The 57,671-nt window shown below is 55.8% G+C and carries 48 protein-coding genes and 3 pseudogenes (2 of these 51 cut by a window edge); 9 read left to right on the forward strand and 42 right to left on the reverse strand.

Annotated features, from left to right (window positions below):
• From der to OGX84_RS12510, 10 genes are all read right to left on the reverse strand, one after another.
• A protein-coding gene (der, locus tag OGX84_RS12465) for a ribosome biogenesis GTPase Der (protein WP_047462015.1) crosses the window boundary here: on the reverse strand, positions 1-855 show its 5' portion. It extends 618 nt beyond the left edge of the window; the window shows 855 of its 1,473 coding nt (coding positions 1-855); its start codon is at positions 853-855; its stop codon lies beyond the left edge, outside the window.
• A gap of 118 nt (positions 856-973) precedes the next feature.
• Entirely contained in the window at positions 974-2,152 is a 1,179-nt protein-coding gene (bamB, locus tag OGX84_RS12470; RefSeq protein ID WP_104868346.1) for an outer membrane protein assembly factor BamB, read from the reverse strand.
• Between the two features lie 10 nt (positions 2,153-2,162).
• On the reverse strand, positions 2,163-2,783 hold the full coding sequence (locus OGX84_RS12475; RefSeq protein ID WP_012131267.1) for a YfgM family protein: 621 nt from the start codon (positions 2,781-2,783) through the stop codon (positions 2,163-2,165).
• Between the two features lie 13 nt (positions 2,784-2,796).
• The gene (hisS, locus tag OGX84_RS12480; RefSeq protein ID WP_024130119.1) at positions 2,797-4,071 is read right to left on the reverse strand and encodes a histidine--tRNA ligase; all 1,275 of its coding nucleotides are present in this window, start codon (positions 4,069-4,071) and stop codon (positions 2,797-2,799) included.
• A gap of 109 nt (positions 4,072-4,180) precedes the next feature.
• Positions 4,181-5,299: a flavodoxin-dependent (E)-4-hydroxy-3-methylbut-2-enyl-diphosphate synthase gene (gene ispG / locus OGX84_RS12485; RefSeq protein WP_012131265.1), complete on the reverse strand. Its 1,119-nt coding sequence runs from the start codon at positions 5,297-5,299 to the stop codon at positions 4,181-4,183.
• Between the two features lie 26 nt (positions 5,300-5,325).
• A complete protein-coding gene (gene rodZ, locus OGX84_RS12490; protein ID WP_112001765.1) occupies positions 5,326-6,339 on the reverse strand; it encodes a cytoskeleton protein RodZ in 1,014 nt (337 codons plus the stop codon).
• A 290-nt stretch (positions 6,340-6,629) separates the two neighbouring features.
• Positions 6,630-7,796, reverse strand: coding sequence for a dual-specificity RNA methyltransferase RlmN (gene rlmN, locus OGX84_RS12495; protein ID WP_012131263.1), 1,167 nt, complete (start codon positions 7,794-7,796; stop codon positions 6,630-6,632).
• Between the two features lie 285 nt (positions 7,797-8,081).
• The gene (gene ndk / locus OGX84_RS12500; protein WP_012131261.1) at positions 8,082-8,513 is read right to left on the reverse strand and encodes a nucleoside-diphosphate kinase; all 432 of its coding nucleotides are present in this window, start codon (positions 8,511-8,513) and stop codon (positions 8,082-8,084) included.
• 148 nt (positions 8,514-8,661) lie between these two features.
• Positions 8,662-10,974: a peptidoglycan glycosyltransferase PbpC gene (pbpC, locus tag OGX84_RS12505; protein ID WP_112001764.1), complete on the reverse strand. Its 2,313-nt coding sequence runs from the start codon at positions 10,972-10,974 to the stop codon at positions 8,662-8,664.
• The gene (locus OGX84_RS12510; protein ID WP_112001763.1) at positions 10,975-15,909 is read right to left on the reverse strand and encodes an alpha-2-macroglobulin family protein; all 4,935 of its coding nucleotides are present in this window, start codon (positions 15,907-15,909) and stop codon (positions 10,975-10,977) included.
• A 210-nt stretch (positions 15,910-16,119) separates the two neighbouring features.
• Between OGX84_RS12510 and sseA the strand changes: the two genes are divergently transcribed.
• A complete protein-coding gene (gene sseA, locus OGX84_RS12515; RefSeq protein ID WP_112001762.1) occupies positions 16,120-16,962 on the forward strand; it encodes a 3-mercaptopyruvate sulfurtransferase in 843 nt (280 codons plus the stop codon).
• Positions 16,963-17,052: 90 nt separating this feature from the next.
• On the opposite strand, the gene sseB is transcribed toward sseA, so the two are convergent.
• The 11 genes from sseB to trmJ form a co-directional block, all read right to left on the reverse strand.
• Complete coding sequence (gene sseB, locus OGX84_RS12520) at positions 17,053-17,829, reverse strand: enhanced serine sensitivity protein SseB (protein WP_012131255.1); 777 nt, start codon at positions 17,827-17,829, stop codon at positions 17,053-17,055.
• 94 nt (positions 17,830-17,923) lie between these two features.
• Positions 17,924-19,207, reverse strand: coding sequence for an aminopeptidase PepB (gene pepB, locus OGX84_RS12525; protein WP_049010618.1), 1,284 nt, complete (start codon positions 19,205-19,207; stop codon positions 17,924-17,926).
• 59 nt (positions 19,208-19,266) lie between these two features.
• Entirely contained in the window at positions 19,267-19,467 is a 201-nt protein-coding gene (gene iscX / locus OGX84_RS12530) for a Fe-S cluster assembly protein IscX (protein WP_286458045.1), read from the reverse strand.
• Positions 19,468-19,478: 11 nt separating this feature from the next.
• A complete protein-coding gene (gene fdx, locus OGX84_RS12535) occupies positions 19,479-19,814 on the reverse strand; it encodes an ISC system 2Fe-2S type ferredoxin (RefSeq protein ID WP_012131251.1) in 336 nt (111 codons plus the stop codon).
• A 1-nt stretch (position 19,815) separates the two neighbouring features.
• The gene (gene hscA, locus OGX84_RS12540; protein ID WP_071258070.1) at positions 19,816-21,666 is read right to left on the reverse strand and encodes a Fe-S protein assembly chaperone HscA; all 1,851 of its coding nucleotides are present in this window, start codon (positions 21,664-21,666) and stop codon (positions 19,816-19,818) included.
• A 15-nt stretch (positions 21,667-21,681) separates the two neighbouring features.
• Positions 21,682-22,197, reverse strand: a complete 516-nt coding sequence (gene hscB / locus OGX84_RS12545) for a co-chaperone HscB (protein ID WP_012131249.1) — start codon at positions 22,195-22,197, stop codon at positions 21,682-21,684.
• 95 nt (positions 22,198-22,292) lie between these two features.
• Positions 22,293-22,616, reverse strand: coding sequence for an iron-sulfur cluster assembly protein IscA (gene iscA, locus OGX84_RS12550; protein ID WP_004104506.1), 324 nt, complete (start codon positions 22,614-22,616; stop codon positions 22,293-22,295).
• Between the two features lie 17 nt (positions 22,617-22,633).
• Complete coding sequence (iscU, locus tag OGX84_RS12555) at positions 22,634-23,020, reverse strand: Fe-S cluster assembly scaffold IscU (RefSeq protein ID WP_002913991.1); 387 nt, start codon at positions 23,018-23,020, stop codon at positions 22,634-22,636.
• 27 nt (positions 23,021-23,047) lie between these two features.
• On the reverse strand, positions 23,048-24,262 hold the full coding sequence (gene iscS, locus OGX84_RS12560; protein WP_115625810.1) for a cysteine desulfurase: 1,215 nt from the start codon (positions 24,260-24,262) through the stop codon (positions 23,048-23,050).
• A 244-nt stretch (positions 24,263-24,506) separates the two neighbouring features.
• Positions 24,507-24,998, reverse strand: coding sequence for a Fe-S cluster assembly transcriptional regulator IscR (gene iscR, locus OGX84_RS12565; protein ID WP_012131246.1), 492 nt, complete (start codon positions 24,996-24,998; stop codon positions 24,507-24,509).
• Positions 24,999-25,229: 231 nt separating this feature from the next.
• Positions 25,230-25,961 (reverse strand): tRNA (cytosine(32)/uridine(32)-2'-O)-methyltransferase TrmJ, encoded by a 732-nt coding sequence (gene trmJ, locus OGX84_RS12570; protein WP_286458046.1) that lies wholly within the window; start codon positions 25,959-25,961, stop codon positions 25,230-25,232.
• 118 nt (positions 25,962-26,079) lie between these two features.
• Between trmJ and suhB the strand changes: the two genes are divergently transcribed.
• Positions 26,080-26,883, forward strand: coding sequence for an inositol-1-monophosphatase (suhB, locus tag OGX84_RS12575; protein ID WP_024130116.1), 804 nt, complete (start codon positions 26,080-26,082; stop codon positions 26,881-26,883).
• A 103-nt stretch (positions 26,884-26,986) separates the two neighbouring features.
• On the opposite strand, the gene OGX84_RS12580 is transcribed toward suhB, so the two are convergent.
• Together OGX84_RS12580 and OGX84_RS12585 are read right to left on the reverse strand one after the other, a co-directional pair.
• On the reverse strand, positions 26,987-27,967 hold the full coding sequence (locus OGX84_RS12580) for a nickel/cobalt transporter (RefSeq protein ID WP_058667903.1): 981 nt from the start codon (positions 27,965-27,967) through the stop codon (positions 26,987-26,989).
• Positions 27,958-28,596, reverse strand: a complete 639-nt coding sequence (locus OGX84_RS12585; protein WP_058667905.1) for a DUF1007 family protein — start codon at positions 28,594-28,596, stop codon at positions 27,958-27,960. The genes OGX84_RS12580 and OGX84_RS12585 overlap by 10 nt, the downstream gene beginning before the upstream one ends.
• Before the next feature lie 124 nt (positions 28,597-28,720).
• Here OGX84_RS12585 and csiE point away from each other — a divergent pair, with 124 nt between their 5' ends.
• The gene (csiE, locus tag OGX84_RS12590; protein WP_286458047.1) at positions 28,721-29,998 is read left to right on the forward strand and encodes a stationary phase inducible protein CsiE; all 1,278 of its coding nucleotides are present in this window, start codon (positions 28,721-28,723) and stop codon (positions 29,996-29,998) included.
• On the opposite strand, the gene OGX84_RS12595 is transcribed toward csiE, so the two are convergent.
• From OGX84_RS12595 to OGX84_RS12610, 4 genes are all read right to left on the reverse strand, one after another.
• Positions 29,993-31,132: a 3-phenylpropionate MFS transporter gene (locus tag OGX84_RS12595; RefSeq protein ID WP_047461985.1), complete on the reverse strand. Its 1,140-nt coding sequence runs from the start codon at positions 31,130-31,132 to the stop codon at positions 29,993-29,995. The genes csiE and OGX84_RS12595 overlap by 6 nt on opposite strands.
• 88 nt (positions 31,133-31,220) lie before the next feature.
• Complete coding sequence (locus tag OGX84_RS12600; protein WP_110493945.1) at positions 31,221-32,063, reverse strand: aldose 1-epimerase; 843 nt, start codon at positions 32,061-32,063, stop codon at positions 31,221-31,223.
• Complete coding sequence (locus OGX84_RS12605) at positions 32,063-33,502, reverse strand: sugar porter family MFS transporter (protein ID WP_110493944.1); 1,440 nt, start codon at positions 33,500-33,502, stop codon at positions 32,063-32,065. Before OGX84_RS12605 ends, OGX84_RS12600 begins: the two co-directional genes overlap by 1 nt.
• 71 nt (positions 33,503-33,573) lie before the next feature.
• Positions 33,574-36,840, reverse strand: coding sequence for a DUF5107 domain-containing protein (locus OGX84_RS12610; RefSeq protein ID WP_286458048.1), 3,267 nt, complete (start codon positions 36,838-36,840; stop codon positions 33,574-33,576).
• Positions 36,841-36,954: 114 nt separating this feature from the next.
• Between OGX84_RS12610 and OGX84_RS12615 the strand changes: the two genes are divergently transcribed.
• Positions 36,955-38,148 carry an ROK family transcriptional regulator gene (locus OGX84_RS12615; RefSeq protein ID WP_047461977.1) on the forward strand — a complete coding sequence of 398 codons (1,194 nt, stop codon included), beginning with the start codon at positions 36,955-36,957 and terminating at the stop codon, positions 38,146-38,148.
• 17 nt (positions 38,149-38,165) lie between these two features.
• Here OGX84_RS12615 and OGX84_RS22830 read toward each other — a convergent pair.
• Both OGX84_RS22830 and glyA read right to left on the reverse strand, forming a co-directional pair.
• Positions 38,166-38,252: pseudogene (locus OGX84_RS22830) on the reverse strand (hypothetical protein); the annotation flags it as partial.
• A gap of 80 nt (positions 38,253-38,332) precedes the next feature.
• Positions 38,333-39,586, reverse strand: coding sequence for a serine hydroxymethyltransferase (glyA, locus tag OGX84_RS12620; RefSeq protein WP_049009096.1), 1,254 nt, complete (start codon positions 39,584-39,586; stop codon positions 38,333-38,335).
• A gap of 326 nt (positions 39,587-39,912) precedes the next feature.
• Between glyA and hmpA the strand changes: the two genes are divergently transcribed.
• Together hmpA and OGX84_RS22835 are read left to right on the forward strand one after the other, a co-directional pair.
• On the forward strand, positions 39,913-41,103 hold the full coding sequence (gene hmpA / locus OGX84_RS12625) for an NO-inducible flavohemoprotein (protein ID WP_012131231.1): 1,191 nt from the start codon (positions 39,913-39,915) through the stop codon (positions 41,101-41,103).
• Between the two features lie 4 nt (positions 41,104-41,107).
• Positions 41,108-41,203 (forward strand): annotated as a pseudogene (locus OGX84_RS22835) (hypothetical protein); the annotation flags it as partial.
• Here OGX84_RS22835 and glnB read toward each other — a convergent pair.
• The 5 genes from glnB to purL form a co-directional block, all read right to left on the reverse strand.
• A complete protein-coding gene (gene glnB / locus OGX84_RS12630) occupies positions 41,200-41,538 on the reverse strand; it encodes a nitrogen regulatory protein P-II (RefSeq protein ID WP_002914032.1) in 339 nt (112 codons plus the stop codon). The pseudogene OGX84_RS22835 and the gene glnB overlap by 4 nt on opposite strands.
• Before the next feature lie 76 nt (positions 41,539-41,614).
• Positions 41,615-42,949, reverse strand: a complete 1,335-nt coding sequence (gene glrR, locus OGX84_RS12635) for a two-component system response regulator GlrR (protein WP_308385615.1) — start codon at positions 42,947-42,949, stop codon at positions 41,615-41,617.
• Entirely contained in the window at positions 42,949-43,692 is a 744-nt protein-coding gene (gene qseG, locus OGX84_RS12640; RefSeq protein WP_112001756.1) for a two-component system QseEF-associated lipoprotein QseG, read from the reverse strand. Before qseG ends, glrR begins: the two co-directional genes overlap by 1 nt.
• 23 nt (positions 43,693-43,715) lie before the next feature.
• Positions 43,716-45,146, reverse strand: coding sequence for a two component system sensor histidine kinase QseE/GlrK (qseE, locus tag OGX84_RS12645; RefSeq protein ID WP_047461964.1), 1,431 nt, complete (start codon positions 45,144-45,146; stop codon positions 43,716-43,718).
• Between the two features lie 608 nt (positions 45,147-45,754).
• A complete protein-coding gene (gene purL, locus OGX84_RS12650) occupies positions 45,755-49,642 on the reverse strand; it encodes a phosphoribosylformylglycinamidine synthase (RefSeq protein ID WP_112001754.1) in 3,888 nt (1,295 codons plus the stop codon).
• Positions 49,643-49,909: 267 nt separating this feature from the next.
• Between purL and mltF the strand changes: the two genes are divergently transcribed.
• Positions 49,910-51,457 (forward strand): membrane-bound lytic murein transglycosylase MltF, encoded by a 1,548-nt coding sequence (gene mltF, locus OGX84_RS12655; protein WP_049011303.1) that lies wholly within the window; start codon positions 49,910-49,912, stop codon positions 51,455-51,457.
• A 36-nt stretch (positions 51,458-51,493) separates the two neighbouring features.
• Here mltF and tadA read toward each other — a convergent pair whose 3' ends face one another.
• The 4 genes and pseudogenes from tadA to murQ all read right to left on the reverse strand — a co-directional run bounded on the left by tadA (position 51,494) and on the right by murQ (position 53,689).
• The gene (tadA, locus tag OGX84_RS12660; RefSeq protein WP_012131222.1) at positions 51,494-52,036 is read right to left on the reverse strand and encodes a tRNA adenosine(34) deaminase TadA; all 543 of its coding nucleotides are present in this window, start codon (positions 52,034-52,036) and stop codon (positions 51,494-51,496) included.
• A 17-nt stretch (positions 52,037-52,053) separates the two neighbouring features.
• Positions 52,054-52,689: a phosphatidylglycerophosphatase C gene (gene yfhb, locus OGX84_RS12665; protein ID WP_112001753.1), complete on the reverse strand. Its 636-nt coding sequence runs from the start codon at positions 52,687-52,689 to the stop codon at positions 52,054-52,056.
• 3 nt (positions 52,690-52,692) lie between these two features.
• Positions 52,693-52,794: pseudogene (locus OGX84_RS12670) on the reverse strand (PTS transporter subunit EIIC); the annotation flags it as partial.
• 1 nt (position 52,795) lies between these two features.
• Positions 52,796-53,689: an N-acetylmuramic acid 6-phosphate etherase gene (gene murQ, locus OGX84_RS12675; protein ID WP_058667928.1), complete on the reverse strand. Its 894-nt coding sequence runs from the start codon at positions 53,687-53,689 to the stop codon at positions 52,796-52,798.
• Positions 53,690-53,804: 115 nt separating this feature from the next.
• On the opposite strand from murQ, the gene OGX84_RS12680 reads away from it, so the two are divergent.
• Together OGX84_RS12680 and yfhL are read left to right on the forward strand one after the other, a co-directional pair.
• Entirely contained in the window at positions 53,805-54,653 is an 849-nt protein-coding gene (locus OGX84_RS12680; protein ID WP_012131219.1) for a MurR/RpiR family transcriptional regulator, read from the forward strand.
• A 55-nt stretch (positions 54,654-54,708) separates the two neighbouring features.
• Entirely contained in the window at positions 54,709-54,969 is a 261-nt protein-coding gene (gene yfhL / locus OGX84_RS12685; protein WP_012131218.1) for a 4Fe-4S dicluster ferredoxin YfhL, read from the forward strand.
• 71 nt (positions 54,970-55,040) lie between these two features.
• On the opposite strand, the gene acpS is transcribed toward yfhL, so the two are convergent.
• The 4 genes in view from acpS to era are tightly spaced (at most 11 nt apart) and all read right to left on the reverse strand, a layout consistent with a single transcriptional unit that may run on beyond the window.
• Positions 55,041-55,421 (reverse strand): holo-ACP synthase, encoded by a 381-nt coding sequence (acpS, locus tag OGX84_RS12690; RefSeq protein ID WP_047461950.1) that lies wholly within the window; start codon positions 55,419-55,421, stop codon positions 55,041-55,043.
• The gene (gene pdxJ / locus OGX84_RS12695; protein ID WP_286458049.1) at positions 55,421-56,152 is read right to left on the reverse strand and encodes a pyridoxine 5'-phosphate synthase; all 732 of its coding nucleotides are present in this window, start codon (positions 56,150-56,152) and stop codon (positions 55,421-55,423) included. Before pdxJ ends, acpS begins: the two co-directional genes overlap by 1 nt.
• 11 nt (positions 56,153-56,163) lie before the next feature.
• Positions 56,164-56,901, reverse strand: coding sequence for a DNA repair protein RecO (gene recO, locus OGX84_RS12700; RefSeq protein ID WP_024130108.1), 738 nt, complete (start codon positions 56,899-56,901; stop codon positions 56,164-56,166).
• 11 nt (positions 56,902-56,912) lie between these two features.
• Positions 56,913-57,671, reverse strand: the 3' portion of a protein-coding gene (gene era / locus OGX84_RS12705) for a GTPase Era (RefSeq protein ID WP_012131214.1). 147 nt of this gene lie beyond the right edge of the window; 759 of the gene's 906 nt are visible here — the last part of the coding sequence; its start codon lies off the right edge, out of view; the stop codon is at positions 56,913-56,915.

Raw genomic sequence — 57,671 nt, forward strand, 5'->3', positions numbered from 1 at the left:
GGCATCTTCAATCGCCTGCAACGTTTTAATGACGGAGAATTTTTCTACCGCATCGGTGACTTTCCCACGCTTACGTACGCCTGCGGTATCAATCAGCACGTATTCACGCTCGTCGCGTTCCATCGGAATATAGATACTGTCGCGCGTCGTTCCCGGCATGTCATAGACCACTACGCGGTCTTCACCCAGAATACGGTTAGTCAGTGTGGACTTACCTACGTTCGGACGACCGACAATCGCCAGTTTGATTGGCAGATCCTGAGGGTTGAAGTCATCTTCCGGCTCCTCTTCCCCGTTCTCTTCCGCTGCCAGTTTCGCCCAGTATTCGGCGTCTTCATCCACTTCTTCCTGCGGGGCGACGTCGTCCATCCACGGCAGCAGAACATGCTCCAGCAGGCTGAGCACGCCACGACCGTGAGAAGCCGCAATCGGGTGAATTTCACCTAAACCCAGCGCATAGAAGTCGACAACCGCCTGATCGGGATCGAGCCCGTCAGTTTTGTTTGCCACAAGGAATGTGGGTTTTTCGCGGGAGCGCAGATGTTTGGCGATCGCTTCATCCGCTGGCATCAGGCCAGCACGCGCATCCACCATGAACAGCACAACATCAGCCTCTTCAATCGCCAGCAGCGACTGTTCCGCCATGCGGGTTTCCACACCGTCTTCGGTGCCATCAATACCGCCGGTATCAATACAGATAAACTCGCGGCCTTCAATCTCCGCACGACCGTACTTACGGTCACGAGTCAGACCCGGGAAATCCGCAACCAGCGCATCTCGGGTGCGAGTTAGACGGTTAAATAACGTGGATTTTCCGACGTTAGGGCGCCCGACAAGCGCGACCACAGGTACCATGTTTAAAGCCTCATTTAAAAAATCATCAAACAACGCGCGCGATTTTTGCGCCGTTGTTAAAAACAGTAAAACGGCCCCTGCACCAGGAGCCGTTTTTCAAAGCGTGCGGCCGTGACGATTAACGCGTAATAGAGTACAGCGTACCGTCTTTCGCCTGGATCAGCAGTTTGCCATCGGCAGAGACCGGTTCGGTCAGGAAGCCGGAGCTATCCACTTTTTGCTGAGCCACAAAACGACCATCCTCAACGTTAATCCAGTGCATATAGCCTTCGCTATCGCCTACCACCAGATTGCCATTATACAGCGCAGGCGATGTCAGCAGGCGGTGCAGCAGATCGCTTTGCGTCCACAGCGTCACACCGCCGTCGGTGGTCAATGCCAGAATACGGTCGTTCTGATCCACCAGGTAGATACGATCGCCGTCAACGATGAAATCATTCACCGAGCCCAGTTCACGTTTCCACATAATCTGACCACTGCGCAGATCCAGCGCCGTCAAGTTACCATTATAAGCCAGCGCGTAAACGACGCCATTGACGATAACCGGCGTGGTATCGACATCGCTCAGACGGTCGATTTCAGTCGAACCGGTCGCCTGGGAAATACGCTGTTGCCAAATCATCTGGCCCTGCTGCATCAGCACGGCGCTGACGCGACCGTTATCACCACCCACAATGGCGGCGCCATACGCGGTAGCCGGAGCGGACTCACCGCGCAGCGAAAGCGACGGCATGTCGAGGTTCACGGTCCATTTGATCGCGCCGTCCGCCTCATTCAGCGCCTGCAACTGACCGTTGCTGGTATGAATAAGCACCAGGCCATCACTGACAACCGGGCGAGATAACGCTTCACCGGCGACTTTCGTCTGCCATGCCGTCGTACCGTCAGCCGCGTTCAACGCATAAACCTGCGCTTTTTCGCTGCCAACATAGACATGGCCGCCGGAGACCGTTACGCCGCCAGACAACAACGCAGGCGCTCTGGAGAACCAGCCGTCTTTCTCCGCCAGGTTCACGGACCAGACTTCTTTCCCGTCATCCGCGTTTACCGCTTTTACGATGCCTTTACGGTCAGCCGCGTAGACCACGTTATCGGCATACGCCGGGTGCAGGTTGGAATAGAACTCGCCGATACCGCTACCTACAGACGTACTCCATGCGGTAGACGGCGTAAACTGGTTTTCCACCGTCGGCAACGGGGACATTTTGACAACATCTTCTTCGCCACTAAACAGTGAACAACCGCTCAATAACGTAACAGAAAGCAGTCCTGGCAGAAGTAATTTACGCAATTGCATCGGGTCCCTCTCAGATGGACAAATTATTGATTTTCATCTGCATCATTTCACTCAGCGCCGGGCTGGCATCGCTTTTCACGCCTGCTTCCCATGCGCTGCGCGCGCCTTGTTTATCGCCTTTGCTCAGCAACGCTTCGCCACGCAGATCGGCGACAATCGCAGCCCATCCTTCACCTTTTACGGTATCGAGCGTTTTCAGCGCGGTATCGGCTTGCTTGAGCTGCACCTGAACGCGGGCAAGACGCAGATTAATCACCGCTTTGAGGTTCTCATCGCTGGTGGCCGCCAGTCCTTGCTGTAGCTGGGCTGCGGCTTTCTCAAGTTCATTTTGATCAACAAACTGCTGCGCCAGTTCCATAGAAGCTAACGCGCCGTAGGTATTTTTATTCTCCGTGGCGAATTTCTCCGCAGCGGAGATGCTATCCGGTTTGCCCGCGCTCACCGCGGTCACCGCATTTTGATATGCCAGAGAAGCAGAGCGTGCGGACTCCGTCTGATGACTGGTCCAGTAGCGCCAACCGAGCAGCGCGCCAACCCCTAAAATCACCCCAACAGCCAGCGCTTTGCCGTTTTCAGCAAAGAAGCGTTTGATCGCATCAACCTGGTCGTTTTCGTTCTCGTAAATTTCCACGCTGTCCTTCTCCTTAACCCAATAACGTGCGCAAATGTGCGGTCACACTATCCTGTGCGACTGCCGTTTGCTCACCAGAGCGTAAATCCTTCACTACAACGGTGCCGTCAGCCACTTCGGACTCACCCAGCACCAGTGCAACGCGGGCGCCCCATTTATCGGCACGGGCAAACTGTTTCTTAAAGTTGCCGCCGCCGTGGTTAGTCATCAGTTTTACGCCCGGATTTTCATCACGCAGGCGCTCCGCCAGTGTCATCGCCGCAGACTGCGTATCCGCGCCTGAGGCTACCAGGTATATATCGACAACAGGATCGGCATTAAATTCCAGATTAACTGCCTGAACTAACAAAACAAGTCGTTCCAGACCCATCGCAAAGCCCACCGCCGGGGTTGCGCGACCGCCAAGTTGCTCCACCAGACCGTCATAACGACCACCGGCGCACACTGTGCCCTGAGAACCCAGACTGTTGGTTACCCATTCAAATACGGTGCGGTTGTAGTAATCAAGGCCGCGAACCAGACGCTGGTTGACGGTGTAAGCAATACCCGCCGCTTCCAGCAGTTTGCACAGACCTGCAAAGTGCTCGCGGGAGTCGTCATCCAGATAGTCGCCCAGAGCAGGCGCATCGTTGAGCAGCGCCTGAACGTCCGGGTTCTTGGAATCCAGCACGCGCAGCGGGTTGGTGTACATGCGGCGTTTGCAGTCTTCGTCCAGCTTCTCTTTATGCTGTTCAAGGTATGCCACCAGCGCATCACGATAGTTGGCGCGCGCGTCAAGCGAACCGATGGAGTTCAGCTCCAGATTCACATGTTCAGCAATACCCAACGCACGCCACCAGCGCGCGGTCAGCAGAATCAGCTCCGCATCAATATCCGGCCCTTGCAGACCGAAGGCTTCGACACCCAACTGATGGAACTGACGATAACGCCCTTTCTGCGGACGCTCATGGCGGAACATCGGCCCGATATACCACAAGCGCTGTTCCTGATTGTACAGGAGACCATGTTCGATACCGGCGCGTACGCAACCCGCCGTCCCTTCAGGACGCAACGTCAGGCTGTCGCCATTACGATCCTCAAAGGTGTACATCTCTTTTTCAACCACGTCAGTGACTTCACCGATAGCGCGTTTGAATAACGGGGTCTGCTCTACAATCGGCAAACGGATTTCACTGTAACCGTAGCTGCCGAGCACGTTTTTGAGTGTGCCTTCAATGCGCTGCCAGATGGCGGTTTCGCCAGGCAGATAATCGTTCATGCCGCGAATGGCTTGAATGTTTTTTGCCACGTTTATTCTCTTTCTGAATATAAAAATGAACCCTCAGCGCTTCCCAAACGATACGGGAGCCATGCGGGTTCAATCATACACGGGAAGCGCGCCGCTTCCCATCGCGTTATTATTTTTCAACCTGCTGCACGTCGATTCGACGCGCTTCGTCCATAATGCTGGCCTTCGCGCGGATACGGGCTTCAAGCTGCGTAATCATATCATCGTTGTCGAGTCTGTCTTTACGCACGCCGTCTTCATACAGGCCGCTTTTCTTGTTGCCGCCCGTTACGCCCAGCGTCGAAACCAGCGCTTCGCCCGGCCCGTTCACCACACAGCCGATGATGGAAACGTCCATTGGCGTGATGATGTCTTCAAGGCGTTGTTCCAGCGCGTTGACCGTGCCGATGACGTCGAACTCCTGACGGGAACAGGTTGGGCAAGCGATAAAGTTGATCCCACGCGCACGAATGCGCAGCGATTTCAGAATATCGAAGCCCACTTTAATTTCTTCTACCGGATCGGCCGCCAGAGAGACGCGCAGCGTATCGCCAATGCCTTCCGACAGCAGTAAACCGAGGCCAATCGCCGATTTCACCGCGCCGCTGCGCGCGCCGCCCGCTTCGGTGATCCCAAGATGCAACGGTTGTTCGATCTGTTTCGCCAACAGACGATAGGATTCTACCGCGAGGAAAACATCCGAGGCTTTCACGCTGACTTTAAACTGATCGAAGTTCAGGCGATCGAGATGATCCACATGGCGCATCGCCGATTCCAGCAGCGCCTGCGGCGTCGGCTCACCGTATTTTTCCTGTAGATCTTTTTCCAGCGATCCGGCGTTTACGCCGATACGGATAGGGATATTTTTATCGCGGGCGCAGTCGACAACGGTACGAATACGCTCTTCGTTACCGATGTTGCCTGGGTTGATTCGCAGGCAATCCACGCCATATTCCGCCACTTTCAGCGCAATGCGATAGTCGAAGTGGATATCAGCAACCAGCGGGACATTAACCTGCTGCTTGATAAGCTTAAACGCCTCTGCGGCATCCATTGTCGGCACGGAGACGCGGACGATATCCGCGCCAACACGTTCCAGCGCTTTAATTTGATTGACCGTCGCTTCCACATCCGTCGTGCGCGTATTGGTCATTGACTGTACGGCGATGGGGGCGCCATCGCCAATCGGCACATTCCCAACGTAAATACGTTTCGATTTTCTACGTTGAATTGGAGCCTGGTTATGCATGAAAAATCTCCCGCGTTGCCCGTCTGTTACTGCGCCGGTGATTGTTCGGCATTAAGGGTCAGACGCGCAACCTGGTTAGTTCTGATAAAACGGCTCAGATCGACAGGTTTTCCTTGATACTGGATCTGTACCGCAGCCGGGGCGCCAATTTTAAGCTTATAAGGCGCCTGACCGGTTAGGTTTAAATTGCCATCTTTACGCTGCATTCCGCTAAACAGTTTTTTACCTGTCGCATCGGTGACTTCCAGCCAGCAATCGGCGGTAAAGTTCATCACCAGCGCGTTCGGATCGACCGCTGACGCAGCCACGCCCGCCTGATCGGTCGGCAATGACGCCGTATCACCCGTCGCGGCAGGCGCCGTGGTTGCGGTATCCACATTCGCCTGAGAAGGCGCAACGACCGCATTCTGCTGAGCGTCTGCGGCAGGCGCCGTGGTCGTCGCGGACGCATCCGGCGTCTGCGGCACGGTGTTTGTCGCCGTAGAGTCAACAGGCGCAGTTGGCGCTGGCGTCGAATCCTGGCTTGCGGCTTCGCTGGTGTCCAGCGGTACGCTCTGGGCGCTATCGCCGCCGGCATTCAGTTCAGCAGAGGATTGATCGACCATCGTGGTGAGTTCTTCCTGCTGAGCCTTATGGTTTTGCCACCACCAGGCCCCCGTCAGGCCAACCACCACAAACAGCACCAGCCAGGTGAACGTCATCAACCAGCCATCGCGCTTTTTACGACGCTTACCTAAAGAGAAGCTCTGCATCGGCGCGACTTTGGAAGGGCGAACCGGCGCCTGTTTTTCCAGACCGGGCAGCAGTTCTTCTTCAGGGATGTGCACCAGACGCGCATAAGAGCGGATATACCCGCGCAGAAACGTTGAAGCGAGATCGGCCGGGGCCTTATCTTCTTCAATATCGCGTACCGTGGAAACCTTCAGGCAAAGTCGCTCTGCAACCGCCTGCTGGCTGAGTCCGAGTTGTTCACGGGCATTGCGCAGACGAACGCCGGTGGATTGTGCTTCATTTTGGTCGTGCGTGGCTTCAGTATTCATTCGCTACAGCTGCTGGTACGTAAATTGGGATTCAGGCGCCGGTGAGACACAATGCCCACCCGCACCGCGAAACATCTGGTCAGTTAACCTTAGTTGGACAGTATAAGACTGTCAGGCTACTTATGACAAAACAGCTTAATCCTTAAGGCTAAACTATTGTTGCACCGCTACATACTGCCCTAAAGTTGACAAAAACGCACCGTTAATATTGACCAGATAAGTACAACTTGAGGCATCATTCAACCAACATTGCGCCACTGTACACAAAACACACAATGGCGCAAGCCGTATCAGACCGCCTTAATGTCGATAGCCTCACCTTGCATACGCTTACGCAGAGTACGTTTGGTACGGTCAATCACATCCCCGGCAAGCTGACCACAAGCGGCATCAATATCGTCGCCGCGTGTTTTACGCACAATGGTCGTGAAACCATAGCTCATCAACACCTTAGAAAAACGATCGATGCGGCTGTTGGAACTCCGGCCATACGGCGCGCCCGGGAACGGGTTCCACGGAATCAGGTTAATCTTACACGGCGTATCTTTCAGCAGTTCCGCCAGCTGATGCGCATGTTCCGTTCCATCGTTAATGTGGTCCAGCATGACGTATTCAATTGTGACGCGTCCCTGATTCGCATTGGATTTCTGCAAATAACGGCGAACCGCGTCGAGGAACGTTTCGATGTTGTACTTTCTGTTGATCGGTACAATTTCATCGCGAATTTCATCGTTCGGCGCATGCAAAGAGATCGCCAGCGCAACGTCAATCATGTCGCCCAGTTTATCCAGAGCCGGAACAACGCCTGACGTCGACAGCGTAACGCGGCGTTTAGACAGACCGAAACCGAAATCATCCAGCATGATTTCCATCGCCGGTACAACGTTGGTCAGGTTCAGCAGCGGTTCACCCATGCCCATCATCACCACGTTGGTGATCGGACGTTGCCCGGTGACTTTCGCCGCGCCGACAATTTTCGCCGCACGCCACACCTGGCCGATAATTTCAGAGACGCGCAGGTTACGGTTAAAGCCCTGCTGCGCAGTCGAGCAGAATTTACACTCCAGCGCGCAACCAACCTGTGAAGAGACGCACAGCGTGGCGCGATCGTCTTCCGGGATGTAGACCGTTTCCACGCGCTGATCGCCAACGGCAATCGCCCATTTGATGGTGCCATCTGAAGAACGCTGTTCTTCCACCACCTCTGGCGCGCGGATTTCCGCCACCTCTTTCAGTTTGCCACGTAACACTTTGTTGATGTCGGTCATCTCATCAAAGTTATCGCTGCAATAGTGGTACATCCACTTCATCACCTGATCGGCGCGGAAGGGTTTTTCACCTAATTCTTTAAAAAACTCCCGCATCTGCTGACGGTTCAGATCCAGCAGGTTAATTTTTCCATTTTTATCAGGAACAACCGGGGTGATGATTTCAGACGTGACAATTTGTTCAGACATATTCTATTCCGGCCTCGTTATTACACGTTATGGCCCCTGGAGGGTTGAAAAAAGAAACGCCCCAGTGAGCGGTGCTCGTCCTGGGGCGCTGCATTGTACAAATTCTATCGCAAGGATGCCACGCCTGCGCGGGACATTAGCGAAAATAATGTGTAAAGGCAGAGCAGCGTCGTAGACCTGATAAGTCGTAGGCCGGATAAGCATCAGCGCCATCCGGCATTGCGCGACGGCCTGATGGCGACGCAGATGCGTCTTATCAAGCCTACATACTACATCACTGATTTATTAACGAGTGCGCGGGCACACTTCGCCTTCACCAAAGAAATAGGCGATTTCACGCTGAGCGGATTCCAGAGAATCTGAACCGTGGGTGCCGTTTTCGGTGAAGCTGTCCGCGTAGTCGGCACGCAGGGTGCCCGCCAGCGCGTTAGCCGGGTTGGTTGCGCCCAGCAGGTCGCGGTGACGCTGCACGGCATTTTCGCTTTCCAGTACGGAAACCACGATCGGGCCAGAGGTCATGAACTCGACCAGGCCGTCGAAGAACGGCTTACCATCGTGCTCGGCATAGAAACCGCGCGCCTGCTCAACGGTCAGGTGCAGCATTTTCGTACCGACAATTTTGAACCCTGCTGCTTCAAAGCGCGCAAAGATGTTGCCAATAACGTTTTTTGCCACCGCATTTGGTTTGATGATGGAAAAAGTACGTTCAATCGCCATGATTACCTCTGTAATGTGTTCTGCTGTTGTATATATGCTTGTACGACCTGGCGCGGATTATAAAGAGCATCCGGGTTATTGCCTATGGATGAAGGTAACATTTTTTTAAAATAAGATGAGTATTAGCAACAAACTGTTGCTATCAGGTCTATTGCAGAGTAAATCGCAGCGCAGAAATCTGTCCAGCAGCATCCATAACCAGTAATTGATACTCGCCTTTTTCGGCAAGATGTAACGTAATATTCCGCTCGCGTTCTCCCAACGGCTCACCATTGAGGAACCACCAGCGCGCCCCCGCGCCACCACTGCTCTGAATCGATAAATCCACCCCGGAAGCGCCAGGTAACCGTTTCACTATCGCGCCATCACGCACGCCCGTTAACTGTAGAGGTAAAGGCGCATCCTGCCCCAGCGGCGGGCAGGTCGTCGAAGCCGTCGGTAGTCGCGCAGCGCGACGTTCAGCAGCGGGCAACCAGGGCTCCAGCGGCAACGGCCAGACAATCAACGTCTGCTCCCGCGCCTGAGCGCAATCGGCGGCGACGCGTTTTCCGTCATTATCCAGCCAGACAGGAAAACGAATGCCGCTAATCCCTTCCTGTTCAGGTAACAGCAGCGTCGGTGGTTGGCTGTTTTCCAGCAGCCAGGTCGCCAGTCGACGGCGGCAGTTACTGTCTCCCGCCGAAAGAGCCTGTCCGCCCGGCCAGCAGATAACGCCCCGGCTCACCGACGCCGGACGCGGATCTTCAGGCTGCGTCGCGGCGCGCGCCATCAGCATATTATTCACCTGATTAAGCAGCGGCACCGCGCTGGCAAAACCAAACTGTCCGGCAACGGGTGTGCCGTCGGGCCTGCCCGTCCAGATGCCAGTCACGTAGCGGGAGCTAACACCTATCGCCCACGCGTCGCGATAGCCATAGCTGGTGCCGGTTTTCCAGGCGAGCGGCACTACGCGCGTCAGGGCGCTATCCGGTAACGGCTGCGCTTCATCGGCCATCACCCGCCGGATGATCCACGCCGCACCCGGCGACATCAGCGGACGCTCCTGCAACGAATCCCCTGGCTGCAAGCGCAATGTTGCCGCCTTGCCATGACGGGCGAACGCACTGTATGCCGCCACCATCTCGTCCAGCCTTGCGCCCGCGCCGCCCAGAATCAGGGAAAGATTAGGGGCCGCGCCCGCAGGCAGATACAGCGGCAGGCCAACGTTACGCAGTTTTGCCGCAAAACGTTTTGGGCCATATGCTTCCAGCACCTGTACCGCAGGCAAATTTAACGAACGCACCAGCGCTTCGCTCATGCTGACGGGGCCATGAAACCCGCTGTCAAAGTTTCCCGGACGATAATCGCCGGTACGGCGCGGCACATCCTGTAACAGCGAGGCGGGATGGATCAACCCGTCATCCAGCGCCAGCCCATAGACAAAGGGTTTAAGCACCGATCCCGGCGATCGGATCGCAGTGACCATATCCACATGACCAAAACGACTGTCATCATTCATATCCACCGATCCAACCCAACCACGCACGCTCATATCGGTATGATCGACAACGATCATCGCCAGCGAACTGCGCGCCGGAAGCCGTCCCTTCCAGTTTTGCGCCAGCTCTTCAAGCTGACGCTGCAACCCGGCATCCAGCGTGGTGACGATTTTGTCACTGTTGCTTTTGCCCAGCATCATGCGTGAGAACAGTGGCGCCAGTTGCGGCATTTGTCGGGGCGCCAGCCAGACGGGTTCTTCGCGGGCCTCCTGAACATGCCGGGCCGACCATACGCCCTGCGCCGCCATCCGCTCCAGCACTTTATTGCGCGCCGCTTGCGCGCGATCCGGCCAGCGATCGGGACGCAAGCGGCTCGGCGCCTGCGGTAAAACCGCCAGCAACGCCGCTTCCGAATAGCTCAGTTGCGTCGGTGGTTTACCCAGATAAGCCCAACTGGCGGCGCCGATGCCCTGCAACGTTCCGCCAAACGGCGCACGGTTCAGATACAGCGTCAGAATATCGCGCTTGGACAGGTGCCACTCCAGCTGGAGCGCGCGCCAGAGCTGGCGAAATTTACCACCAAAGGTTCGCGGATGCGGATCCAGCAGTCGCGCCACCTGCATGGTCAACGTACTGCCGCCGGAAATCACGCGTCCTGACGACAGATCCTGCCAGGCGGCACGCAGTACCGAAAACGGATTCACGCCCGGATGCTGCCAGAACCAGCGGTCCTCGTAATTGATTAACGCGTCAAGATAGCGGGGAGAAACGTCTTCAATCGTCACGGGATAGCGCCAGATCCCCTCCGCATCGGCAAAGCGCCACAGCGGTGTGCCGTCATGCGCCACCACCACCCGTGCCGGATTGACCTCATGCAGCGGCAGCGGCCAGATTTTGTCCGCCGCCCAGACTGTCAGAATCATCAGAAATGGAGCGATGGCCAGCCAGCGCCAGCCACCGCGTAGACTGCGCAGGACGATCATTTATGGCGTGACAATCAAAAGCCCCTCGGTTGATCCCGTCGCCCGCCACTGTGGAACATACATTGACTCCACCTGCGGGACAGGAACCTGATAGGTTCCCGGCGTCACCGCGCGCGCCAGATATACCAGCGTCACCGGCTGCCCCTGGTTAACCGCCACCGCCGCGACAAAGCGATCGTCACGGAATTCCATATGCTGAATATCCGCCTGCTGCATCTGATTTAACAGGTTTTGCACTTCACTGCCGCTGTCTTGCAGGCTGGCGCTGCTGTTTGCCAGGTTCTGGTTTTCCAGCTCCAGACCGGCAGGCAGCAGGTCGACCACCAGCGCGTCTGGCACGTTTTGACTCGCTTTCACTTCGAGCCAGACCAGCACCAGTTCACCGCTGCGCAGGGAACTGAGCGATTTACTCTGACCATCGGTTCCCAGAATCTGGCGCTCGATGTGCAACACATTGCTGGCAGGTACGGGCGCCGTTTGCGGGTATCCGCTGCTGTCCAGACGCAGCCACAGCGGTTGGTCGCCGCTGTTGGTCACCTGCAACGCGGAAAGCCGATCGGCATCCAGATTACGCGTTTGCGCTTTATCGCCCGTCAACGGCTGGTCAGCGAGCGAAGTCTGCGCCTGCCATGTCCCCGGCAGATCCTGTAGTGTGCGCGCAGCAAGGAACAGCGCATTACTCTCCTGCGTCGAAAGCCAACGCTGACCAAATGCCTGTTCAGAAAGCGTCGTCAGCAGCGTATTTTGCACCTCGGGTTGCAGTTTATTTTCCTCCAGCAGCGACAGCATGAGCGCGTTATCACGCAACGGGCTACCGTAATCCGCCATCCATTGCTGCGCGTCACGGCGCGGCGTGTTCAGCGCCAGCGTCAGCGCCTGTTCACTGCGGCTGGCATCGCCCATATTTTTCAGCGCAATGCCCAGTTGCAGAAGCGGCAAGCCCGACGCGGCCTGACCCCGGCGTTCCCAGATTTCACGCAGCGCGCCAAGCGGCGCTTTTTGCTGACGCGCCAGCACCAGTCCCGCATACGCCTGAACGGCAAATTTACTGGCCTGGGTATCGTCGCTATAGCGAACCGACATCATGCCCGGGTCCTGCAAATAGCGCAGCAGGCGTTCATTTCCCCGGTTAATCGCATCGGCCGGAACGCTGTACCCTTGCTCGCCAGCGCGCACGAGGAAATCCATCGCGTATGCGGTAAGCCAGTATTCTTCCGGCCCGTTGTTATCCCACAGGGCAAAACCGCCGTTATCACGCTGCATTTGCAGCATCCGGGAGATCCCCGTGTCGACTGCCGCACGGCGTTTTTCATCGGTATCACCCGCGATCCCCAACGCCTTCAGTTGCGCCGCGTTGGTATAGAGCGACGGGAACAGGCCGCTGGCGGTTTGCTCCAGACAACCATACGGATAAGCCTTCAGCTCCCGAATATAGCGCGCCAGGTTCAGCGACGGTTTGCCGCTAAGCAACAACTGCCCCTGCAACGTTACCGGCGAGAAGTTCTCCAGATTTTGGGCGGGCGCATGCCAGGTTTCCCCCGCCTGAAGCACCGTTCCGCTATTTACCGTCTGCGCAGGCCAGGCCGGACGGACGCCAATTTTCCACTGCTTATGCTGAGCGGGAAGCGTCTCGCCAGGCAGGTTCAGGCCGGTCAGCGTGGCCTGCAATTCTCCCTCGCCAAACCCTTCTTTTGCGCGTACCGGGATAAACAAGGTCGTACGCACGCCCGACGCCAGGTTTACCGGAGCAGGTTGCTGACTCACCAGTTCCAGTAACCCACTGGCGGCGAGTTCAATCGTCAACGTCTGCGGTTTGTCTGTCAGGTTAGTGACATCCAGCGTCAGGCGCGAAGTATCGCCGCCCGCCATAAAGCGCGGCTGATTCAGTTCCGCAATCACCGGAGCGGCAACAATCACCTTGCTTTCACTGCTGCCGAAGTCCTCTGCCGTCCATGCCTGGGCCATAACGCGTAACTCGCCGTTAAAATCACCAATCGGCAACGTAACGGAACCTTCGCCCTGCTCATTAAGCGTGACCGGCAGCGCCTGCTGCGCCACGATGTTGACATGGTTGACCGGCGGTTTGCCGCCGCGTTTGAGTTCATCGCCGTCGCCGCCAAAACGCAGCGTCGCCAGACGCCCCTGCCCTTCAATCACCTGACCGTAGATATCATAGATATCCGCGCCATAGCGTTTTTGCCCGAAGAATGCCTGCCACGGATCTGGCGTAACGTAATCGGTGATATTCAACACTCCGCTGTCCACCGCAGAGAGCAGTACGTTGATCTGTTTTGGCGTTTCGCCATGTTTAGCACTGGCTTTGACGTTCACCGTCAGCGGCTGGTTTGGACGTATTTTAGCCGGGCTTTCCAGCGTCAGATCCAGACGACGATTATCATCCCCCAACGGCAGGTGCAGCAGCCCAACCGCGCGTTTCGGCGTCGCTGAACGCGACTTATCGCCCGGACGCACGACCAGCGCGCTCAGGTAGAGATCGTGTCGATTCCAGGCTTTATCAACGGGAATCGACAGGTCGAGGCCCTCGGCAGGTACATCTATTTCCTGCCACCAGAGCGGGCCGTCGCTTGATTCCACCATCGCGTAGCCTTTACCCGCCACCGGCGCGGCGACATGCAGTTTGATGGTGTCCCCAGGACGATAGGTGGGTTTATCCAGCTTCAGGGTGACGCGATCCGGGCGCGCCGCGCCGCTGCCGTCACTGTTATCCTGCCAGCTGTAACCTGCCCAGAAGCGCACGCTGCTGATCGCATCATTCGGGGCTTTCACTTCGAGACGATACGATCCCCAGTCAACCGGGAAGCTCACCTTGCCCGTTTCATCGGCGCTGAGATCCAGCGTCTGTTCCCCTTCAACCAGATCTTTTTGATCAAACTGCGACTGCCAGCCTTCGCTTTCCGACCAGTTCCAGTAGTAATCGCGCCGTTCACGGATCAAACGAACCTGCAAACCCGAAGCAGCTTTTTTATTGCCTTGCGCATCGGCGTAGACAATATCAAAGGCGGCGTTACCGCCCTCATCCACGATGGGTTGGTTAACCGTGGCGTCAGTACGATAGTCATACACCGCTTTAGAAGCGAATTGCGGACGAATACCCGGCAAGGTATCGGCAGGCCAGATAGCCTGTTCCGCACGGCGAGTGACCGGGCGACCGCCTGATTCCAGCAGGCTTGCTTGCAGGATCACCTGTAACGGCGAATGCGCTTCCTGCCACTGGCTGTTGGCGGAGACGTCGCCACGGCCATTTTCATCCAGCGTAAGCTGGACTTCGTCCAGGCTGCGGGAAAGGTTTTCTTCCGCAATATCGCCAAACTGGAAGCCCGGCAGCGCCTGTACCGCTTCACGCTGCGGGCGCAGGAAGAGTTGCCCCTGTAACGTGTTGCCATTGGCAGGCGCTCCGTACAGGTAGTAACCAACAACGGAGAACGTCACCTCTTCCGACGGGGCTAACGGCGTTTTCTGCGCGCTGAGATTAAGCGCCATTCGCTCCGGCATAAAATCTTCGACATGGAAATCCCACATCCGGGGCTGGTTATCGCCCGTGTTCGCGCGGATGTGCCACATGCCGGTTGGTGCACCGCTATCCAGCGGATACGTAAAGCGGTATAACCCGTTTTCAGGCTGGCTGACAACGGTGCGCAGTACCTGACCGTCCGGCTTTACCACTTCCAGTTTGACGGGCTGATCGGGCAAGGTTTTACCGTCGCTGTCGCGCAGCAGTCCGTTGAGGATCACCGTTTCCCCAGGACGATACAGATCGCGCGGGCCGAACATAAAGAACTGCTTGCTGTAGCCCGGCGCGCCCGCAATCGCGAACTCCGCCAGATCCAGCGCGGGCAGTTTCAGATCCAGCAGCGTGGTTTGTCCGTCTTTTCGCGCCAGCAACAGCGCCGCCTGCTGACTATTTTCCAGTTGTACATGCCCCTGCGCATCGCTGGCGGCTTGCGCCAGCGTCTGACCTTTTTCATCAAGCAGAGCAACCTCAATCCCCTGCTGCGCCGCGCCGTTTTCCAGACTCTGCGTAAAGATATCAAGACGATTGTGATAACGGTGGGCGGAAACGCCAATGTCGCTGAGGGTAAAGAGCGTGGCAGGATTACTGTAGTTGTAATGTCCGGCCTGATTCATTACCGCAATGTACACGCCCGCCTGTTGCAGGGGCTTAATGTCACTCAGCGGCAGCAGACGTTTTTCACGCGTATTACGCGCAGGATTGAGATCAAAACGCCCGGTATAGACCAGATCCGCCATTTTGAGCAGGTTGTCAGATTCCCAGTTCGAAAGAGCATTGCGGTATTCCCACTGGCTGACGAATGCCGCCAGTGACTCAGGCTTCACGCGAAAGAAGTTTACATCCACGTCGTTCACGTTCAGCGCCATGACCGGCAAGCCTTCCACCACTTTTCCCGGCAGCAGCGAGCCACGGCTGGCAAAGCCGACGCTCGGCTGAACGTCCCGCGTGGTAATGGTTTTTTCATATGCGCGGCCAAAGGCGGTTTTATTCAGCGCCGTTAAATCACGTTCAACGGACACCACCAGATCGCGGTTGGGTTCCAGGTGGCGCAAGCGCAGCTCTTTCAGATTCGGCGACAGCTCCCAGGCGCCATCAACCTTGCCGCTTTTTTTATCGACCACATGCACGGTGCGGGCAAAATCTTGTTCAGGATCTAACGGAATGGAGAACGTCAGCACCAGCGTCGCCGCGCCGTCCAACTGGACTTCGGAGGCGTCCAGCAGCGTCAGTTCTTTACCTTCGCTCTGTTGCGCCAGCTTTTGCAGTTGTGCCGGATCTTTCGTCGGAGCGGATTGCGCGGCGGGCGTCTCATCATTTTTCACCGCCGTTGGCGCGTTATCGTTGTTATCGCACCCCGCCAACGCCAGCATGAGCATGCAAGCGGCTACGCGTATGTGTTTCATTCTTTCATCCCTGGCCACAGTGGCCCGTTAGCAACGTAGAGTAACTATTATGCGTGAGATTTCCCGTTGTGAAAGCCAGTATTCGTTATATAAGTTCTGATTTTTTCATCAGAAATGTGGTTTCACCAGACAAATCAGCCTCTTTTACTTGTCCCTTTGCGGTAAACGTCCGACAATTTGGCATTATTATGGCAAAAGATGGAGACGCCTATGTCCACCTCCTGGTTTGTCGCCGCCGACTGGCTGGCAGAGCATATCGACGATCCGCAAATTCAAATTATCGACGCCCGCATGGCACCTCCCGGACAGGAAGACAGGGATGTTGCGAGTGAATATCGTTCAGGCCACATCCCCGGAGCACTCTTTTTCGATATTGAAGCGCTCTCCGATCACACCTCGCCGCTGCCGCATATGATGCCGCGCCCGGAAGCCTTCGCCGTGGCGATGCGTGAACTGGGCGTACACCAGGACAGACATCTGGTGGTCTACGATGAAGGCAACCTGTTTTCCGCCCCGCGCGCGTGGTGGATGCTGCGAACGTTTGGCGTAGAAAACGTCTCAATTCTTGCCGGTGGTCTGGCGGGCTGGCAGCGCGATGAGCTGCCGCTTCAGGAAGGCGAAGTGGAACTCCCGGAAGGGGAATTTGACGTTAAATTCACGGCGGAGGAGGTTGTGCGTCTGACCGATGTACTCCTGGCGAGCCATGAAAGAACTGCGCAAATCGTTGATGCCCGCCCGGCGCCACGGTTTAATGCCGAAGCAGATGAACCGCGTCCGGGTCTGAAGCGTGGCCATATCCCCGGCGCGTTGAACGTGCCCTGGACGGAGCTGGTGCGTGAAGGGGAATTAAAAACGACCGATGAACTGGACGTCATTTTCTTCAGTCACGGCGTCAGTTTTGACAGACCAATTATCGCCAGCTGCGGTTCAGGTGTCACCGCAGCGGTCGTGGTGCTGGCGCTCGCCACGCTGGATGTGCCCAATGTCGCGTTGTATGACGGTGCATGGAGCGAATGGGGTGCGCGTAATGATTTACCGGTAGAACCGGCCTAACGTTTTGTAATGTGCCGGATGGCGCTTGCGCTTATCCGGCCTACCGCGCGGGTTGTCCCGGATGACGTTAACGCCATCCGGCTACCGGGTTCAGATAATCCGATTCTGTTTGAAATCGCGCAGGAACCCGCCCCAGCGGCGCTCGTAGAACGGCGCGATGTGCTCGGTAATAAAGTGGCTGATGCCCTGCTCACCTTTTTTCACCTGACAGATATCAATCGGTTCATCGCCGGGCAAGGTATCAGTCGCCACGCTGCCCGCCGCATGAATGATCTCTTCGATGTCGCCATCCGCTTCGATGCCAATCAACAGATTCGGCTGGGCGTCATTGCTCTCTTTAATGGTGCAAAGAAAGGCGCGCTTAACCAGTTTGATGGTTTTAAACAGCGTGGTCAGGGAGTCGATCATCTGCGCAGGTGGTTCTGCCACCTCAGACAGAATCAGCGATTCACCGCCTTCCAGCACTTCCTGTGTACTCAGCGGATTGCCCTCTTCGCCGATCAGATGGCTGATCTCACGCGGCATAAACTCTTTGCCGGTAGGCAGTTTTGCGTTCAGGAAGAGCGTTTCGCCGAGCGTCATTTCAAATAACGTGCGCACCGGCATCACCACGAATGCCTGCTCGTCTTCTACCGCCTGCTGCAAGGCTTCCAGAGAGGTAAAAAACGGGATGACCGTCGTGCCGTCTTCTTTTTCCCAGTGCTGCAAATCCAGCGCGCTATCGTCAACAATCGCTTCGCCTTCAGCCGCTGTGCCTGGCACCCAGACGGTGGACTCCAGTAAGGTACGGAAAAATGCCGGACGATGCGCGGGTTCAGTCGCCGCCTTCTCCAGCAGGGTTTCTAATTCGTTTTTTGTTTCGGACATAAGGATCACAATAGAGATGCGTGTAGGGCGGGTAAGCGAAGCGCCCCCGCCGTTATCTTGCCGGATAGCGCTAACGCTTATCCGGCCTACATAATTATGCTGTTAACAGGTTAGCGATGGTGCGCACACCCAAACCGGTCGCCCCTGCCGACCACTGCTCAACCGGCGCTTTACGGTAGGTTGCAGAGCAGTCAATGTGCAGCCAGCCCTGCTGGTAGTTTTCGACAAAGTGCGACAGGAAGCCCGCTGCGGTGCTCGCCCCGGCAGGATACGCCGCGCTACCGGTATTGTTCAGTTCCGCAAAGTTAGAAGGCAACTGATTGCGGTGGAACTCCGCCAGCGGCAGACGCCAGAACGGTTCGTTTTCTTCTGCCGCACTCGCCAACAGACGCCCCGCCAGCGCGTCATCAAAACTGAACAACGCGTGGTAGTCGTTACCCAGCGCGGTTTTCGCGGCGCCGGTCAGCGTCGCCGCATCGATGATCAGCTCTGGTTTTTGCGCGCTGGCGTCGATCAGGCCATCCGCCAGCACCAGGCGCCCTTCCGCGTCAGTGTTCATCACTTCCACGTTCTTACCGTTGCGATAATGAATAATATCGCCCAGTTTAAACGCGTTGCCGCTGATCAGGTTATCCGCGCAGCACAGGTACAGCTTCACGCGTTTGTTCAGACCACGGGTAATCGCAAATGCCAGCGCGCCCGTTACCGTTGCCGCACCGCCCATATCGGACTTCATCGAGTCCATAAATGCGCTTTGCTTGATGCTGTAACCGCCGGAGTCAAAGGTAATGCCTTTGCCCACCAGACAGGCGTAAACCGGCGCGTCTTTATCGCCGGTTGGGTTGTAATCCAGCGCCAGCAGCACCGGCGCGCGATCGGAACCCCGGCCAACGGTATGCAGCCCCATGTAGTTTTGCTCGCGCAGATCTTCGCCTTTGGTAATGCGGTAAGAGACGTGATCGCACGCGACGCTGCACAGCAGATCAACGGCACGCTGCGCCAGCTGTTCCGGCCCCAGCTCTTCCGCCGGCGCGTTAATGGTGTCACGCACCCAGTCAATGATCGCCAGACGGTTGTCCAGTTCCTTCTGCTTCTCATCGTCAAGATCTGGCCACTCGACCTTGCGGCTGCCTTTCGGCCCTTTGTAACCCTGCCAGAATGCCCAGCTACGCTCCACATCCCAGCCAGCGCCGGTCAGTTGTACGTGTTTAATGCCCAGTCCGTCAATTTTACGCGCCGCGCGCTGGATTAAACCGGAGTCATCTTTACCGTTCAGGTGCAGGGTAATGCCGTCATTATTGATGCTGTATGTGGCTTTGTCTCCCCAGCGAGCGTCAGCCGGTTGGGTGGAGAGCGTAATTTTCATCGCTTCAGTCATTGTTCTTTTCCTTCTTCGCGCATACAGGAAAACGGGCCACCCGTGGGCAGCCCGTTTATTTATTCAGCTTCGTCCAGCCAGACCAGCAGGATAGCCTCAAGGATCTTTTCATTTGATGCCTGCGGGTCATCATCAAAATCCTCAAGATCGCAAATCCATTGATGCAGGTCGGTGAAACGAACGGTCTTAGGATCGAGATCGGGGAGCGCGTCGTACAGCGCCTCGCCGATTTCGCGGCTATCAGTCCACTTCAGTCCCATACTACCCTCTGTTAATGCTCGCGTGCATGGTTGATTGTGTAACGTGGGATTTCGACCACCAAATCTTCATCGGTGACGCGCGCCTGACAGCCTAAACGGCTCTCCGGCTCCAGACCCCAGGCTTTATCCAGCATATCGTCTTCGTCTTCCGTGCTTTCCGGCAGGGAATCGAAACCTTCACGCACGATGCAGTGGCAGGTCGTGCAGGCACAGGATTTTTCACAGGCGTGTTCAATCTCGATACCGTTACGCAGGGCAACGTCAAGAATGGTTTCGCCGGTCTCAGCTTCCAGAACTGCGCCATCGGGACAGAGATCCTGATGAGGCAGAATAACAATCTTTGGCATATTAAACCTCGTCCACGGAATGGCCTTGCAGCGCGCGACGAACAGATTTGTCCATGCGACGAGCGGCGAATTCCTGGGTTTGTTTGTCTACGTTTTTAATGGCTTGTTCTATCGCGTCAACATCATCGCTCTGCGCTACCTCGCTCAAGTGCGCGGCGGCATCATCGATGACCTGACGTTCTGCGGCGCTTAGCAGCGCGGCATCAGCAGCGAGCGCGCCGGTCAGGCTTTCCAGCACGCGCGCCGCTTCCACTTTTTGCTCTGCCAGCATACGGGCTTTTACATCCTGCTCGGCAAAGCTCATTGAATCCTGAATCATGGTGGCGATTTCGCTGTCCGTCAGACCGTAAGACGGTTTGACCTGGATAGACGCCTCAACGCCGGTGGATTTCTCCATCGCGGTGACGCTCAGCAGGCCATCGGCATCCACCTGGAAGGTGACGCGGATATGCGCCCCGCCCGCTGGCATCGCCGGGAGCCCGCGCAGCGCGAAGCGCGCCAGCGAACGGCAATCCTGCACCAGCTCGCGCTCGCCCTGCATGACATGGATCGACATCGCGGTCTGACCATCTTTAAAAGTGGTAAAGTCCTGCGCGCGCGCCACCGGAATGGTGGTGTTACGCGGGATCACTTTCTCCACCAGGCCACCCATGGTTTCCAGCCCCAGCGACAGCGGAATCACGTCCAGCAGCAGCATTTCGCTGTCCGGCTTGTTGCCGACGAGGATATCCGCCTGAATCGCCGCGCCAATGGCGACGACCTTATCCGGGTCGATTGCCGTCAGCGGCGGACGACCAAAAAATTCGCCCACGCGTTCGCGCACCAGCGGCACACGGGTGGAGCCGCCGACCATCACCACTTCCAGCACCTCCTGCGCCTCAACGCCCGCATCTTTCAATGCGCGGCGACAGGCCATCAGAGTACGTTTAACTAAAGCGGCAATAAGGTCATTAAACTGTTCACGGGTGATGTCGCCCTGCCAGCCCGCCACATTGACGCTAACGGAATCGGCATCGCTCAGCGCGATTTTTGCCGCGATGGCGGCATCCAGCAGTTCACGCTGGACACGGTTATCGCTGCGATCGGCAATGCCCGCCTGCTCACGGATATAATCGGCCAGCAGATGGTCGAAGTCGTCGCCGCCGAGCGCGGAATCACCGCCGGTCGCCAGCACTTCAAACACGCCGCGACTCAGGCGCAAAATAGAGATATCGAAGGTGCCGCCGCCGAGGTCGTAAACCGCGATAACGCCTTCTTTGCCGGAGTCCAGACCGTAGGCGATCGCCGCCGCCGTAGGTTCATTGAGCAGACGCAAGACGTGCAGCCCCGCCAGACGCGCCGCGTCTTTCGTTCCCTGGCGCTGTGCATCGTCAAAGTAAGCGGGCACGGTAATGACCACGCCATCCAGCTCGCCCGACAACGCTTCCGTCGCCCGCGCCGCCAGCGCTTTCAGGATATCGGCAGAAATACGTACCGGGTTGAGCAGACCTGCCGCCGTTTCAATCATCGGCAGACCATTTTCACTGGCCTGGAACTGATACGGCAGATGGGGATAGCGCGTCTGAATATCCGCCAGCGAGCGGCCCATCATGCGTTTTACCGAGCTGATGGTGTTAGCCGTGTCCTGCGCCGCGTTCGCGCGCGCCGCGTAACCGACCGTGTGGCCCTGCTGCTGATAGTGAACGACTGACGGCAACAGATGGCGACCGTCGTGATCGGCCAGCGTTTCTGCCTGGCCGCTGCGAACGGTCGCAACCAATGAGTTGGTAGTACCTAAATCGATGCCTGCCGCCAGACGACGCTGGTGCGGCGCAGCGCTCAGACCAGGCTCACTAATTTGTAATAAGGCCATATTCGCTTCCGGGAATTAAAAATCGAGCAGCTTTTCTTCGAGTTGTTCGGCGCTGCTTCGCAGTTTATCGAGAAAACGCAGTTTACGCACGGTGTCCGCCGCCACGTCCCACGTCTCGTTGTCCAACTGTTCCACCATCAGCTGATGGCGGGCATCAAACATTGTTTTCACGCGCTTGATGAAACTTTCCAGTCGCGCTTCGTCCTTTGCCTGTTCTATTTCATCAAGCTCTTCACGCAGTTCCAGCTGTTCCATCAAAAACGCGGTATCGCGCACCGTATGCTGCTCGCTGGCCAGATCAAAGCCGTGTAGTGACAGTAAATATTCGGCGCGCGTCAAAGGGTGACGCAGCGTTTGCCAGGCCTGATTGATGGTCGCGGAGTGTTGTACGGCGGCAAGTTGCTCAGCCTGCGTACCGCTGGCGAATTTATCAGGATGATACTGACGTTGGAGATCCTGAAAACGGAGGCTCAGCGCCTGGGTATCGAGTTGATAGTGGGCTGGCAAGCCAAAGAGGGTGAAGTAGTCCATAACATTCTCAGGGCATCGACTCTCTGATGTTTCAGGAAGTCAGGTAAAACAAACCCCACGCGCAGGTGACCACGGTGGGGTTATCGGTAAGCACGTTACACGTTGAAGCTTTCGCCGCAACCACACTCGTCTTTTACGTTCGGGTTGGTGAATTTAAACCCTTCGTTCAGACCTTCTTTTACGAAGTCTAACTGCGTACCGTCCAGAAATTGCAGGCTCTTACCGTCGATCACGACTTTTACGCCTTTGTCTTCAAACACGGTGTCTTCTGCCGCCGGTTCATCAACAAATTCCAGTACATAAGCCATACCTGAACAGCCGGAAGTTCTCACCCCCAGGCGCAGGCCAAACCCTTTACCACGGTTTGCCAGAAAGGTATTTACTCGCGCTGCAGCACTGTCGCTAAGTGTAATCGACATAACAACCTCAACTCTTCTTATTTTGCTTCACGTTTGCTTTTGTAATCCGCAATAGCGGCTTTAATTGCGTCTTCTGCCAGAATGGAGCAGTGAATTTTCACCGGAGGCAGTTCAAGCTCGTCTGCGATATCGGTATTTTTAATCGCCTGCGCTTCGTCCAGAGACTTCCCTTTCACCCATTCGGTGACCAGGGAGCTGGACGCGATAGCGGAACCGCAGCCGTAAGTCTTGAAACGCGCGTCTTCAATGATACCTTCATTGTTGACTTTAATCTGCAACTTCATCACGTCGCCGCAAGCCGGTGCACCCACCATGCCGCTGCCTACGTTTTCGTCGCTGTTGTCAAAGGAACCCACGTTGCGTGGATTCTCGTAATGATCGATTACTTTTTCGCTGTAAGCCATTATAAATTCTCCTGATTCCGATACCGATTAATGATGAGCCCATTCGATGCTGTTCAAATCCACGCCCTGTTTGAACATTTCCCACAGCGGGGAAAGGTCACGCAGACGACCGATGGATTTGCGCACCAGCTCAATGGTGTAGTCGATCTCTTCTTCAGTAGTGAAACGACCTAAAGAGAAACGGATAGAGCTATGCGCCAGCTCGTCATTCATGCCCAGTGCGCGCAGCACATAGGACGGTTCCAGACTTGCGGACGTACAGGCGGAACCTGAAGACACCGCCAGATCTTTCAGCGCCATAATCAGGGATTCGCCTTCAACGTAGTTAAAGCTGACGTTGAGAATGTTCGGCGCGCCCTGCTCCAGGTCACCGTTCAGGTAAACTTCTTCGATATCGTTGATGCCGTTCCACAGACGGTTACGCAGCGTGCGCAGACGCGCCATCTCGGTTTCCATCTCTTCTTTCGCGATACGGTAAGCTTCGCCCATACCGACGATCTGGTGTACAGGCAGCGTACCGGAACGCATACCGCGCTCGTGACCGCCGCCGTGCATCTGCGCTTCGATACGAATACGCGGTTTACGACGCACATACAGCGCGCCAATCCCTTTCGGGCCATAGATTTTGTGGCCGGAGAAGGACATCAGGTCCACTTTCAGCTGGCTCAGGTCGATAGGCAGTTTGCCCACGCTCTGGGTGGCGTCAACGTGGTAGATAATACCACGCGCACGGCACATTTCGCCGATGGTCGCGATATCCTGCACCACGCCGATTTCGTTGTTAACGTGCATGATGGACACAAGAATGGTGTCATCGCGCATCACCGCTTCGAGTTCTTTCAGATCGATAATGCCGTTGCTCTGCGGCGCCAGGTAAGTAACCTCAAACCCTTCGCGCTCAAGCTGACGGCAGGTATCCAGCACGGCTTTATGCTCGGTTTTGCTGGTGATGATGTGCTTGCCTTTTTTCTGATAAAAGTTGGCCGCACCTTTAATCGCCAGGTTGTCGGATTCAGTCGCACCGGAGGTAAAGACGATTTCACGCGGATCGGCGCCAACCAGTTCTGCGATCTGGTTGCGGGCGATATCTACCGCTTCTTCAGCTTGCCAGCCGAAACGGTGTGAACGAGAGGCCGGGTTACCAAAGGTTCCGTCCAGGGTCAAAAACTGCATCATTTTCTCGGCAACACGCGGGTCCACCGGCGTGGTTGCGGAGTAATCGAGATAGATCGGTAATTTCATTGCTCTATAAACTCCGTACATCGCTTCAATGCAAGGAATCAGGCAACCGGCTGGATGTACGACCGAGTACACGGGGCGAGTAAACGCCCCGGCCTGATTCTGAAATCTATTATAATTTTTTACCCTAACTGTTTTGCGGTGCAGCAAGGCGACAAGCTTGTGAAACCCAGGCGCTTACATAAGTAAGTGACTGAAGTGAACAAGCGCGGCCAACGCAGCAGCGCCCCGAAACAGGGCGGGTAAATTACGCGCGCAGTTTGACGTCGATTGCGTCTTGCGTGCGGGTGCTACGTGGCGCGTCATGGGTGTGCTGACGATCAGACACATCCAGAACTTCCTGGTTATTCACCAGTTCGCCTAAGGTAATGTTGTTGAGGAAACCGGTCAGACGGTCACTCAAATCACGCCACAGCGCATGCGTCAGGCATTTATCGCCGCCCTGACAGCCGCCTTTGCCCTGACAACGGGTCGCATCTACCGACTCGTCAACAGCGCTAATCACTTCGCCAACCGCGATGCTACCTGCGTCTTTACCCAACAGATAACCACCGCCTGGGCCACGTACGCTGGAAACCAGACCATTTTTACGCAAACGTGAAAACAGCTGTTCCAGATAAGAAAGGGAAATTCCCTGACGTTCAGAAATATCAGCCAACGGTACCGGGCCCGCTTCGGAGTTGAGCGCAACGTCCAACATTGCGGTCACGGCATAACGCCCTTTAGATGTCAGTCTCATGTCTTACTTAACCTCAAACTCGCCCCTGCCCGGGGTTTTTTATTGTAAAATGGGGGTATTGCATAGCAGGGTCAAGTCTGACATTCCCGACTAAATCAGTCAACTATTTACTTGACTAATTTAGTCAAGTATTTAACCTTCAGTGCCGTTTCTGTTTGCCGGATGGCGCTTCGCTTATCCGGCCTACAATATTCGGCCTGCAAATCGTGCAGCCATCCGGCATCAACACGCTTACTTGCCTTTATTCTGCTGCTCAATAGAAGCAAGAATACCGCGCAGGATTTTCAGTTCCTGGCTTTCCGGGCGCGCGCGCGTAAATAAACGACGCAGTTTGTTCATGACCTGCCCCGGATGGCCTTCACGGATGAAGCCAGTTGAAAGCAGCGTCTGCTCCAGATGGCCGTAAAAACGTTCCAGGTCGTCCACCAGCGGATATGGCGTCTCTTCATGTTCCGCCGCCTCGTCGTTTTCCTGCGTTGCCAGCCAGGCCATACGCACTTCGTAGGCGATCACCTGTACCGCCATCGCCAGGTTGAGCGAGCTGTATTCCGGGTTTGCGGCAATCGCCACATGGTAATGGCATTTTTGCAGTTCGTCGTTGGTCAGACCAACGCGCTCGCGGCCAAAGACCAGCGCAACCGGCGTATTCGCGGCTTCCGCCACGCTTTTCAGACCGCATTCGCGCGGGTCCAGCATCGGCCACGGCAGCGTGCGGGAACGCGCACTGGTGCCGACCACCAGGCTACACCCTGCCAGCGCGTCATCGAGCGTATCGACGATCTGCGCATTGCCGATCACATCGCTGGCGCCAGCCGCCAGCGCGATAGCCTGGGAGTCCGGCTTGACCAACGGATTTACCAGCCACAGGTTTGTTAAACCCATTGTTTTCATGGCGCGGGCAACAGAACCCATATTGCCGGTGTGAGAGGTTTCCACCAGCACAATTCGAATATTTTGCAGCATTGTCTTTCTTCGGCTAAAGATTATTCGGGCATATTATCATAAAACGGAGACATATTCCGAACTCGCTGCTATACTCTGCGCCGTTTTCCCGTTCTTTAACATCCAGTGAGAGAGACCGATGCATCCGATGCTGACCATCGCCGTGCGCGCAGCGCGCAAGGCGGGTAATGTAATTGCCAAACACTACGAAACGCCTGACTCAGTAGAAACCAGCCAGAAAGGCAGCAATGATTTTGTGACCAACGTCGATAAAGCCGCCGAAGCGATTATTATCGAAACGATCCGTAAATCTTACCCACAGCACACCATCATTACCGAAGAAAGCGGTGAACATGAAGGTACCGATCAGGATGTTCAATGGGTTATCGATCCACTGGATGGCACCACCAACTTTATCAAACGTCTGCCGCACTTCGCGGTATCTATCGCAGTACGCATCAAAGGCCGTACTGAAGTCGCGGTAGTTTACGATCCTATGCGTAACGAACTGTTCACCGCCACTCGCGGTCAGGGCGCACAGCTGAACGGTTACCGTCTGCGCGGCAGCACCGCGCGCGACCTGGATGGCACCATCCTGGCGACCGGTTTCCCGTTCAAAGCCAAACAGTATGCGACCACCTACATTAATATCGTTAGCAAACTGTTCACCGAATGCGCTGACTTCCGTCGCACCGGTTCTGCTGCGCTGGATCTGGCGTATGTGGCTGCGGGTCGCGTTGACGGTTTCTTTGAGATCGGTCTGCGTCCGTGGGATTTCGCCGGCGGCGAACTGCTGGTGCGTGAAGCGGGCGGTATCGTCAGCGACTTTACCGGCGGCCATAACTACATGACGACCGGTAACATCGTGGCCGGTAACCCGCGCGTGGTTAAAGCGATGCTGGCAAGCATGCGCGACGAATTGAGTGATGCGCTGAAGCGTTAATCTTTGATGCCGGATGACGGCTAGCGCCTTATCCGGCCTACCAGGGGAGTTTCCCGTAGGCCTGATAAGCGAAGCGCCATCAGGCATTCATCCTACAACTGTGCTAAAACGGTCTTAATCCCCTGCCCACCGGCACCGCACTCATCCACATCACCACCGCCGCCACAACCAAAATCACGCCACCGGCTAATGCCAGCGTTGTCCATCCCACTTGCCGCCACAATACCGGCGTTTTATTGCCGCTTAATTTTACCGCCAGCGTACGGAAACTGTGGACCAGCAACGCCAGAGAGGTAATGGTCAGCGAGGTTCCCGCCGCCATCGCCAGCGCCGACGCCATTCCCCAACTAAAGACGCCAATAACTTTACTGAACAGCAGCACCATAATCGCGCCGGAACAGGGGCGCATCCCCATCGACAGAATAATCATCAGCCGCGCGCGCCAGTCATCGCCATTCCTGAGTTGCTCTGGGTTCGGCAGATGCTGATGCCCACAGCCGCAATGTTCGTGGTGAACATGATGCGGCGTAAATGAGATAAATTTCGGCTTGCGCAGCAGCGCGCGAAGCGTCTTTAGCGCCCGCCAGCAAAGCAATATTCCCAGCACGCCGACTAACGCATAACTGCCCTTCTCCAGCCAGAAGCTGCTCAGATGTAACTGCCTCGCCGGAAGCTGCAATACCGTCAGCACCACAACCACCAGCGCAATGGCCACCAGCCCCTGCAACAACGATGAGGCCAGCGTCAGGCCGATGCTTGATTTCAGCTTTGATGGATGCGTCGCCAGCCATGTGGTAATCACCACTTTTCCATGACCCGGCCCCAGCGCATGGAGTACGCCATACAGAAAGCTAAACAACAGCAGCGAACCGCCCGCCTGCGCCGGATTCGCCGCCACCGCTTTTAATAAGGCGCTCATCTGCTGATTCACTTCCCGCTGCCAGACAATGCTTTTCACCATCACCTGCGGCCAGGCCTGCCATAACCACAGCCCGCCCGCGATGGCCAGCAACAGAAATACCGCCAGCGGCCACAGCGGCAGCCAGCGTCGGGAGCGCGGGCGTTGTTGGGAGATTACTGACATTGCACCGTTACCTTCTGCGCGAACTGTTTACCCAAATCCATATCCTCCGGCGGCGCGTCTTCTTTATCCAGCGACTGCGCAAAACTGAGCGTCTCTTCACTCGGCGTCGGCGTATGCACGCTCATGCTGCATTGTGTGCTTAACGCCTGCGGCAACGAGGCGTCCCGATCGTTGGCGTAGCTCATATCCACATAGTATGTGGGATCGAAGGTCGAGAAAGTATAAGTCTGGCCGCTCAGCGGCTGCGGTTCAGCCAACGGCAGGACAAACGTCAACACCGCCTGGTGCGCTTCCCGTTCCATTCCGTATTCCGTCGGGCGATTTTTAAACTTGACCTTTTGTCCGTTGTGCCACACTTCGGTGAAGTAGTGCTGGCCGAGCACGTTCGCCATCACTTCCGCCGCCAGCTTTTTCCAGATCTCCGAACCGGGCTTCGCGTCTCCCGCGTCGTAAAGCAGGTCTGCGGAGGTGATTTCATCCATCGTCCAGCGCATTTTTAGCGCCACAAACCGATCGTTTTCACTCACCAGCTGCGTCTGCAATCGAATAAAGCTATGAGGGTGCGCCTGCGCTGTGAAAGATAAAACAGCGAGAAAGAGTGTAAAAGCGCTGCGTTTAACTAATTGCATCTGTTCCTCACGTTAAAAATTCTGTGATGCTCGCCAGCATTCCTGGCGTAAAGCCCTCTTATAACCATTTCCACGCACAAACTTTAGCTATCCTTATCAAACAAACTAACGGGAGACCAGACAGATGATGCCAACGCTTACTTCGCCGTCTGTACTTTCTGCTCCCCAGCGCCGCTGCCAGGTTTTACTGACGCTTTTCCAGCCGGGGCAAATCGCCACCACGGAAACATTCAGCGCGCTCAATGGCGTCGATGATGAAATTGCCCGTGAGGATATCACCGAAACAGGCCTGGAGATCCAGCGCTATCATCGACTCGCCATCACAACGGGTCAGAACGGACGCTACCGAATCGAGGGGGCTGCGCTCAACCAACGTTTGTGCCTTTTACACTGGCTCAGACGCGGCTTACGCATATGCCCGACCTTCATTACGCAACAGTTTACGCCGGCATTAAAAACCGAGCTTAAACGGAGAGGGATCGCGCGTACGTTGTATGACGATACCAATCTGCATGCGCTGATCAACCTTTGCTCGCGGCGGCTGCAAAAACCGTTTGAATGCCGGGATGTGCAGTTTCTGCGGCTGTTTTTACAATATTGCCTGCTACAGCATCATGCGGGCATCGCACCGGCGTTTAATCCGCTACAGAAACAGTGGGCGCAGTCCTGCGCCGAATATCCGCTCGCGCTGGAGATTGGCCGTCACTGGCAGCGCCGTGTCATGCAAAACGCGCCGCCCGACGAAACGCTGTTTATGGCTTTACTGTTTTCCATGATTCGCATCCCCGACCCTATCCACGACAACCATCAGCAGGATCGCTGCCTGCGCCTGGCTGTCGCCCGGCTGGTGTTGCGCTTTCGGGAAATGGGGCAGGTACGCTTCAGCGACGAACAGGGACTTAACGACCAACTCTATGTGCACCTTGCCCAGGCGCTGAGCCGAAGTTTATTCGCCATTGGTATTGATAACACGCTGCCGGAAGAGTTCAGTCGCCTCTACCCTCGGCTGGTGCGCACCACGCGTGACGCCCTCGCCGGGTTTGAAAGCGAATACGGTGTGCGTTTCTCTGATGAAGAGACAGGGCTGGTCGCGGTAATTTTTGGCGCATGGCTGATGCAGGAGAACGACCTGCACGAAAAGCAGATCGTGCTACTGACAGGCAATAACGGCGAACTGGAGGCACACATTGAGCAGCAATTACGAGAACTGACGCTCCTGCCGCTCAATATTAAGCATGTGCCAACGCAGACCTTCCAGAAAGACGGTTCGCCGCGCGGCGTGGCGCTGATTGTCACCCCATATGCCACACCGCTGCCGCTCTTTTCGCCGCCGTTGATTCATGCGGACCTGTCGCTTACCGCACACCAACAGCAGCAGATCCGCAAAATACTGGAATCATGATGACGCGGCGACGTTAGGCCGTAAGAAAATAGCAGGCAACGCCACCAATGCCATCACCCAGAATACGCCGTTCCCTAAATGCTGATACAGGAATCCGGCGAATACGGTCATGATGGCGATGCTGCCGCCCATCGCCACGGCAGAATAGACCGCCTGTAGACGAATCACTTCGCTTCCCTGGCGAGCGGCGATGTAACGCATCGCGGCCAGATGGCAAACGGTAAAGGTGCCGCAATGCAGAATCTGGATCGCTATCAGCCACGGCAGCGCGGTGCTCCAGCCCATTAATCCCCAGCGGATGACGCCGCATACGGCGGAGAGCAATAGCAGATCGCGAGCGCTAAAACGGCGGAACAGTTTGTTGCTCAGCGCAAAAATAACCACTTCCGCCACCACGCCCAGCGACCACAAATACCCCACTGCCGAGGCGGAATAGCCCGCCCCCTGCCAGTAAATCGCGCTGAAGCCGTAATAAGCGGCATGCGCGCCTTGCAGCAGGCACACGCAGGCGAGAAAGCGCCAGCTCTGAACGACGAGCGTACGCCAGGCAGGCCAGCCCGCGCTCTCCTGATGACGGCTTTCCCCCTGCGGTAATACGCTCGGTCGCAGCAGCATACCTAGCAGCATCGAGGCCACCCCAAGCGTCAATAGCCCCAGAATCGCCTGATAATCAAAGAGGCTCACCAGTTTCCCGGTCAACGCCGAGCCGATCACAAACGCAATGGACCCCCACAAACGCACCCGGCCATAGTCCATCGTTAACTGTTTTTGCCAGGTATTGGCCAGAGCATCGGTGAGCGGCACCAGCGGCGAGAAGAAGAGGTTAAAACCGATCATCACCACCATCAGCCACGCAACGTGCGTCCCTGCCCAGAATGCGAGGGCAAACACCAGCGTCAGCAGCGCCAGAAGGCGTAACGCAGAAATCAAGCGGGAAGGATCGCTCACCCGTGGCGCAATCAACAGGCTACCGAGGAAACGCGCCACCAGCCCCGCCCCCAGCAGGAGACCGATGGTTTCCGGCGTCAGTCCCAGGCCTTTAAGCCAGACGCTCCAGAATGGCAGAAAAATACCGTAGCTAAAGAAGTAGGTAAAATAACCGAGCGCCAGCCAGCGCGTGGAGTGCAAAACCATGATTCCCTCCCGTATGGAGGCGATAGTCTGGCGATAAATGCAGGCTGGCGCAAGAGAGCATTAACAGGCGAATAACATCTTTTTTAGCCTAAACAACAGCGATTTGCATCGCGAAATGGCACTGGTCTCCCTGAGCTAAAGCCTGGAGTCCCGGTTGCCCCGGCATGTTGTGGGCATTTACCGGGTGCGACTGCGGTTCCAGACACAAGAATGACTCCCCTTGCATTCTGAATAGCATAAGCCAGGGCGTTTGCGATAAAAGCGTGACCTTCATCACATCACGCTGCACGATCGCCCGCCCGCTCCAGCCGGAATACCCTACGTTAAGCCACGCATCCTCGCCATATTGCGCGCCGGAAAAATCCGCCTGCCGGGGAATATCGCTTTGCCATTCCTGCGGCAGATGCTGCTTACCTTCCGGCCAGTAACCGCTGGCGGCAAACTGCACAGTACTGTGACGATCAAAAGCAAAGTACGGGTGGAATCCGCAACCATAAAGCATCGGTCGTTCCCCCCGGTGCGTTATCGTCAGCGAGGCATGAAGCACAGAAGCGTTCAGCTGATAGTGAAGATCCGCGACATAATCATAACCGCACGCCATTTGACGACCTGAACGCAGATGACAGGCATCCTCATGAACGGCAATCGTATCCCAGCGCCTGAGCCAGCCGTCACCGTGCAGAAAGAAAACGGCATCCTCCTCATGCCGGGGAAGATTCACCTCCTCTCCCCGGAACAAAAAACGGTTTTCGGCAACGCGATTGGCGACCGGCAGCATGGGGAACAGGCCGCATTCGCCGGGTTTTACGCCGCATCCTTCACGTAAAACGGCCTGCTGATGCGCTAATGAAAACAAACTCAACAATCTGCCGCCCTGCGGATCAACACGCATCCGCAGATGCATGTTTTGTAATATCAGCGTATCGTCCATTACCGTGCGCTTCGCTGTTGAGTTGACGGGCTGGATTTCACATGCCGCGCCGCCAGTTGCTCTTCCAGCGCCTCCAGCGTCACGCCTTTCGTTTCAGGCACATTGCGCAGCACGTAGAAATACCCCATCGCGCAGATAATGCCGTAAAGCAGGAAACTGCCCGCCGCTCCCAGCCCCGCATTAAGCAGCGGGAACGTGTAGGTCAGCAGGAAGCAGGCAATCCAGAGCGCCAGCGTCCCCAGCGACATCGCCAGACCACGGACGCGATTCGGGAAGATTTCCGACAACAGAACCCAGGTGACAGGCGCCAGCGTCAGGGCGTAAATCGCAATAGCCGCCAGCACCAGCACCAGAACCGGCCAGCCCATAATCCCCATCCCGTAAGCGGCGGCAATCAGTACATAAATCACCGTGAGTCCTGAAGCGCCAAACAGCATCAGTTTTCGGCGACCAATTTTATCGACCAGCGGCAGCGCTGCGAGGGTGAAGACGAGGTTAATGATCCCTGTGGCGACAATGGATTTTAACGTTCCGTTGATATCAAACCCTGCGGAAGCGAAGATCTCCTGCGCATAGTTGAAGATCACATTGATCCCGCACCATTGCTGGAAGACGGCCAGCACCATGCCGATGATGACAATCGGTTTAATCTGCGGCTGCAACAGCGTTGACCAGGCCACTTTGTGGTTGTCTTTCAGCAGAGTATGTTCTATTTCCCGCAACGTCTGCCCGGCATACTCCGCTGAGCCAATCCGTTGCAGCATGGCGCGGGCGCGTTCAGGTTTGCCCGCTTTGACCAGCCAGCGCGGTGATTCCGGCACAAAGAACATCAGAACCAGAAACGCCAGCGCAGGCACCAGTTCCGCGCCAAACATCCAGCGCCAGCCCATCTGCCCATTCCAGCTTTCAACAATCGCCTGCCGGGTCGCGTCGGTCGCCACCGGTTCAGCAATCATCAGGTTAATGAGCTGGGCCGCCAGCACGCCGATCACGATCGTGAGTTGGTTGACCGCCACAAAACGTCCACGCTTTTCCGCCGGGCTGACTTCCGCGATGTACAGCGGGCTAAGGGCGGACGCCAGGCCGATTCCTACGCCGCCAACGATACGATAAATCACAAACATATCGAAATTGCTGGCGACAGCGGTTCCCCAGGACGATGCGCTGAACAGGATCGCGGCCAGAATCAGCGGCATTTTTCGCCCAAATTTATCAGCGCACCAGCCAGACATCAGTGCGCCAAAGATACAGCCGACCAGCGCGGAACTCATCGCCCAGCCGGACTGCGCGGGATCGGTAATTGAAAAATAGGCTTCGTAGAACGGTTTGGCGCCGCCAATCACCACCCAGTCATAGCCAAACAGCAAGCCGCCGCAGGCGGCAACCAGACAGATAGTCCAGACATAACCGATTCTTAAATGTGTCTGCGTGTTATTCATTATGATTCCTCTTTCAGGGAAACGCAGGGAACAGCAGGTTTCAGGTGGAGTCGCCTCCACCTGTTCAGGGTCTATTGAAATAACGGTATGTTGAGCGCATGGCGCAGCAGTTGCGCCTTGTCATGCGTCGGATTGCGTTGCAGGAGCGCGTTTAGCGCCTGCTGGCACGCCGGGATATCGCCCAGCCCCAGATGGCCCAGCGCGGTAATGAACAGGCAGTGCTGCTGGTGTTTCTCCTGCGCGGGTGTATCCAGCACCACCAGATCCGGTAACGATACGGCGAAGAAATCGACGTCGGGAACCTTGTCACGCTGCGTCTCCACCCATTGCAGGAAACTCTGGAAAAGAAGGTTCGCTTCAGTGCAGTCACCTGACGCTTTCAGCGCCATCCCCTGCCAGAAGAGATAATCCACCGGCTGGTCATTGTAGTAACGTCCCGCGTCCAGCGAGCTGCCTCCGCGAGTCGCGCGGGTGAAATAGCGCTGCGCCTCATCATGATGACCTTGCTGGCGCGCGCAATAGCCCAGCAAATACCAGATGTCATTATCCGTTTGTCCCGGTAAACGCCCCTCGCCAAGATTGTGCGGATAGTGCAACGCCTGCTGAAGCAAAACGGTGGCGTTTTGCGGCTCGCCACGGCGAATAGCCTCCAGCGCCTGGTGGATCTGATTCAGTAAATATTGCCCGGTGGCTTTGCCCTCCCCGCCTTCCCAGGGGTGAAAAACACGTTCGCGCAACACCCCGGCGGCCGCTTCGTAGCGACCGAGGCTATTCCATACGCTAAGCAATTCCACGGTCAGATCGTCGCGATAGAAAACAATCTCTTTGCTGGCCTCCAGCTGTTGTAAACGCGCCCCGGCTGGCGCTGCCATCAGTTTGTTCAGATAATCCAGCTCAAACAGGAAGCGGGCATTCTTCGGCTCCAGCGTGACCGCCTGAGACAGGTATTTCAGCGCTTTCTGCGCATCGTGCTGTTTGTTCCAGGCGTAAATCCCCAGCAGCCGATGCACCGGCGCGAAATTCGGTTCCTGCTCCAGCGTAAACTGCCAGCAATTCACCGCCTCTTCATAACAACGTTTGCTGTACCAGAAACAACCCAGCAGATAGCGAGCGAAGGCGCAATCCGACAGCGTTTGCAGCATTTGCACTTCGTCGAGCGTGTTGGGAAAACGAACGCGGTTGTGCAAACAGTCGCGAGCCAGCGCAATAAACGGTTGCGGATCATCACTCAGCGACGCGCGCCACAGCATGGGCAGCGTCTCCTGGCTGTCGAGCAGCGTCAGCACCGCGCGGGCAGCCTCTTTTTGCCCGCAAGAGACCAGCCAGCCCGCCAGCTCGCAGGCGTTGGCGCCACGGCGCCCGGTAATGGCGATAAGCGCCTCTTTCGCCGCCTCATCCTGACGGATAGCCCAGCGCGCATAATGCAGGGTGTAACTCAGCGGGTACTCAATAAGCTGCTGTGAAATATACGCCAGCGCTTCGGTTGTGCGCCCGAGTCCGGCCAGAACCAATGCTTTCAGCCCCATCGCCAGATTATTGCTGCCATTAAAGCGCAAACTCAGATTCACTTTCTCCAGCGCATCGGCGTAATCATTCCGCTTCATGGCGATTCGCGCCAGCGACCAGAAGGCCGCGTCACGACAGTTGCCGCTCCAGCTGGCTTTGTAGTAGTGCTCACGGGCGAGGTCGTCCTTGCCCTGGCGTTCCAGCGCGGCGGCCAGCAGCATACTCGCTTCCCCATCACGCGGATTTTTATTGAGCTTATGCGCCCGCTGTAAGGCAGACTGCGCACAGCGCTCTGCCTGCGCCCAGTCCGCACGATTCAGCGCCAGCGTGCCCAGCGCGACATTGTTGCGATAGTCATGCGGGTCCACGTCCAGCGCTCGCTGGTAATACTCTTCTGCATAGCGGCTGGCATGGTTGTACTGTTCCAGATGCTGACCAATAAAATAGAGCTCATCAGTACTGGACAGCGCCTCTGGCAGTTCGGGCGCACAGGCCGCTTTCGGCAACGGCAAGTCCTCCGCGATATGCTCCTCATACGCCAGCAGCGTGATGCCATCACGACGGGCAACGGTCATTTTCACCCGCGCGTGGCCCGCGTCAGAAAGATCGGCGCGCCAGCTTTGACCGGGTTCCAGCGTGAGTGTTTTTTCAAAGAACGGTTGCCCCTGGGCACAAAGCGTTACCTGAACGTCATGTAGCGGCGCAACGGCATAAACGCCGGATGAAAGCTGGTTCCCTTCTCGCTCAAGGCGCAGCGCAAGCTGCGTACTGGCGTTTTGCACCATGCCCAGTTCACTGTAGGGCAGGAAATTTTGCACGAAGACTTTCTCTTCATACGGCGCAAGCCAGGTAAAATCTGGCTGGTTGTCGGTGAAGACCCCGGTCATGAGTTCAATGTACGGGCCGTTGTCATCGGTCAGGTTGCGATCCCAGGCCACGCCAAAATCACCGTATCCCCACGTCCACTGTTTTTTACCCGGCGAAATATGGTGGTCGGCCACATGCAGCAGTCCCCCTCGTTCGCCATGATGCCAGGCGCCGACAAAATCATAATCTGACTTTTCAGCCATATAAGAGGTCGGCACCGGCACATTTTTATAACGCGAGATATCCACGCCGGCGGAGTAGTCCACTTTGTAATAAGTGCCCGTCGCGATCGGAAAGGCGGAGACATCCCGTTTACCGTGGTCATATACGGCAGTGACGTCCGGCGGGAAAACGCTCTGGTGGTCGTCTCCGCCTTTCACCGCCGGGTTTGCCCACCACAAAAAATGGCGCGGCGTAGCGTTGCCGTTAAAGACTTTTCCGGTGATTTCAATTAATGCCCGATCGGGGTACAGCGTAAATCCGGTCATCACCTGCAAGCCGCGCATGGGCTCCACTTCCCCCATCCACACGGTTTGTTCTCCGCGTTCGCCCTGCTGACAGGTAAAATCCACCGGCATAAATGTGGTAGGACGGTGATGCTGCGGCCAGTTAAATTCAATCCCACCGGAGATCCACGGCCCCAGCAGCCCGACCAGCGCGGGTTTCACCACTTCGTTGTAGTAAACAAAATCACGCTGCTGCACTTTGTCATACGCGCGATGAATACGTCCGCCCAGCTCCGGCAACAGCATGATGCGAATAAAATCATTCTCCATCCAGACTGCCTGATACTCGCGCATTTCACGTTCACCGGTCAGCGTATCGATGACGCCATAAGGATAAACCGCGCCTGAAGACCCCTGATAAACCCGCTTTTCCAGGAACATCGGGTTCGGATCTTCTTCGCCGGTTGTCCACGTAGGGAGTGAGAGTGTTTCCTGCCAGACCTTAACTGAACCGTACATGTCATTCTCCACTAAACAAACAAAAGTAAAATTTCACCTTGCTGCTATTCTGGGGCAGATAACTGGCGTTAAAATACGCAATGCTCACGCAATATAGTTAAGGGAGTTAAGTGTATGCAGCGTACAGGGTTCAATAACGCCCGGGTCAGGCAAGCCAACAAGCAGATCTTTCTGTCGCACCTGTGGCGTGAAAAACAGCTCAGTAAATCCCGGCTGGCGCAGCTCAGCGGCCTGTCGATTCCGGCGGTCAGCAATATTCTGGAGGAGTTGATCGATGAGGGAAGAATTTGCCATTCCCGGGAGACGTTAAGCCAACGAGGGCTGAGTAGCGGCAGCTATCATCTGCCCGAACAGGGAGACTGGACGCTGTGTATGAACGTGACGCCCACCAGCATCACCAGCCAGCTGGCAGATGCGCGTCTGGTCGCCGTAGGCGACTGGCGCCATGCGGAGATCAATGCCGGTTCGCCAAAAGCCTTGCTGACCGCGCTTGCCGCGCACTGGCGGGAATATCGTCAGCGCTATCCCGACGTGACCATCAATCTGGCATTAGGCGTTCACGGTCAGGTCGATCCCATTACCGGGGCGTCAAAAACCATGCCGCAGGCACCGTGGAAAACCCCGGTTGAGATTAAATATCTGCTGGAGGAGATGCTCGGCGTACAGGTGCGGTTAGACAATGACTGCGTGATGCTGGCGCTGGCGGAGAAGTGGCAAAACCCGGCGGCAAACCGCGATTTCTGCGTCATTAACGTCGATTACGGGATTGGTTCCTCCTTTGTCATCAACGACAACATCTGGCGCGGCAGTTTGTATGGCAGCGGTCAGATCGGACATACCATCGTCAACCCGGACGGGGTGGCCTGTGATTGCGGCCGCTACGGCTGTCTGGAAACTGTGGCCTCGCTCAGCGCGCTTAAAAAGCAGGCTCGACGGTGGATGAAAACGCAGCCCACGGCGGATTGCGATCCAGAAACTATCACCATCGATCAACTGATTACCGCCTGGCAACAGGGCGATGTCCGCATCCAGGCCTGGGTGGAACACGCCGCCAGCGCGATTGGCCTGAGTTTATATAACTTTCTGAATATCCTGAATATTAACCAAATCTGGATTTATGGCCGCAGTTGCGCCTTTGGCGAAAGCTGGCTGAATACGCTGGTGCAGCAAACGGGGTTTAATCCCTTTGATCATGGCGATAACCCGCAGGCAAGGTCCACCCGGATCGGCTTTGGCACACTCAGTCGTTCGCAACAGTTGATGGGGATCGGCTATCTGTACGTCGAATCACAGCTAAACGCGCTCTGAATATGAGTCCAACACCCTGCGATGAAAGGAGATCCGCTTGTCGAATGAAAAACCACCGGCGCGGTATTAAAATTATTCATATAACCGGGTATCAAAGTCGCGCCTGGATTCGCCCGCACGGCGTGACCCGGAAATAAAAAAGGCTTCCCGCAGGAAGCCTTTTTCACGATGCCTGGCGTATCGCTTACGCGTAAACCGGGAAGCGTGCGCAGATGTCCAGCACTTTGCCTTTGATGCGCTCGATAACCGCTTCATCGTTGATGTTGTCCAGCACATCGCACATCCAGCCAGCCAGCTCTTTAGCTTCAGCTTCTTTAAAGCCGCGACGCGTAATGGCCGGAGAACCGATACGGATACCGGAAGTGACGAACGGGCTCTTCGGATCGTTTGGCACGCTGTTTTTGTTAACGGTGATGTTGGCACGACCCAGCGCGGCGTCAGCTTCTTTACCGGTCAGGTTTTTGTCCACCAGATCCAGCAGGAACAGGTGGTTCTCTGTACCGCCGGAAACCACTTTGTAGCCACGGTTCAGGAACACTTCCACCATCGCTTTGGCGTTTTTGGCAACCTGCTGCTGGTAGACTTTGAACTCCGGTTCCATCGCTTCTTTCAGCGCCACCGCTTTACCGGCGATCACGTGCATCAGCGGGCCACCCTGAGCACTAGGGAAAACGGCAGAGTTCAGTTTTTTGTACAACTCTTCGTCACCGCCTTTCGCCAGGATCAGGCCGCCGCGCGGACCCGCCAGGGTTTTGTGCGTGGTGGTGGTCACAACGTGAGCATGCGGAACCGGGTTCGGGTAAACGCCTGCGGCGATAAGACCCGCGACGTGCGCCATATCAACAAACAGGTACGCGCCAATGCTGTCGGCAATTTCACGCATTTTTGCCCAGTCAACGACGCCGGAATAAGCAGAGAAGCCGCCGATGATCATCTTCGGTTTGTGAGTCTGAGCCAGCTTCGCCATCTCTTCGTAGTCAATTTTACCGGACTCATCGATGCCGTAAGGCACGATGTTGTACAGTTTACCGGAGAAGTTTACCGGAGAACCGTGAGTCAGGTGGCCACCTTGCGCCAGGTTCATACCCAGAACGGTGTCGCCCGGTTGCAGCAGCGCAGTGTAGACCGCGAAGTTAGCCTGAGAACCAGAGTGCGGCTGGACGTTGGCGTAGTCTGCGCCAAACAGTTCTTTCGCGCGGTCAATCGCCAGTTGCTCAACGACATCCACATATTCGCAACCGCCGTAGTAGCGCTTGCCCGGATATCCTTCAGCATATTTGTTGGTCAGCTGAGACCCCTGCGCCTGCATCACGCGCGGGCTGGTGTAGTTTTCGGAGGCGATCAGTTCGATGTGCTCTTCCTGACGTACTTTTTCCTGCTCCATAGCCTGCCACAGTTCGGCATCATAATCGGCAATGTTCATTTCACGCTTTAACATCCGCATCTCCTGACTCAGCTAACGATAAATTTTTGGCCTAAAAAGGCAATCCCGTGGGACAACGGCCAACAGTATAACCGAATCATTCTGCGATAACAGGTCTTGACAAAGGATTTTACGCAAACGATTACCTTCATGCTGTACAAGGCTTTGTCGAATGAAGACCTTACGAATTTCAACGGATTTCTTTTCAGGTTTATGATGCAGATTTTTCACGTTGTAACGTTAAAAACGCAAAGTTACAAAGAACCATTTACAATACAGGGTTATTTTTTATAAGATGCATTTGACATACATCATTAAAGTCTCAGATAAAGGAAGACAGTATGCTTGACGCTCAAACCATCGCCACAGTAAAAGCCACCATTCCCCTGCTGGTTGAAACCGGTCCAAAACTGACCGCCCATTTCTACGATCGCATGTTTACCCACAACCCTGAACTCAAAGAAATTTTTAACATGAGTAACCAGCGAAATGGCGATCAACGTGAAGCGCTGTTTAACGCCATCGCGGCCTATGCCAGCAATATCGAAAACCTGCCTGCGCTGCTGCCTGCGGTAGAAAAAATCGCCCAGAAGCACACCAGTTTCCAGATCAAACCAGAACAGTACAACATCGTTGGCGGCCACCTGCTGGCAACGCTGGACGAAATGTTCAGCCCAGGCCAGGAAGTGCTGGATGCCTGGGGTAAAGCGTATGGCGTTCTGGCCAATGTCTTTATCAATCGCGAAGCGCAAATCTACAGCGAAAACGCCAGCAAGAATGGCGGCTGGGAAGGCACTCGTCCGTTCCGCATCGTCGCGAAAACGCCGCGCAGCGCCCTGATTACCAGCTTTGAATTTGAACCGGTCGATGGCGGCCCGGTCGCAGAATATCATCCGGGTCAATACCTGGGGGTCTGGCTGAAACCGGAAGGCTTCCCGCATCAGGAGATCCGTCAGTATTCCCTGACCCGCAAGCCGGATGGTAAAGGTTATCGCATCGCAGTTAAGCGTGAAGATGGCGGTCAGGTTTCCAGCTGGCTGCACAACCACGCAAGCGTCGGCGATATCGTCCACTTAGCCGCTCCGGCAGGTGATTTCTTCATGGATGTCGCAACGGATACGCCTGTTTCCCTGATTTCCGCAGGCGTCGGCCAGACTCCGATGCTGGCTATGCTGGATACGCTGACCAAAGCCAACCACACCGCGCAGGTGAACTGGTTCCACGCGGCGGAAAACGGCGACGTGCATGCGTTTGCAGATGAAGTGAGCGAGCTGGGTAAAACCCTGCCGCGCTTTACCGCACATACCTGGTATCGCGAACCGACAGAAGCCGATCGTGCGAATGGCGCGTTCGACAGCACAGGTCTGATGGATTTAAACAAACTGGAAAGTGCGATCAGCGATCCGGCAATGCAGTTTTATCTGTGCGGTCCGGTCGGCTTTATGCAGTTTGCTGCGAAGCAGCTGACAGGGCTGGGCGTGAAAAGCGAAAACATTCATTACGAATGCTTCGGCCCACATAAAGTGCTGTAATTAAGTCATGCCTGATGGCGCTGCGCTTATCAGGCCTACGGGATTTTGTAGGCCAGATAAGGTGTTTACACCGCCATCCGGCAAGCACGACGCGGCTTAAATTGCCGCGTCGTCTTCTTCACCGGTACGAATACGAATCACGCGCGCAACGTCAAAGACGAAAATTTTACCGTCACCGATTTTCCCCGTCTGCGCGGTGCGAATAATGGTGTCAACGCAGGTATCCACGATATCGTCGGTCACCACGATTTCAATTTTCACCTTCGGCAGAAAATCCACCATATATTCCGCGCCACGGTACAGCTCGGTATGGCCTTTCTGACGCCCAAAGCCTTTCACTTCAGTAACCGTCATACCGGTAATGCCTACCTCAGCCAGCGCTTCACGGACGTCGTCCAGCTTGAAGGGTTTAATAATCGCATCAATCTTTTTCATGCTATTCCTTGAAAAGGTCGCCTGTCTTTTAATCTGATAAACGTAACATAATTCACGCTACTTTACGGCATGAAAACTACTCTTTGAAATCGTTTGCATCTAACTCATGGCGCGAGAGCAGCTTATAAAATTCCGTCCGGTTACGCCCTGCCATTCTTGCCGCATGGGTGACATTCCCTTTGGTGATTTGCAGCAGTTTACGCAAGTAGTTAAGCTCAAACTGATTACGCGCCTCAACAAACGTCGGCAGCGCCGTATTTTCGCCTTCCAGCGCCTGCTCCACCAGCGCGTCGCTGATGACCGGCGAGGAAGTTAACGCCACGCACTGCTCAATAACGTTCACCAACTGACGCACGTTTCCCGGCCAGCTTGCGGTCATCAGACGCTTCATCGCATCCGTTGAAAACGCCCGCACAAACGGTTTATGCCGCTCTGCTGACTGGCGCAGAAGATGATTCGCCAGCAGCGGAATATCTTCCGTACGCTCCGCCAGCGTCGGGATCTTCAGACTCACCACGTTCAGACGGTAATATAAGTCTTCGCGAAATTCACCCCGTGCCATCGCCTTAGGCAGATCGCGGTGCGTTGCGGAGATAATGCGCACATCAATATCGATATCGCGATTGCTGCCAAGCGGTCTGACTTTGCGCTCTTGCAGAACGCGCAGCAGCTTAACCTGTAACGGCGCGGGCATATCGCCGATTTCATCAAGAAACAGCGTGCCGCCTTCCGCCGCCTGAAATAACCCTTCACGGTTGCTGACCGCGCCGGTAAACGCCCCGCGCGCGTGGCCAAATAGTTCGGACTCCAGTAGCTGTTCCGGCAGCGCGCCGCAGTTAATGGCGATGAAAGGTTTACTGCTGCGCGGGCTGGCGTTATGGATAGCCTGCGCGAAAATCTCTTTCCCGGTGCCGCTTTGCCCGTTAATCAGCACGCTGACATCCGATTGCGCCACCATCCACGCCTGTTCCAGCAGGCGTATCATCAACGGACTGCGCGTAACGATTGATTCGCGCCAGCTGTCGTCCATTGCTGGCGCCGATTGTTCAAGCGCGTCATCAATGGCCTGATACAGCGCATCTTTATCGACCGGTTTGGTCAGAAAGCTAAACACGCCTTTTTGCGTCGCCGCCACCGCATCAGGAATGGAGCCGTGTGCGGTCAAAATGATGACGGGCATGCCAGGCTGGACTTTCTGGATTTCCGTGAACAGCTGCATGCCATCCATTTCATCCATCCGCAGATCGCTAATGACCAGATCCACTTTCTCGCGATTCAGTACGCGCAGCCCTTCCTGACCGCTTTCCGCCGTCACGACGCTGTAGCCTTCGCTGGTCAGGCGCATCCCCAGCAGTTTCAACAGCCCCGGGTCATCGTCCACGAGCAGCAGATGTGCCGGTTTGCGGCTTATCATGGCGTTACCTCATCTTGTGGCAGTGTGGAAGATGCGCCGTCATCAGGCGCTGCGGGTTTATCATTTCCGTGTGTCGCGTCAGGATTGTAGTTGCCTGCGGGTTTGCGCGTGGAGAGCTGGCGCTCAATATCAGTCAGATTCTCCAGCTTGCGCGTCGTGAGATCGAGCTGCGCCTGTAAGTGCTGATGCTGCTGACGCAACGTATCAAGCTCGCTATCCGACGCTTGCTGGAGTTTACTGTAACGCTGGCGCTCTTCGGCAAGCTGTAGCTGTAGCGCCTGGCCGTCGCGCCAGAGCTGATAGAGCGGGCGCACCTGAGCGGGAATTTGCGCGCTTAGCGCATCGAGGCGAGTGACCATATCGCGCCGTTCAAGGGGCGTAATTTTAGCATCCGCCAGCAGAATCCCGCGTTTGAACGTGTTCTGCCAGCTGCCATCTTCCAGCGCCCGCGCTTCATTGCGTGACTGAACGGGCAACAGGCGATCGGCACAATCAATCGCCCGCAGCCAGTAAAGCGGATTGTTATCCGTCGATGGCCCTTTGAGTAACCAGATATCCGTACAGTCGGTAGAGAGATAATCCGCCAGCTGATACGGTGGAATTTTTTCCTGCGACGCATCATTTACGACATGCTTCGCGGCATGTGGCGCGCACCCCATCAGCACCAGGCAAGGCACACTCGCTAACCATCCTCTTCGGGGAAATAATCGCTTCAGAACTCGAACAAAAACGTGTGGCATACTCACCAGGCTTAGCTTCATTTTTAGTGGTTTTTCGATGCAGATAGCGGCAGTTCGATACGGAAGCAAACTTCTTGCGCATTCTCATCGACCAGATACAGTTCCCCCTGCATACGACGGATGCAGTCCCTGGCGATACTTAACCCTAATCCGCTCCCCTTCACCGCGCCTTTACGCTGATGGCTTCCCTGGAAAAAGGGCTCAAAAATCATGGCCCTTTCCGCTTCCGGGATCGGCGTGCCCGTATTGATCACATCAATGTGCGCCTTTGAACCATATACATTGCTGCGAATACAAATGTTACCGGATTCAGCGCCATAGTGCACCGCATTGGAATAAAGATTGTCCAGCACGCTCATTAATAGCATCGGCTCGGCCAGACAGCTGTCGATAGCCAGCCTGACCTCGGTATGCATCATTTTAGCGCGCGCAGGCAAACTGTGAGCGGAAACCACCATATCCACCAGCGGTTCAAGCTCCACGGTTTCCATCTCAATCGCGCTGTCTGCCAGTTTCCTGTTGTAATCAAGCAGTTGCTCAATCAACTTCTGTAAGTTGCGGCTGCTATCGTCCAGAATGCCGACGACCTCTTTTTGCTCCGGCGTCAATGGCCCCACGACCTGATCGGCCAGCAGCTCTGTCCCTTCGCGCATACTGGCCAGCGGCGTTTTCAGCTCATGCGACAGGTGACGTAAAAACTGATGCCGTTGGGATTCCAGCCAGGACAGACGTTCACTCAACCAGATAATGCGCTGCCCCACCGAACGCAGCTCGCGCGGCCCGGTAAACGACACGGTATTCCCCAGAGAGCGCCCTTCTCCCAGCCGGTTAATCATCCGTTCTATCCCTTTCACCGGCCCAATGATCATCCTTGTAAAAAGCAGCACCATCGCCAGACTGACCAGAAACAGCACCAGCGCCTGCCAGCCAAAGAATTGTCCGCGCTCTGCGATTTCCTGCTGTAACTGCTGCCCGCGCGAGAACACCACCGTGCGCGTTGCCTGCACCATTTCCGTATTGGCATTGGCAAAAGCCTCCAGCCGCGCGGCGGCGGTAGCGTCAGGGCCGCTATTTTTACACTGTAATTGTGCAAGACCGTTCAGATCATCGCGTAACGCCTGGTAAAGTTTAGCGTCCGGCAATACTCCCGCATGCGCGTCCAGCATTTCGCTGTAGCGTTTTCGCTGGCTCTGATACACCTTCGCCAACGTACGGTCGTCGAGCACGCAATATTGCCGGTAGCTGCGCTCCATCTCCAGCGCCACGTTGGTCATCGCTTCGCTGCGCCGGGCATCTATCAGCGTGGTGCGGTTAGTCTGCGCCGCCTGGGCGCTGAGCGCGTTGAGACTTTGCCAGGCCTGCCAGGCCAGTACCAACAAAGGCAACAGAATCAGCAGAAATGCCAGCATAACCAGTTGTCGCAAGGACCGGGGGAAAACAGACCAGCGCTTCAAGGCGTTACTCTCATCGGATAAGGATACAAGGATGCTAACCGAGGGGAACATCAGATACAACAAAGCCGGGATTAACCCGGCTTTGTTATGGAATAAGGCGGTGCCTAACTCGACGTTTCGCCCGGAGGTTGATAAAGCGACGCTATTATCAGAAGTTGGACGGCAGGCACCTTGTTGTGCGTCATTCGAAGTTTATGTAGCGCTTCCCGAAGGGGCTGACATAAGAAGGTGAATGAGCCACTGGTTACTATTATGCAGTAAGTGTGCCAATTCTGAAAACAAATAATTAACATTATGATTTTATTTGGTTTTATAGAGAAATCATCACCGTTATAAAACGAACAAAATTTCAGCAAGATGTCGCCATTCAGAGACACCTAAAAACAAACCTTACGCTATCTTTGTAAATCAATGAGTTAAATGTCTCCTTTTGGCGACACAGACAATCTACTGATGTCGGCATTTCCCGACACCTTTATGGTTGATGGCAGGGCAAAAAAAAGCTCCCTTACGGAAGCTTCCTTGCCGGATGGCGGCTTCGCCTTATCCGGCCTACCCGTATGTCCAGGCCCGATAGCGCTTTGCTTATCGGGCCATTTACGTGCGGATTAACCTAACTGCTTACGCGCATTGCGGAAAATACGCATCCACGGGCTGTCTTCACCCCAGTTTTCCGGGTGCCAGGAGTTGCTGACGGTACGGAAGACGCGCTCCGGGTGCGGCATCATAATGGTTGCACGACCGTTTTCCGTGGTAACGGCGGTGATGCCGTTTGGCGATCCGTTCGGGTTGGCCGGGTAGTTTTCCGTAACCTTACCGAAGTTATCGACATAACGCAGCGCAACCAGACCTTTGCTTTCCAGCCCTGCCAGATGCGCATCGTCACGCACTTCAACGCGCCCTTCACCGTGGGACACCGCGACAGGCATCTGTGAGCCAACCATTCCCTGCAACAGCAGAGACGGGCTTTGGGTCACTTCCACCAGGCTGAAACGCGCTTCAAAACGGTCAGAATGGTTACGCACAAAACGCGGCCACAGCTCGCTCCCCGGAATCAGTTCACGCAGGTTAGACATCATCTGGCAACCGTTACATACGCCAAGCGCCAGCGTCTGCGGGCGGTGGAAGAACGTTTCGAACTCGTCGCGTACGCGATTGTTGAACAGAATCGATTTCGCCCAGCCTTCACCCGCGCCCAGCACGTCACCGTAAGAGAAACCGCCACAGGCAACCAGCGCCTGGAAATTACCCAGCCCAATACGGCCAGCCAGCAGATCGCTCATATGCACATCAATCGCGTCAAAGCCCGCGCGATGGAACGCCGCCGCCATCTCAACGTGGGAGTTCACGCCCTGTTCGCGCAGTACGGCAACCTTCGGACGTGCGCCGGTAGCAATATACGGCGCGGCGATATCTTCATTGATATCGAACGACAATTTCACGTTCAGACCCGGGTCGGCATCGTTGGTTTTTGCGTCATGTTCCTGATCGGCACATTCCGGGTTGTCGCGCAGGCGCTGCATCTGCCAGGTCGTTTCCGCCCACCAGGTACGAAGCGTGGTGCGGCTTTCGCTGAAGACGACCTGCCCGTTGGATTCAATCACAAAACGGTCGCCGGAAACGGCCTGACCTAAATAGTGTACGCAGTCACTCAGACCGTGCTTCGCCAGCAGCGCCTCGACCGCTTCGCGATCGGCCGCCCGCACCTGGATCACTGCGCCCAGCTCTTCGTTAAACAGCGCCGCCAGACGATCGTCGCCAGATGTTGCAATATCGACCTGGATGCCGCAGTGACCGGTAAAGGCCATCTCGGCAAGCGTGACCAGCAGGCCGCCGTCGGAACGGTCGTGATACGCCAGCAGTTTACGCTGCGCCACCAGCGCCTGAATCGCATCGTAGAAGCCTTTTAACTGCGCTACATCGCGCACGTCTGCCGGTTTGTCGCCCAGTTGACGATACACCTGCGCCAGCGCCGTTGCGCCCAGCGCGTTATGCCCCTGACCCAAATCGATCAGCAGCAGCGCGTTATCTTCGGTCGAGAGCTGCGGCGTGATGGTATGACGCACATCTTCCACGCGGGCAAACGCGGAAATCACCAGCGACAGCGGCGAGGTCATTTCGCGCTGCTCGTTGCCTTCCTGCCAGCGGGTTTTCATCGACATAGAGTCTTTGCCCACCGGAATCGTCAGGCCAAGCTGCGGGCAGAGTTCTTCGCCTACCGCTTTCACCGCGTCATACAGGCCGGCATCTTCACCCGGATGACCGGCCGCCGCCATCCAGTTTGCGGACAGCTTGATGCGTTTGATATCGCCAATCTGGGTCGCGGCGATGTTCGTCAGCGCTTCGCCAACGGCCAGACGGGCGGAAGCGGCAAAGTCCAGCAGCGCTACCGGCGCACGTTCGCCGATAGACATCGCTTCGCCGTAGTAGCTGTCGAGGCTGGCGGTGGTCACCGCGCAGTTCGCCACCGGCACCTGCCACGGGCCGACCATCTGATCGCGCGCCACCATACCGGTCACGGTACGGTCGCCGATGGTCACCAGGAATGTTTTCTCCGCCACGGTCGGCAGATGCAGAACCCGTTTAACCGCGTCAGCAATCGTGATATCAGCACGATCCAGCGCATCGCCTTTCGCTGTCAGCGTCTGCACGTCGCGGGTCATTTTCGGCGTTTTACCCAGCAGCACGTCCAGCGGCAGATCGATCGGTTGATTATCGAAATGACGGTCGTTCAGGGACAGATGCTGTTCTTCGGTGGCCTCACCGATCACCGCATACGGCGCGCGCTCACGCTTGCACAACTCATCAAACAGCGGCAACTGGTCGGCGGCCACGGCCAGCACATAACGCTCCTGAGACTCGTTACACCAGATTTCCAGCGGGCTCATGCCCGGCTCATCGCTGAGGATATCGCGCAGCTCAAATTTACCGCCGCGCCCGCCGTCGCTCACCAGCTCCGGCATCGCGTTGGAGAGACCGCCGGCCCCGACGTCGTGAATAAACAGGATCGGGTTAGCATCGCCTAACTGCCAGCAGCGGTCGATCACTTCCTGGCAGCGACGTTCCATTTCCGGGTTATCACGCTGTACGGAGGCAAAATCGAGATCCGCATCCGACTGACCAGAAGCCATAGAGGACGCCGCCCCGCCCCCCAGACCAATGTTCATCGCCGGCCCACCGAGCACGATCAGCTTCGCGCCAACGACGATCTCGCCTTTCTGTACGTGATCGGCGCGGATGTTGCCGATCCCGCCCGCCAGCATGATCGGCTTGTGGTAGCCGCGCAGCTCTTCGCCGTTGTGGCTGTTTACTTTTTCTTCGTAAGTACGGAAGTACCCGTTCAATGCCGGGCGACCAAATTCATTATTAAACGCCGCGCCGCCCAGCGGGCCTTCGGTCATAATGTCCAGCGCGGTAACGATACGCTCTGGTTTACCAAAATCTTCTTCCCACGGCTGCTCAAAGCCCGGAATACGCAGGTTAGACACGGAGAAGCCCACCAGACCCGCTTTTGGCTTCGCGCCGCGTCCGGTTGCGCCTTCATCACGAATCTCACCACCGGAACCGGTCGCCGCGCCCGGCCACGGCGAGATCGCCGTCGGGTGGTTATGGGTTTCCACCTTCATCAGGATATGCGCAGGCTCCTGATGGAAGTCATAGCGACCGCTCTCGTGGTCAGCGAAGTAGCGTCCCACGTCAGAACCTTCCATCACCGCCGCGTTATCTTTATAGGCAGACAACACATGATCCGGCGTGGTTTCAAAGGTGTTTTTGATCATCTTAAACAACGACTTCGGCTGCGGTTTCCCGTCGATAACCCAGTCAGCGTTAAAAATCTTATGGCGACAGTGTTCGGAGTTTGCCTGCGCGAACATATACAGCTCGATATCGTTCGGATTGCGCCCCAGCTTCGTAAAGGCGTCTTGCAGGTAATCAATTTCGTCATCCGCCAGCGCCAGGCCCAGACGCAGGTTGGCGTCAGTCAGCGCCTGACGCCCTTCACCCAGCAGATCCACACTGGCAACCGGCGCAGGCTGGTGATGAACAAACAGTTTTTCCGCATCAGATAAAGAAGAGAACACGGTCTCCATCATCCGGTCGTGCAGTTCAGCGGCAATCGTCTGCCACTGTTCAGCCGTGAGCGTAGCGGCTTCAACGTAGTATGCAACGCCACGCTCCAGGCGGCTTACCTGTTGCAGACCGCAGTTATGGGCGATATCAGTCGCTTTGGAAGACCAGGGGGAGATGGTGCCAGGACGTGGCGTGACCAGCAGCAGCTTTCCTTCAGGGGTATGGCTGCTTAAGCTCGGCCCATATTTCAGCAATCGTGCAAGTTGCGCGTGCTCATCCTCGTTTAAGGGGGCGCTCAGGTCAGCAAAATGGACATACTCAGCGTAAATATTGTGGACCTGAAGATTGGCCGCCTGAAAACGCGCCAGCAGTTTGTTAATACGGAATGCAGACAGTGCAGGCGAACCACGCAGAATTTCCATCATAAGTCTCTCGTCTTCGAAGCGCCTGAGGCGCTTTAAGTGTGCGCAAGGGGGGAAACGGGCGACATTATAAAGAATCTGACGCCCCGACGAAACCGTTTGCGTCGAAATAAAATCGCCGCCTTTTCTTATCATACGGTGCGGCCAATCATTCTAATTAGTTGCCAACTGGCGCATTGTTGCGCAAAATGCCGCACATTCATGATGATTTTAACCCACCAAAATGACATTAGCAGGCTGAGATTACGCACGATTCAGAGAATTAACTAATTGAAAAAATTAAAGATTAATTATCTGTTCATCGGCATATTGACTCTGCTGCTGGCAGCGGCCCTCTGGCCATCAATCCCCTGGTTCGGCAAAGCCGACAATCGTATCGCCGCGATCCAATCGCGGGGAGAGTTACGCGTCTCGACAATAGAGTCGCCGCTGACTTACGCCCGCATTAACGGAAAAAAGTACGGTCTGGATTACGAACTGGCACAGCAGTTCGCCAGCTATCTTGGCGTAAAGCTGAAAATTACCGTACGCCAGAATATCAGCCAGCTATTTGACGATTTAGATAATGGCAACGCCGATCTGCTGGCGGCAGGACTGGTTTACAACAGCGAGCGCGTGAAGAATTATCAACCCGGCCCGACCTACTATTCCGTTTCGCAACAGCTGGTTTACCGGGTAGGACAATACCGGCCTCGCACGCTGGCCACGGTGAATGAAAGCCAGCTCTCTATCGCGCCTGGGCATGTCGTGGTGAATGACTTGCAGGCGCTGAAAGAGACAAAATTTCCCGATCTGAGCTGGAAAGTCGATGACAAAAAAGGGACGGCGGCGCTGCTCAGCGAAGTCATCAGCGGCAATCTGGACTATACCATTGCCGATTCTGTCGCGATCAGCCTGTTCCAGCGCGTACATCCTGAACTGGCCGTCGCGCTGGATGTCACCGATGAGCAGCCTGTCACCTGGTTTAGCCAACTGGACGATGACAACACGCTTTCCGCTGCGCTGCTCGATTTCTTCAACGCTATTAATGAAGACGGCTCACTGGCGCGTATGGAAGAGAAGTATCTGGGGCACGGCGACGATTTTGATTATGTCGATACCCGCACCTTCCTGCGGGCCGTGGACGGCGTACTGCCCGATCTCCAGCCGTTGTTTGAAAAATACGCGCAGGAGATAGACTGGCGCCTGCTGGCCGCAATTTCCTATCAGGAGTCGCACTGGGACCCGCTGGCCACCTCCCCGACGGGCGTTCGCGGTCTGATGATGCTCACCAAAAACACCGCGCAAAGTTTGGGGCTGACGGACCGTACCGATGCGGAACAGAGCATCAGCGGCGGTGTGCGTTATATCCAGGATATGATGGGCAAAGTGCCTGAAACCGTGCCGGAAGAGGAGCGTATCTGGTTTGCGCTCGCCGCCTATAACATGGGTTATGCGCATATGCTTGATGCCCGTGCGTTGACGGTCAAGACCAGGGGCAACCCGGATAGCTGGGCCGATGTAAAACAACGGTTGCCGCTGCTCAGCCAGAAACAATATTACAGCAAGCTGACGTACGGCTATGCGCGCGGGCATGAAGCCTACGCTTATGTGGAAAATATTCGGAAGTATCAGATTAGCCTGGTCGGCTATCTGCAAGAAAAAGAGAAGCAGGCGGCAGAAGCGATAAAGCTGGCGCAGGATTACCCGGCAGTGTCTCCGGCCGAGTTTGACACGGAGACATTTCCTTTCTCTTCTTTCTTATCGCAGCCGTCATCGAACTACCTGTCACACTCTCCTTCTTTGCCGTTTTCACTGAAGAAGAAAGACGAAAACTAATCTCACAGGGCTGGACGCTTTCGCGCTCTGGTCGCCCTACAACGATTCTTGCGAAGATTTTTTTAGCGCTTTGATCTCCTGGCGACGCATGCGGAAGAAATCACTGAGCAGCGCTGCGCACTCATCGCGTAACACACCTTCGGTGATCTCTACGCGGTGGTTCATGCCCGGATGATGCAATACGTCCATCAGCGACCCTGCCGCGCCGGTTTTCGCGTCGCGAGCGCCAAATACCACCCGACCAATACGGCTGTGTACCATTGCTCCCGCGCACATCACGCACGGCTCCAGCGTCACGTAAAGCGTGGTATCCAGCAAACGGTAGTTCTGAAGCACCAGCCCGCCCTGACGTAGCGCCATGATTTCAGCGTGCGCAGTGGGATCATGATGACCTATCGGACGGTTCCAGCCTTCGCCAATGACGCGATTGTTATGCACCAATACCGCGCCAACCGGCACTTCACGCTCATCCCAGGCGCGTTTCGCCAGCGTCAACGCATGACGCATCCAGTATTCGTGGCTAAATTCAACATCAGACAAAGGAGACACTCCGGTAATAAAAGCGGGCGCATTATACATGGGCGCTATCGTTAACTCTATTCGAGTTGCTGGAGCTCCCCTCGCGGCGTGACGCGCCAGCGATGCTGGCAAAAATAGAGAAGCGGGTTATCTTGCTTACTGTCGCTGTAGCCGCTGTACAGACATAACGGCGCACCAATCTGGCGTTCCAGTTGGGCGACCTTCTCGTGCCCCAGACAGCGCATAGTCAGCAGCCAGCCGCCGTAGCCACGCCGCATCTGGCTGGCGATCAGGTTCACGCGTGGCAGCCAGAGCGTATCGAAATAGACCTGTTCCACCAGCGATTGCGGAGAGCCGGTAATCAGCCAGATATCAGCGTCAGAGCTTAACAGATAGGTCGTCAGGCGCTCCTGAACAACCGGAAACGCCGTGACGTTATCGCGAAACCAGCGAACGAAATCCGCCTGATGCGCCTTGAGCCGCGCTTCACTGTGACCGAAGGTACAGCCCCATAGCAGCAGGCTCATCGGCCAACGCGCCGCCCGACCTTTAATCAACAAGCCAATCCCGATAACCGGCAATAACGGCAGCACGAGCAACGCATTCAGCGGCTGGCGACGCAACAGATAACGCAGGAAACTGCCAAACATATCCTGCTGGTGCAACGTACCGTCCAAATCAAAAAATACGACACGACGCTCGTGATTAACCAAACCCTACTCCTCTGGATTGTTGAAGCCCAATAGCCGGGTTAACCGAAACCCGGCGATAATCGTTACCAGATAGACTAACAGATGGAACCTCAATTTTCCGGTAACGTTAGCGTTCTAACGCCGCCCGTAGAAATCCCTGGTGAGCGGACAATTTCGCCCTTGCATCTTCGGCATTCAGCCCGGTAAGCGCCATCAGAATGGCCGGTTTAACCTCAAAATCTGTCTGCTTAAGCAGCGCTTCGGCCTCTTCACGCGTAATCCCGGTAGCCTCAACCACCATCCGGCACGCTCTGTCGACAAGCTTAACGTTGGTGGCTTTCATGTCCACCATCAGGTTCTGGTACACCTTGCCGAACTTCACCATCGCCCCGGTGGAGATCATATTGAGCACCAGTTTTTGCGCAGTACCGGATTTCAGTCGCGTCGAACCGGTTAGCGCCTCCGGCCCAACGACCGGCGAGATGGCGATGTCAGCTTCACGCGCGATGGGAGAATCGGGATTACAGGAGATAGCCACCGTGACGCAGCCCACCTGACGCGCGTATTTCAACCCGCCAATGACGTACGGCGTACGACCGGACGCCGCCAGCCCGACAACCAGATCCTGCGCGGTCACGTTAAGCGCCCGGAGATCGTCCTCCCCTAACTGCTGACTGTCTTCCGCGCCTTCCACCGCTTTCAGCAGCGCGCCAGGCCCGCCGGCAATCAGTCCGATCACCAGCCCGTGCGGTACGCCAAACGTTGGTGGGCATTCGGAGGCGTCCAGAACGCCAAGGCGTCCGCTGGTGCCTGCGCCCATATAAATAATGCGCCCTCCCGCCTTTAAGGCGTCGGCGGCGGCATCTACCGCGCGGGCAACGTCTGGCAGCGTCTCTTTTACTGCTTGCGCTACAAGCGTATCCTGTTGATTAAAACGATGAACCAGCTCAAGCGTAGGGAGTGCGTCAAGATCCATAGTCTGTGGATTGCGGGTTTCTGAAACTAACGAGCCGAGATTCATTTTTGTTCCTTAGGAATTTTTAATTCATAATAACTATAATAATGGAATATTATATTCTTTCGGGCGAGGGAAAATCTTTTTATGATCCCCGTCATGTTTTTCGCCAGGAGTCCTCATGAACTGTTTGATTCGTATACGTCAGCGTTATCCGGACCTCGCACAAAGCGATAAAAAGCTTGCTGATTATATTCTTGCTCAGCCGGATGATACACGGCATCTCAGCTCACAACAGCTTGCCGTTGAGGCGGGCGTCAGTCAGTCCAGCGTGGTGAAATTCGCGCAAAAACTGGGCTTTAAAGGCTTTCCGGCACTGAAGCTGGCGATCAGCGAAGCGCTGGCCAGCAATCCAAATCCTCACTCTATTCCGGTACATAACCAGATCCGGGGCGACGATCCGATGCGGCTTGTCGGCGAAAAATTGATCGAGGAAAATGTCGCCGCAATGCACGCAACGCTCGATGTTAACAGCGAAGAGAAATTGTTCGAAAGCGTCATGATGCTGCGCAATGCCCGGCGTGTTGTCATAACCGGTATTGGCACATCGGGCCTGGTGGCGCAGAACTTCGCCTGGAAGCTGATGAAGATAGGATTCAATGTCGTCGCCGAACACGATATGCATGCGCTGTTAGCCACCGTGCAGGCGCTGGCGCCGGACGATCTCCTGCTGGCTATCTCCTATAGCGGCGAGCGCAGAGAGTTGAATATGGCGGCAGATGAAACGTTGCGGGTGGGGGGAAAGGTTCTGGCGATCACCGGCTTTACACCGAATGCCCTGCAACAACGCGCCACCCGTTGCCTGTATACGATCGCCGAAGAGCAGGCCACGCGCAGCGCCGCAATCTCCTCTACGCATGCGCAGACGATGTTGACGGATTTGCTCTTTATGGCGCTGGTACAGCAGGATTTGGGGCGCGCGCCGGAGCGTATTCGCCACAGTGAGGCCCTGGTAAAAAAACTGGTCTGAGCAAAGAATGCGCGTATAATGCCCGCCCGGTTTGTGATGTTTTGAGAGTTTCCTGATGGCCCTGTTAATCACTAAAAAGTGTATCAATTGCGATATGTGCGAGCCTGAGTGCCCGAATGAGGCAATTTCAATGGGCGACAGCATTTACGAGATTAACAGCGACAAATGCACCGAATGCGTGGGCCATTACGAAACGCCGACCTGCCAGAAGGTGTGCCCGATCCCCAATACCATTCTCAAAGACCCGGCGCATGTCGAAACGGAAGAACAGCTGTGGGATAAGTTTGTTCTGATGCATCACGCGGATAAGCTGTAATTCTCCCTGATGGAATGACGCCAGGCCGGATGGCGGCGTAAACGCCTTATCCGGCCTACAAAGTCCCGAATCTAGCTTTCGATGATCACCGTCGCACAGGCGTAATGACGTTCATCCGCTAATGTCACATGCATATGCGCCACGCCCAGCCTCTCCGCCAGTTTCAACGCCTCGCCCCACAAACGCAAACGCGGTTTACCCAGCTCATCGTTAAACACTTCAAACTGATCGAACGCCAGCCCATTGCGAATGCCGGTGCCGAACGCTTTTGCCGCCGCCTCTTTTACCGCAAAACGCTTGGCGAGAAAACGCACCGGTTGCTGATGCGTCTCCCAGATAGCCCATTCGTTGTCGCTAAGCACGCGTCTTGCCAGGCGCTCTCCAGAACGGGAGATCACCGCCTCAATGCGGGCGATCTCCACAATATCCGTGCCTAACCCCAGAATCGCCATTAGCCGCGCGCTTCCAGCATCAGGCGTTTCATCTCGGCGACCGCCTCTTTCAGGCCGCTCATGACCGCCCGCCCAATAATGGCATGACCGATGTTCAGTTCATGCATTTCCGGCAGTGCGGCAATGGCCTGCACATTGTGATAGGTCAGGCCATGACCGGCGTTCACTTTCAGCCCCAGGCTTGCCGCAAACGTCGCCGCTTTGGCGATACGCGCCAGTTCCTGCGCTTGCTCAGCATCCGTTTTGGCATCCGCATAACAGCCAGTATGGATTTCAATGTACGGTGCGCCAACGTCCGCAGCGGCTTTAATCTGTTCTTCATCGGCATCAATGAACAGCGATACCAGAATACCTGCATTTGCCAGCCGTTTGCAGGCATCACGCATTTTGTCACGCTGACCCGCGACGTCCAGCCCGCCTTCGGTGGTCACTTCCTGACGTTTTTCCGGCACCAGGCAGCAAAAATGCGGCTTCGTCTCAACGGCAATCGCCAGCATCTCTTCAGTCACCGCCATTTCCAGATTCATACGCGTATCCAGCGTCTGGCGCAAAATGCGTACATCACGGTCGGTAATATGGCGACGATCCTCGCGCAGGTGTACGGTTATACCATCCGCCCCCGCCTGCTCGGCGATAAACGCCGCCTGTACCGGGTCCGGGTAAGCAGTACCACGCGCATTACGTAAAGTGGCAATATGGTCAATGTTGACGCCTAACAGTAATTCAGCCATGACAATCCTCGTTAATCATTATTCGTATTTTCTGCCCGCCCTGGCCGTTTCGGCATAAATTGTCGAAACAGTTCCCGGCTTTTTAACGGCTTACCACCAAGATACGGCTTTAGCGCCATGCGGGTAAAGCGTTTCGCCGCGCGCAACGTATCAACATCAGGAAATTCTCGTGCATCCAGCGCTTTCAGATGCCGCCCGGTAAAGGTGCTGTTATCAATGACCACGCTGGCCATGAATCCCTTCTCTTCGCGATAGCGGTAGGTCATGGTGTCATCGACCGTCTCGCCGCTCCCTGCGCAATGCAGAAAATCCACGCCGTAGCCCAGATGCCCCAGTAGGGCGAGCTCGAAACGGCGAAGCGCAGGTTCGGGCGAACCGGTCGCGCCAGCCAGCGACTGAATACAGTTCAGGTAATCAAAAAAGAGTTCAGAGAAGCGCGTTTCGTATTCCAGAACGCGGGAAAGCAGTTCGTTGATGTACAAACCGCTATAAAGCGTGATGCCGCTTAAGGGGAGCGCCAGAGAGACCGCTTCAGCGCTGCGTAAGGTTTTCACCTCGCCGCGCCCGCCAAAGCGGAGCAACAGTGGCGTAAAAGGTTGTAATGCGCCTTTCAGACTGGAACGTTTAGAGCGTGCGCCTTTGGCAACCAGACGCACGCGTCCCGACTCTTCCGTGAAGACGTCCAGCATCAGGCTGGTTTCGCTCCAGGGGCGACTATGCAGGACGAAAGCTCTCTGCCAGCCTTCCACGTAGTGCTAACTCAGAGGTCGTCTACATAACCGAGACTGCGCAGCGCACGCTCATCATCGGCCCAGCCGGATTTCACTTTCACCCACAGTTCCAGGTGTACCGGCGCTTCAAACATTTCCTGCATGTCTTTTCGCGCTTCGATACCGATGGTCTTGATTTTGGCCCCTTTGTTGCCAATGACCATCTTCTTCTGCCCTTCGCGCTCAACGAGGATCAGGCCGTTAATATCATAACCGCCGCGTTCGTTAGAAACGAAACGTTCAATCTCAACGGTCACGGAATACGGCAGTTCGGCACCGAGGAAACGCATCAGTTTTTCACGGATGATTTCAGACGCCATAAAGCGCTGTGAACGATCGGTGATGTAATCTTCCGGGAAGTGATGAGTCGCTTCCGGCAGGTGTTTACGCACGATACCAGCGATGGTATCCACGTTCATGCCAGTTTCCGCAGAAACAGGCACGATATCGAGGAAGTTCATCTGGCTTGCCAGGAATTGCAGATGCGGCAGCAGATCGGCTTTTTCCTGTACGTTATCCACTTTGTTAACGGCCAGAATGACCGGCGCTTTACCGTCGCGCAGTTTATTCAGCACCATCTCGTCGTCCGGCGTCCAGCGGGTGCCTTCCACGACAAAAATGACCAGCTCAACGTCGCCAATCGAGCTGCTTGCCGCCTTGTTCATCAGGCGGTTGATGGCGCGTTTTTCTTCCATATGCAGCCCCGGCGTATCAACATAGATAGCCTGGTACGCCCCTTCGGTATGGAT

Origin of the sequence: Citrobacter sp. CK202 (assembly GCF_030333225.1) — a bacterium.
Classification (GTDB): Bacteria; Pseudomonadota; Gammaproteobacteria; order Enterobacterales; family Enterobacteriaceae; genus Citrobacter_B; species Citrobacter_B koseri.

Coding starts and splice junctions, on each gene's coding strand:
- acpS (WP_047461950.1), bottom strand. CDS start 55,421: ATGGCGATTCTGGGGTTAGGCACGGATATTGTGGAGATCGCCCGCATT.
- ispG (WP_012131265.1), bottom strand. CDS start 5,299: ATGCATAACCAGGCTCCAATTCAACGTAGAAAATCGAAACGTATTTAC.
- murQ (WP_058667928.1), bottom strand. CDS start 53,689: ATGAATCTCGGCTCGTTAGTTTCAGAAACCCGCAATCCACAGACTATG.
- iscA (WP_004104506.1), bottom strand. CDS start 22,616: ATGTCGATTACACTTAGCGACAGTGCTGCAGCGCGAGTAAATACCTTT.
- hscB (WP_012131249.1), bottom strand. CDS start 22,197: ATGGACTACTTCACCCTCTTTGGCTTGCCAGCCCACTATCAACTCGAT.
- fdx (WP_012131251.1), bottom strand. CDS start 19,814: ATGCCAAAGATTGTTATTCTGCCTCATCAGGATCTCTGTCCCGATGGC.
- OGX84_RS12615 (WP_047461977.1), top strand. CDS start 36,955: ATGCAGCGTACAGGGTTCAATAACGCCCGGGTCAGGCAAGCCAACAAG.
- iscU (WP_002913991.1), bottom strand. CDS start 23,020: ATGGCTTACAGCGAAAAAGTAATCGATCATTACGAGAATCCACGCAAC.
- OGX84_RS12585 (WP_058667905.1), bottom strand. CDS start 28,596: ATGCAATTAGTTAAACGCAGCGCTTTTACACTCTTTCTCGCTGTTTTA.
- pbpC (WP_112001764.1), bottom strand. CDS start 10,974: ATGATCGTCCTGCGCAGTCTACGCGGTGGCTGGCGCTGGCTGGCCATC.
- sseB (WP_012131255.1), bottom strand. CDS start 17,829: ATGTCCGAAACAAAAAACGAATTAGAAACCCTGCTGGAGAAGGCGGCG.
- OGX84_RS12580 (WP_058667903.1), bottom strand. CDS start 27,967: ATGTCAGTAATCTCCCAACAACGCCCGCGCTCCCGACGCTGGCTGCCG.
- ndk (WP_012131261.1), bottom strand. CDS start 8,513: ATGGCGATTGAACGTACTTTTTCCATCATCAAACCAAATGCGGTGGCA.
- OGX84_RS12600 (WP_110493945.1), bottom strand. CDS start 32,063: ATGGACGATACGCTGATATTACAAAACATGCATCTGCGGATGCGTGTT.
- glyA (WP_049009096.1), bottom strand. CDS start 39,586: ATGTTAAAGCGTGAAATGAACATTGCCGATTATGATGCCGAACTGTGG.
- rlmN (WP_012131263.1), bottom strand. CDS start 7,796: ATGTCTGAACAAATTGTCACGTCTGAAATCATCACCCCGGTTGTTCCT.
- pdxJ (WP_286458049.1), bottom strand. CDS start 56,152: ATGGCTGAATTACTGTTAGGCGTCAACATTGACCATATTGCCACTTTA.
- OGX84_RS12510 (WP_112001763.1), bottom strand. CDS start 15,909: ATGAAACACATACGCGTAGCCGCTTGCATGCTCATGCTGGCGTTGGCG.
- hscA (WP_071258070.1), bottom strand. CDS start 21,666: ATGGCCTTATTACAAATTAGTGAGCCTGGTCTGAGCGCTGCGCCGCAC.
- trmJ (WP_286458046.1), bottom strand. CDS start 25,961: ATGCTGCAAAATATTCGAATTGTGCTGGTGGAAACCTCTCACACCGGC.
- OGX84_RS12680 (WP_012131219.1), top strand. CDS start 53,805: ATGAACTGTTTGATTCGTATACGTCAGCGTTATCCGGACCTCGCACAA.
- sseA (WP_112001762.1), top strand. CDS start 16,120: ATGTCCACCTCCTGGTTTGTCGCCGCCGACTGGCTGGCAGAGCATATC.
- iscR (WP_012131246.1), bottom strand. CDS start 24,998: ATGAGACTGACATCTAAAGGGCGTTATGCCGTGACCGCAATGTTGGAC.
- pepB (WP_049010618.1), bottom strand. CDS start 19,207: ATGACTGAAGCGATGAAAATTACGCTCTCCACCCAACCGGCTGACGCT.
- rodZ (WP_112001765.1), bottom strand. CDS start 6,339: ATGAATACTGAAGCCACGCACGACCAAAATGAAGCACAATCCACCGGC.
- iscS (WP_115625810.1), bottom strand. CDS start 24,262: ATGAAATTACCGATCTATCTCGATTACTCCGCAACCACGCCGGTGGAC.
- OGX84_RS12610 (WP_286458048.1), bottom strand. CDS start 36,840: ATGTACGGTTCAGTTAAGGTCTGGCAGGAAACACTCTCACTCCCTACG.
- bamB (WP_104868346.1), bottom strand. CDS start 2,152: ATGCAATTGCGTAAATTACTTCTGCCAGGACTGCTTTCTGTTACGTTA.
- glnB (WP_002914032.1), bottom strand. CDS start 41,538: ATGAAAAAGATTGATGCGATTATTAAACCCTTCAAGCTGGACGACGTC.
- tadA (WP_012131222.1), bottom strand. CDS start 52,036: ATGTATAATGCGCCCGCTTTTATTACCGGAGTGTCTCCTTTGTCTGAT.
- OGX84_RS12605 (WP_110493944.1), bottom strand. CDS start 33,502: ATGAATAACACGCAGACACATTTAAGAATCGGTTATGTCTGGACTATC.
- suhB (WP_024130116.1), top strand. CDS start 26,080: ATGCATCCGATGCTGACCATCGCCGTGCGCGCAGCGCGCAAGGCGGGT.
- csiE (WP_286458047.1), top strand. CDS start 28,721: ATGATGCCAACGCTTACTTCGCCGTCTGTACTTTCTGCTCCCCAGCGC.
- iscX (WP_286458045.1), bottom strand. CDS start 19,467: ATGGGACTGAAGTGGACTGATAGCCGCGAAATCGGCGAGGCGCTGTAC.
- hmpA (WP_012131231.1), top strand. CDS start 39,913: ATGCTTGACGCTCAAACCATCGCCACAGTAAAAGCCACCATTCCCCTG.
- OGX84_RS12595 (WP_047461985.1), bottom strand. CDS start 31,132: ATGGTTTTGCACTCCACGCGCTGGCTGGCGCTCGGTTATTTTACCTAC.
- yfhL (WP_012131218.1), top strand. CDS start 54,709: ATGGCCCTGTTAATCACTAAAAAGTGTATCAATTGCGATATGTGCGAG.
- qseG (WP_112001756.1), bottom strand. CDS start 43,692: ATGCCACACGTTTTTGTTCGAGTTCTGAAGCGATTATTTCCCCGAAGA.
- purL (WP_112001754.1), bottom strand. CDS start 49,642: ATGATGGAAATTCTGCGTGGTTCGCCTGCACTGTCTGCATTCCGTATT.